The organism is Paenibacillus sp. P13VS (assembly GCF_015143645.1).
Lineage (GTDB): Bacteria > Bacillota > Bacilli > Paenibacillales > Paenibacillaceae > Paenibacillus > Paenibacillus xylanilyticus_A.
On the sequence record NZ_WYEV01000003.1, the window covers coordinates 230686 to 288356 of the forward strand.

Below are 57671 nucleotides of genomic sequence, written 5' to 3' on the forward strand. Positions count from 1 at the left end.
GGAACTCAAAGCTAAATATAATCTGGATACCGCACTCGTCTGCTTTGCACCATTGAAGAGTGATGAGGAGATACAGAGGCATATTAGCAAAAGAGCTGCGGACTATCTGCAGGACACCGTACAGGATGCAGATATTATTGGAGTCACCTGGGGAACAACGATGTACGCGGTGGCCAAACAGCTTCGGACCAAACAGGTGAAAGGTGTTGAAGTCGTTCAGTTAAAGGGAGGCGTAAGTCATTCCCACGTCAACACGTATGCAGCGGAGATCGTGCATTTGTTCGCGGAAGCGTTCCATACCGTTCCGCGGTATTTGCCCCTGCCTGTTATTTTTGACAATATTGAAGTCAAGAAAATGGTGGAAGCTGACCGGCACATCGGACGCATCGTAGAGCTCGGCAGGCAGGCCAACATTGCTATCTTCACTGTTGGAACGGTGAAGGAGGACGCACTCCTGTTCAAGCTGGGTTATTTCAATGAAGAGGAACAGCAATTGCTGATGAATTCGGGTGCAGGTGATATCTGTTCACGTTTCTTTGATGCTGAGGGTCAATTGATTAGTGAAGAGATCAACAGCAGAACCGTAGGGATTGACCTGGCCGAATTACGGAACAAAGAGAAATCGATCCTTGTTGCCGGTGGTCAACGCAAAATCGAAGCCATCCACGCAGCGCTCAAAGGACACTATGCGAACATTCTGGTTACAGACCAGTACACGGCGCAGGCTTTGCTTCGATTCTAAATCTGAGGATGACAACATCTGCCACGGAAGAATGGTGGATGTTTTGCTTTTTTAGGGCAGAAGCTATAAGCGTTGTTTCGCTCATAATAACGGGTGAATGGGATTGAACAAAGGTTCATATTGATTTTTACATATGTTCATGTTAGTGTAAGGCTATAAATAAACAGTTCAGATAAGGGAGAGATTCAATTGACTACAGCTCAATTAGCCAAAATGATCGATCATACCTTGCTTCGTGCGGATGCAACACAAAGCGAAATCAACCAATTGACGGAAGAAGCGAAACAGTACCAGTTTGCTTCCGTATGCGTAAATCCGGGTTGGGTTTCTTATGCTGCAGAGCAGCTTCAAGGTAGCGGCGTAGATATCTGTACGGTAATCGGATTCCCTCTGGGAGCTTCCACTTCCGAGACCAAAGCGTTCGAAACGACTGATGCAATCGCTAAAGGTGCTACAGAAGTAGACATGGTGATCAACATCAGTGCATTGAAAGATGGAAAAGATGACTATGTGGAGCAGGATATTCGCGCTGTTGTTGAAGCTGCAGCGGGTAAAGCATTGGTAAAAGTCATCATTGAAACGTGTCTGCTTACAGACGAAGAAAAAGTACGTGCATGCCAGGCAGCGGTTAGAGCAGGCGCCGATTTTGTCAAAACATCCACAGGTTTCTCTACAGGTGGGGCAACGCCAGAAGATATCGCTCTGATGCGTCGCACAGTTGGACCAGATATGGGTGTAAAAGCATCGGGCGGGGTACGCAGCCTTGAAGACATGCAAAAAATGATTGAAGCAGGAGCAACCCGGATTGGTGCAAGCTCTGGCGTGAAGATCATGCAAGGCGGACAATCTACATCCTCTTACTAAGTAACCAGGTCGTTGATCTGTTCTCCAGAAACCGGTATGTACACCGATGATGGGGAACAGTTCCTCAACCTTTATCAGATGAATGGTTTGTAAGCGCTTCACAAGTTTTCTGAAAGCTCCATTCCACGGTATGGCCTTTGAGCAGAATTCGACATCTGGCTAAACGACCTTCAAAGGAGAGATTATATGAAATTTCTGATTGCCATTCTTGGTTTACTTGTTGTTTTTGGACTGGCTTACATTGCAAGTAACGGCAAGAAGCAAATACGCTACCGGCCGCTGGCCGTCATGATTGTTTTACAGATTATACTCGCTTATGCTTTGCTGAACACTAGTGTAGGTACGTTTTTGATTGGCGGATTCTCCACGATATTTGAAAATTTGCTTGATTACGCAAACGAAGGCATCGCTTTTGTATTCGGAGGTCTTACGACCATAGAAGCAGAAGGCGGTGGGGTACCGTTTTTCCTAAACGTGTTAATGCCGATTGTCGTCATCTCTGCCCTGATTGGTATATTGCAGTATATCCGAATCTTACCTTTTGTTATAAAATATATTGGTCTGGTATTAAGCAAAATCAACGGAATGGGCAAACTGGAATCATATAACGCGGTTGCTTCCGCCATTCTGGGGCAATCTGAAGTGTTCATCTCCGTAAAAAAACAAATCGGTTTGCTGCCGAAGCATCGGCTGTACACACTATGTGCCTCAGCCATGTCCACGGTATCGATGTCCATTGTCGGTGCCTATATGTCCATGATTGATCCGAAGTATGTGGTTACAGCGCTTGTGCTGAACCTGTTTGGCGGTTTTATCATTGCTTCCATCGTGAATCCTTATAGGGTAAGCGAGGAAGAAGATATATTGGAAGTGCAGGAAGAGGAAAAACAATCGTTCTTCGAAATGCTGGGTGAGTACATTCTGGACGGTTTCAAAGTGGCGATCGTTGTTGCAGCAATGCTCATCGGTTTCGTTGCCCTGATTGCGCTCATTAACGGCATATTTAGTGCTGTTCTCGGCATTTCGTTCCAGGAACTGCTTGGTTATGTGTTTGCACCCTTTGCGTTTATTATGGGCGTTCCCTGGAAAGAAGCGATTCAGGCGGGAAGTATCATGGCAACCAAAATGGTATCGAACGAATTCGTCGCCATGCTGGATCTAACCAAACAAACCGCACTGTCTGCCCGTACGACAGGCATCGTGTCGGTCTTCCTCGTATCGTTCGCCAACTTCTCCTCCATCGGTATCATTGCCGGTGCGGTCAAGGGACTTCATGAGAAACAGGGCAATGTGGTGGCCCGCTTCGGTCTGAAGCTGCTTTACGGTGCATCGCTTGTCAGCGTGCTGTCTGCGATCATCGCCGGACTGTTCTTGTAAGCCGGATAATTGGAAGGAGAGCGTAAGTTATGTCAACATTCAAAAGAGTACATCTGATCGTTATGGATTCTGTAGGTATCGGTGAAGCACCGGATGCGGCAGAATTTGATGACTACGATGTGGATACGTTTGGTCACATTGCACGTGAACGTGGAGGTCTGAACATGCCGAATATGGCAAGTCTTGGACTTTCCAACATTAAAGAAATCGAGGGCATTCCTGTCGCGGATGCACCCAAAGCGTATTATACCAAAATGCAGGAAGCGTCCCGAGGCAAAGACACGATGACAGGCCATTGGGAGATCATGGGACTCTATATTGATACTCCGTTCCGTGTATTTGAGAATGGCTTCCCGGATGAGCTGATTCAGCGCATCGAAGAGAAGACAGGCCGTAAAGTCATCGGAAACAAACCAGCAAGCGGTACGGAAATCATTGATGAGCTTGGTGAAGAGCATGTGAAAACCGGAGCACTGATTATCTATACATCCGCCGATTCCGTTCTGCAGATTGCAGCACATGAAGATGTGGTGCCATTGAAAGAGCTCTATGAAATTTGTGAATTTTGCCGGGAGATCACGCTTGATGATCCATACATGCTGGGTCGTATCATTGCTCGTCCGTTCGTGGGGGAAGTGGGTAACTTCAAACGTACAGCGAACCGTCACGATTATGCGCTAAAACCATTCGGCCGTACGGTGATGAATGAGCTTAAAGACGGGGGATTCGATGTTATCGCCCTTGGTAAAATCGCAGACATCTATGATGGGGAAGGTGTGACCAAGTCTGTGCGTACAGTGTCGAACATGGATGGCATGGACAAATTGTCCGAGACGATGGATGAAGAATTCACCGGGCTTAGCTTCCTGAACCTGGTAGACTTCGACGCATTGTTCGGTCATCGCCGTGATCCACAAGGATATGCTCAAGCACTTGAGGATTACGATGCACGTCTGCCTGAGATTTTTGAGAAAATGACCAACGATGATCTGCTGATTATTACGGCTGACCATGGTAACGACCCTACGTATCGTGGTACGGACCATACACGTGAGTATGTGCCACTGCTTGTTTATTCTCCACGCTTTACTGAAGGTAAGCAGCTTGAACTGCGCAGTACATTTGCCGATCTTGGTGCAACGGTAGCCGATAACTTCGGTGTTCAATTGCCGGAGTATGGTACGAGCTTCCTGAAAGATTTAAAATAGATTTCGTCGTTCGTCGTTCAAGCTAAAACCAGATGAATAATGTAATTGTAAACAAAAGCTATGCAGAGCACCGGAGCAGCTTCGGCTGCCCGGGATCTGGCATGACTATATTAATGGATAAACTGGAGGAGATTTAACCATGAGTACACATATTGGAGCCAAACCCGGAGATATCGCAGAAACAATTCTTTTGCCAGGAGATCCATTGCGGGCTAAATATATCGCGGATACGTATTTGGAAGATGTCGTTTGTTATAACGAAGTTCGCGGAATGCTGGGCTTTACCGGTACATATCAAGGAAAACGCATTTCGGTGCAGGGTTCAGGCATGGGGATTCCCTCGTTCGCCATCTATGCCAATGAGTTGATTAGCGAATATGGTGTCAAAAACCTCATTCGCGTGGGAACATGTGGAGGTATGCAGGAGCACGTGCGTGTTCGTGACGTCGTTTTGGCTCAAGCGTCCTGTACAGACTCCAGCATGAACAAGCTTGTGTTTGGCGGGTATGATTTCTCCCCAATCGCAACGTTCTCCTTGCTGAAAGAAGCGTATGACCGCGCGACAGCAAAAGGAATGAAAATCCATGTGGGTAACGTATTCAGTTCCGATTCGTTCTACCGTGACGACCGCTCGGTTACCGAAAAATTGATGCAGCACGGCGTATTGGGCGTGGAAATGGAAACGACAGCACTCTATACAATTGCAGCGAAGTTTGGCGTAAATGCATTGACGATTCTGACAGTAAGCGATCACTTGCTAACTGGCGAAGAAACCTCTGCAGAAGAGCGTCAAAAAACATTCAACGACATGATGGTCGTTGCACTGGAAACAGCAATCACACTTTAAGTTTTACTATTAATCAAGCAATTGATTTGAATTGAAACTTTGTCATTAGCACGTAGTGAAGGAAACGGATCAATTCTGAAGAAGCGAAGCGTTCGCCTTTGTCTCCGAGTTTCTCCATTTAAAATTGAATCAAAGAAACTTGGAGACAACAGCGATCGGAAGAATGATCCGGGGCCGAAACGGACTTTGCACAAGTGTTCCATACAATCACTTACACGAGGAGAGATCATCATGAGAATGGTAGACATTATTGCCAAAAAACGTGACGGAAAAGAACTGACAACAGCTGAAATTGATTTTGTTGTTCAAGGTTATACCCAAGGAGAAATTCCGGACTATCAAGTCAGCGCTTGGGCGATGGCCGTTTTCTTCAAGGATATGACGGACAAGGAACGCGCGGATCTAACGATGTCGATGGTTAATTCGGGTGAAACGATTGATCTATCTGCCATCGAAGGCATCAAAGTAGACAAACACTCCACCGGAGGCGTTGGTGATACAACAACATTGGTGTTGGCACCGCTCGTTGCTGCTCTGGATGTTCCTGTAGCAAAAATGTCCGGACGCGGTCTGGGTCACACCGGCGGAACGACAGACAAACTGGAGTCCGTTGCCGGTTTCCACGTTGAGCTGGAGAAGGAAGAATTTATTAGACTCGTAAATGAACATAAGGTAGCGGTTATCGGTCAGAGTGGTAACCTTACCCCAGCTGACAAGAAGCTCTATGCACTCCGTGACGTAACCGCAACAGTTAACTCCATTCCGCTCATTGCCAGCTCCATCATGAGTAAGAAAATTGCTGCAGGTGCTGATGCCATCGTACTGGATGTAAAAACGGGTGCGGGTGCATTCATGAAAACGACGGAAGATGCAAAAGAACTGGCACATGCCATGGTCAGCATCGGTAACAATGTAGGGCGCAAAACGATGGCAGTTATCTCCGACATGTCTCAACCACTGGGCTTTGCGATCGGTAACGCGCTTGAAGTGAAAGAAGCAATTCTGACGCTGCAGGGCAAAGGACCAAAAGATCTGGAAGAACTGTGTCTGGCACTTGGACGTCAAATGGTGTTCCTTGCTGGCAAAGCAGACTCCTTGGAACAAGCGGAAGAGAAATTGAAAGAAGTAATCCAGAACGGGAAGGCACTGGAGAAATTCAAGCATTTCCTGTCCAACCAAGGTGGCGATGCGTCTGTCGTCGACCATCCGGATCGTTTGCCACAGGCGAAATATCTGATCGAAGTTGAAGCTGATCAGGACGGTTATGTCGCTGGAATCGTAGCGGACGAGATTGGTACTGCTGCGATGCTGCTTGGCGCAGGGCGTGCTACCAAAGAATCCGAGATTGATCTTGCTGTTGGCTTGATGCTGAACAAAAAAGTTGGCGACAAGGTCAAAGCTGGTGAATCGTTGGTAACCATCCATGCCAATCGTGAGGATGTGGCAGACGTGATCGCGAAGATCAAAGAGAACATTACCATCGCTGATCACGCGGATGCTCCAGTGCTCGTTCATGATATTGTAACTGAATAATCAATCAGATCCCCGAGTACAATACGTTTTTGGACTCGAATTGAAAAACCCGAAGCCGTGGATTCCTGGCTTCGGGTTTTTTCTCGTTCAATGAATCTGAGACTTGGTCTGGGCCTTTACTTAGGTTTAAACTAGATTTTTTATTTCCCTTGGAGTTTATCATAGGCCATTACGGAATCGGCATTGGTATAAATATAAGGCGTGGATGGCTCGGAAACAGCAGTAATCTTCGCTGCTCGAATCTCAATGGTATCTTTGCCATTCACCTGAGCTGATCCAATGCTGCCATCAATCTGTACCCAGCTGTCGGTAGGGAAGCTGTCGGCTTCAGGGATGTGGATCATTACGCCAAATGGCGCTGCATCTGCTGGACAGCACATGACGAGGAACCGCCCAAGCGCAAAGTGTGATTCATGATCCATACTTTCATCCCGATAGACAAAGCCAGTAAGGGAGATTGGCTTGCCAGCAAATTGTCGTTGAAACATGTCAATAGTGCCAAGCGTTTCCGAAAAAATCTCAGGATAAACCTTGATGACCGGTTCTGCATACAATTTTTCCGCTAGCTCAGCAAATTCACGGCTGTATTCATCAGGAGGAATGAATTGGACTTTACTCGCTGACCCAGCTGCAGTAGATGATTGGTTATGGGCAAAATCTTGAATATTCAAGCTCGTAGCTTCCTCTGGTGCCGGTTCTTTGCGCCGGATTTCGGGAGGCGCGTAAGACAGCGACATGCCTTTCTGACTAGCCATGGAACTGCCGAGTGCTTGATCCGGCAGCAAAAATCCGAGCAGTAGAGGAAACATGATTAAGCCGTAGGTCACCAAGCTTCGAATCACTCCAGACGGAGGTGGATGTTCACAATCGCAATGGATCTGTCCATGACCGAACAGTCCATGCCAAGCCATAATGACCGCGATGAACAGGAGTGGTATGGGACAGCATAACAGCAAACGCTGCATCGTAGGTGCCAGATAATAATGTAAAGAATCATTCTCCTTCAAATGGAAGATGTACACGGCAAGACCACCAATCCATACCGCACGGATTAATGAATGCCACTGGATGGAGTGCCGCCTTGAAGTGTGACTGTGGATGTGAAAGGATGCAGGCTGAATCATCTACTCACCTCTTTTCAATTCTCAATGGTAGGAGCATATACGCTATACCAGAAGGTTAATCAGCCATGATCCAGCGAAGACGAGAACAATAATGGCTATGCTTAACCCAATGACAAACCTTGTGCGGAACGTGGACAGAAGCATCAGTGTGCTTTTGAAATCGAGCATTGGGCCCAGAACCAGAAATGAAATGAGTGGACCGAGAGCGAAGGTATGCGAGAATGCAGAGGCTACAAATGCATCGGAAGTCGAACAAAGAGACAATACATAAGCAAATCCCATCATAAACACATAGGAGGCAACCGGTCCGTTCCCCAGTGCAATCAAGTCATTTCGACTAATAAACGTCTGAATGCAGGCAGTAATCAATGCACCAATGACCAAATACTTGCTCATATCCACAAATTCATCTCCGGCATGGATAAAGAAGCTGCGCCAGTTTTTCTCATGGTTATGGTCGTGGTCGTCGTGCTTATGTGGGTGTGCCATTTTGAATGCGGAGTGAGTCTTGACCTCTGTCACGGCAGCCTTGGCTCTGCGCAGAGGATTCTGCCGTACAAACAAATAGACCAGCAAGCCAATCGAAGCTGCGACGGCAAAAGCCAGTGCCATGCGGGCAATCGTGATTTCGGGATGAGATGGAAAAGCGAGCAGTGTTGCTGTAAACACGATCGGATTGACTACTGGGCCGCTAAGAATAAAAGTAACTGCAATGTAAGCAGGCATGCCTTTATGCATCAAACGGCGAACAACCGGTATCATGCCACATTCACAGATCGGAAATATGATGCCGAGTAAACCAGCCACTAAAACTCCACCAACGGGGTTCTTTGGTGTAAGCTTGCGAACCATTTCTTCCGACACGAACCACTGCATGAGTGAAGAGAGCAGTACACCGATGAGTAGAAAAGGAGCAGCCTCGAGGAAAATGCCGATGAATACGGTTTTCACATTTTGCAAAGCTTCGCTGTTCCACGCCTGTTTTTGATCAGAAGACATCGTGATGAGCACGGGAACAAGAAAGGCGCAGGGAACCAGGATGGACAGGAGCTTCATATTGGCTGCAAGCTTCATACAACAGACCTCCACAACCGGACTTTTAGTAATCTATATGCTTGTACCTTAAGCAACATACGCAGATTGGTCTTTTAATCATAAATTTTACGATTTATTCGCCAGTGTTAAATCGAGAAGTTGACAAGCGAAAGTCATCTCAAGTATAGTGTTGATTGTTAATCGTAATAATTACGATTAACAATCAAAAAACATATTGGTTCTTCCTTTTTATCAAAGAACCGTGGAGTGGAGGAATAGACATGTCTGAAAAACAAGAGAAGCCCCGGGTACCCGTAACCGTATTAAGCGGATATCTGGGCGCAGGCAAAACAACCTTATTGAATCATGTGTTGCATAATCGGGATGGAATGAGAGTCGCCGTAATCGTAAACGACCTGAGCGAAGTAAATATCGATGCTGGGTTAATTCGAGATGGAGGCGGATTATCACGTATTGACGAGAAGCTTGTGGAAATGTCCAATGGCTGTATCTGCTGCACGCTTCGGGAAGATCTCCTGAAAGAAGTGGAACGTCTCGCTCTGGACGGTTCTTTTGACTATATTCTGATTGAATCGACGGGTATTGGAGAACCTGTTCCCGTTGCACAGACATTTACCTATATCGATGAAGAACTTGGAATTGATTTAACGAAATTCACCAGGCTCGACACCATGGTAACCGTTGTGGATGCGGCGCAGTTCTGGCGGGACTTTTATTCAAAGGAAACATTAATGGATCGGGGTCAGGAGGCTGGAGAGGGCGATGTCCGGGGAATCGTACATCTATTGACCGATCAGGTTGAATTCTGCGATGTGCTGATACTCAACAAGTGTGATCTCGTCTCTGAGGAGGAATTGCTGAAGCTGGAAAAGGCGCTGCATGCGATGCAACCCGAAGCCAAGCTGATTCGAACGTCTCACGGGCAGATTGATCCGAAGGAGATATTGAACACGGGACGGTTTGATTTTGAAAAAGCCAGTCAGTCTGCAGGCTGGATCCGCGAATTAATGAAGGAAGAACACACCCCGGAAACGGAAGAGTATGGCATTCACTCGTTTGTATATCATCGTAAACGTCCGTTTCATCCGGAACGATTGCTGCGCTGGATTGCGAAGTGGCCGGAGAGTATTGTCAGATCCAAGGGATTGATGTGGCTGGCTACACGGAACCATATGGCTATTTCCTTCAGTCATGCAGGGACCTCCAAGCAGCTTGGACCAGCTGGCTTATGGGTGGGTTCGATGAGCGAAGAGGAACGGCAGATGCATTTTGGAGATACGTTACCAGCCATTCCGGATTGGGATGATACGTGGGGAGACCGGGTAACAAAATTGGTGTTTATCGGAATTGATATGGACCGGGCAGAGATTGAGCGAACATTGGACGATACTTTACTTACCGAAGAAGAGATGCAGCTTAACTGGCGTGAACTGAAAGATCCGTTTCCATCATGGGGTTGACAAAAGAAAAAGGATGGGATAGTATCATTAAACAGTAATGATTACGATTAAACGAAGGAGGTCACACCATGAGAGTCATTGTAACTTTAGCTTGTACAGAGTGCGGGGATCGCAACTATACCACGACGAAGAACAAACGTAACCATCCGGAGCGTCTTGAAATGAAAAAATATTCACCACGATTGAAGAAAATGACGATTCACCGGGAAACGAGATAAATTTTTTTGTCGTTTTTAAATCGTAATACTTACGAAAAGAGGACCTGGCATGATTCTATCTTCCATGCGCGACGTGGTTTTTGGATATGGGAAAGAACCCGTCATTGATCAATTATCGCTGGATATTCATGTGGGCGAGTTTGTAGGCATTACCGGACCCAATGGTTCGGCGAAGACAACCATGCTGAAATTGCTGCTGGGGCTGTTACAGCCCTGGAGCGGCACGGTACATATGAATATTCAGAATAACCGTGGCAACAAACTGGAGATCGGGTATGTGCCCCAGCAGGTGGCATCATTCAACAGCGGGTTCCCCAGTACAGTCATTGAACTGGTGCGATCCGGATGTTACCGCAAGCTTGGTTTATTCCGAAAATTCTCACCCGAACAGGAAGCCGTAGTCGAACGCAGTCTTCGGGAAGTCGGCATGTGGGAATATCGGAATACACGGGTAGGCGCCCTTTCAGGTGGACAGAAGCAGCGCATCTGTATCGCCAGAGCTCTGGCCGGACAGCCCCAAGTGCTTGTGCTGGATGAACCGACAACGGGTATGGACCGCTGCAGTCGGGAAGGCTTCTATGATCTGATGCGACACTATGCAGATGTCCATGGATTGACCATTATTATGGTGACACATGGCCTTGAAGAGATGGGCAACCGATTGGACCGGACGATCACCCTGGAGCGTCAAGAAAGTGAGGAATGGCAGTGTTTGAGTACGAATTCATGCAGCGAGCCTTTTGGGCAGGCGGACTGATTGGCATTATTGCTCCGATTCTTGGTGTCTACCTGATGCTTCGGAGGCAGGTGCTGATGGCCGATACGCTGTCCCATGTTTCTCTGGCGGGAGTGGCCCTTGGTTCGGTCATGAATCTCAACCCGGTAATCTGCGGGTTTGCGATCGCTGTCATTGGTGCGTTACTGGTCGAACAATTACGGAGAAGCTATCGTACGTATAGCGAGGTGCCTGTTGCGATTATTATGACCTCAGGCCTGGCACTGGCTGTGGTGCTTATGAGTTTGAAAACTAACTTGTCCAAAACCTTCAGTTCCTATCTGTTCGGTTCCATCGTTGCAGTCAGCAATGTTCAGTTAGGGATGATGGCAGCTGTGTGCGTCATTGGGTTGGTTTTTTTCATCGTACTACGAAGACCTTTATATAATTTGACATTTGACGAAGAGACAGCCTCTATTGGAGGCGTTCAGGTCAAAGGTTTATCGTTTGCCTTCGCCGTATTGACTGGTCTGACGGTTGCTTCGGCCATGCCGATCGTTGGCGTACTGCTTGTATCCGCATTGATTGTGCTGCCCGCTGCGCTGGCACTTCGAATCTCTCGCAGCTTCGCTGCTGCATTGGCCATTGCCGTCATTACCGGGTTAATCGGCATTTTTGGCGGATTGACGACATCTTACCATTGGAATACACCGCCAGGCGGGACGATCGCACTCATTTTGCTGGCCTTTCTATTGACCGGAATATCAGCACAAAAGCTGATTCAACTATACAATCGTAAACGGCACCGCAAGGAAGTAAAACAGCAGCGTGCAAGGATATTAATTCAATCAAGGGAGAATACACCACATGAAATTCAGTAAAAAATCAGCAATGGGACTGTTGTTCAGTCTCACACTTATTGCAGCAGGTTGCGGACAAACCAAAACCGCATCTGATTCGGATGCAGCTTCAACGAGTACTCCTGCAGCAACTGAGAAAAAATTGAACGTACAGGTTAGCTTTTATCCGATGTATGAGTTCACCAAAAATGTAGCAGGAGATCTGGCTGATGTACATACACTCGTTCCTGCTGGTACGGAGCCTCATGACTGGGAGCCAACACCTCAGGATATAGCAAGCATCGAGACAGCAGATGTCCTTGTCTATAATGGTGCTGGCATGGAATCATGGATTGATCAGGTTAAGGATAGTCTGAGTAATGACAAGCTTGTACAAGTTGAAGCAAGCCAAGGCATTGATCTGCTTGAAGGCATAGAAGATGGTCATCATCATGGGGATTCTAGTGCAGATGAACACAATCATGATCATACAGATGAAGCAACGATAGACGAGCATGACCATGATCACGAGCATGGGGAAGAAGCTGCTGCAGAAGAGCATGACCATGAACATGCAGATGATGCAACGACAGAAGAACATGACCATAAACATGATGCCGGCACAGAAGAAGGGCATTCACATGATCATGGCGGGCTTGATCCGCACGTTTGGTTATCACCTGTTCTGGCTGTTCAGGAAGTGCGGAACATCGAAGCCGGACTGGCACAAGCTGCACCGGAACATGCCGAACAATTCAAGCAAAATGCAGATGCGTACATCGCCAAGCTGGAGACACTTGACCAAGAATTTAAAGCGGCTGTAACCGACAGCAAACGAAAAGATTTTATTACACAGCATGCAGCTTTCGGCTATCTTGCACAGCAATATGGTCTGCAGCAAGTACCTATCGCCGGGTTGTCTCCCGAGCAAGAGCCATCTGCAGCACAGATGGCCTCTGTAATCGATTTTGCCAAGGAACATCAGGTCAAAACGATTTTCTTCGAAACACTGGTATCTTCCAAAGTATCCGAGACCATCGCCAGTGAAGTGGGTGCCAAAACAGCCGTATTGAATCCCATTGAAGGATTAACCGAAGAGGAAATTGCTGCAGGTCTGGACTACATTGGTGTAATGGAGCAGAATTTGGAGGCACTCAAACTGGCTCTGAATGAATAAATTAAAACCCATTTGATACCAGTCATCGAAAAAGGTACAATGGTACAACATGCTGAGGAATGGCCGTGCCATTCCTTTGCCTTTTGCCACGCAGAGAGCACAGCGATGTGCTCTTTTCGTTGTGTAAGATGCTATCGGAGGACTAATGGGGGTAGGAGGAGAAGCTTATGGGTCTAAGTGAAGAACATGAATTATTGCTAAGTCAGCAGCCGCCTCATCTGTGGAGAAGACGCAAGCAGGAGCTGCTGCACTGGACGGAACGTGATAAATATACCGTGTCTGCGAAGAGAACGGTGTTGTGGAACGGTGTAGAAATAGATGCGGAGCTGCTTGAAGCCTTATCCTCACTTCAGCAAGCCGGTGTTGGGACCGAGTTTTCATGTGCCGGAGTAAGTCCGCTAGATGAACCGATAGACCATTCGTTATATGCCTATGTTACACTAGTGCAAAGTGAAACCGCCGATCAATTCGTCCAATATGCACTGAAGCATATGCGGAATCGTCTGCTTGTTACGCTTGAGATCGAGAAGGGACGTTATGATTTGTCTTCTTTCTTCATTGGGCATAATCGCAGCTTCTGCTGGTGGATGGAATATTGTGCAGCCTACTTCTCCATGAGAAACGAGAAGAGGGTTGATACGTAGTATAACGATAGGCATGTTAGTCGGTGATGGGGAGGGAACACGGAATTGAATAAATGGCTCAAAACCATATTGTTTTTGGTGGCTTCAGTTTTTCTAACACGTTTTATTCCGTTTTCTTCGTTGTTTCGAAATCTGGACACGATGATTCATGAATTCGGTCATGCTTTAATGACCTTGCTGTTATCCGGGAAAGTATTACGAATCGAATTATACGCCGATCACAGCGGTGTCACATACTCATCCATGTTAACACCAGGCAGATCCATTTTGGTGTCATTGGCAGGGTATGTCACGGCCTCCCTTTTTGCATGGTTGTTATTCTATCTATACCGCAAAGGGCTGCAGTTGTGGGGGCTAGGTATCATGACTGCTGTAGCGCTGGTTTCCCTTTTGTTATATGTACGAGGAGAATTCGGCATGTTATGGCTTACAGGTTTCATTGCTCTGAATGTCGTAATTATGATCTTCGGCGTTAAAATCGTGAAGTACTACTATCTGTTGCTCGCTTTCTTGACCCTGGAAGAGTCTGTGGTTAGTGCCATGTACGTCGGTTTCATGTCCTGGACACAGCCTTCACGGGCAGGGGATGCAGCAAATCTGGCTCAACAGACATTCCTGCCAGCCCTGTTCTGGGGAACACTCTTTGCCTTGTTTGCCCTGTGGTGTGCAAAGGGGGCGCTGAGTCTGTTTTTCCGCAAAGAAGGTACATCTCGCAGTTCACGTTCACGTAGTGTACGTTCGCGCAACGCTTAGATGCATTTAGAAAAGGCACTTCCTTTTGGTATAAAGGAGGTGCCTTTCTTCATCATTTGTGATATGGTACCCCTAATCTCCGAGATTCTCCCATAGGACGTAGAAATAATAAATCTCCTCCATAATCGCCTGATCATCTTCAGCGGCAACGCCACCCCTAATTCGTGCAAGAGTACCCAGAATGTCGTAAATGGTCTCACGTTCCACACTAAACTGAATACGATTGACGACCCGGTCCCAGGCTTGCATTGCATATTCAATTTGAGACTTGGCTTCAGTCCACTGTTTTTTCTCCACTTGCTTTTCCAAGGTTTGTACGGATTCGAGCAAGCGATCCTGTGTACCAAATGGTTTTTTGAGAAATGAGCCTGTGGCCATGATGGCTACAAACAGGACAAGCAAAAATATGGGCAGTACATACAGCAACCAGAAACGTGTTTTCATTCAACCGCCTCCATGCAGATAGTAAAAGAAAATTAGAAGGGTCCCTTATAATCACCCATATCCGTTTTTTCTGAGAATTGGTCTTCGAAAAGATCGATATACAATTTGTCGTTAGGCAAGATTGCCGCAAAAGCAATGTCCTGGATCGTAATGTTTTTCTTTTTTAACTGTTCAGTTAGCCAATTCAAGTCCTTGTTTCTCTCTTTCAGGTTTTGCTTGATCAAGACACCATCAATAATGAGCTCGGTCATCAGTTTGCTTTTTGGAGGATGCATATGCATGTCTTTGGCTGTAACTGGCTGATTCTCGGGTTTCAAAACGACGGAGAGGCTGCCGTCCGGTTCAAGAATTGCGTAATCCAGTGTCGTGATGTCAAATACGTCTTTTTGACGCAGCATCATGGTCAATTCATCGAATTTTACTCGCATTTTATGCAGGTTCTGTTCAAGGATTTTACCGTTCTGTACGACAACGGTAGGATCAGAATCCATCAGCTTGGAGATCGTTCGATTTTTAAGTGTTATGTACTGGAAGATAATCGTAATGATTGTGAAAATGGTGAGCGCGACGAAATGAATCCATGCTTTCGAAGACAAATCAGTAGCGAAGGTTCCAGCAATGGAACCAATGGTAATACCATTGATATAATCGAAATACGTAAGGTTACCCATTTGCTGTTTGCCGAGCACTCTTGTATAGATGATCAGGGTCAAAAAAGCAATTATGGAGCGTACAGCCACAACCCATGTTTCTTCCATCATGTATGTATCACCTTCCTACACTTGGCGTACTTCAAGCCAATGGTTATTGTTGACTAGTACAAGCTTTTCCTCGGCTGGATGATCTTATTCGGAAAATGAAAAAACCCGAAACCAGGATACACACTCCTGATAGCGGGTCGTTATTACATGTTAATAATTATTTTTAGCTCTTTACTATTAAGATAGCCTATATATAAGTAGAGATCGGACTATTATACGCCTGCATAAGCCATAAATCCCCCGTCAACGGGGATCACCGTTCCGGTGACGAAGGCAGACTGCTTCTCATCCGCAAGCCACATTAGCGTGCCCAGCAGGTCTTCAGGCTTCCCAAACCGGCGCATGGGCGTATGGGCAATGATTTTGCTGGAACGTTCAGTAGGAGAGCCATCTGGATGAAGCAGCAAATTCCGATTTTGTTCCGTAAGGAAAAATCCTGGGGCAATGGCATTAACCCGGATTCCCGATTCGGCTAGATGGACGGCCAGCCATTGCGTAAAATTGTTAATTGCAGCCTTGGCTGCACTGTACGCTGGCACTTTGGTCATCGGCGAAGGTGCACTCATCGACGAGATATTAATGACGGTTGCAGGCACATCACGATCAATCATTTGTCTTGCAAAAATCTGGGTAGGAATAAGGGAACCCACAAAATTCAGATCCATGACCTGACGAAACCCATCCACACTAACGTCAAAGAACGTGGTGACATCAGGCTGCTCGAGATCTCCCAATTTGAAAATTTCATTTGTCGTATTGGCACTGGCGTGATTACCGCCCGCGCCATTAATCAGGATATCACATGGACCCAGCTTTTCCTGTACCGTTGCCGCCGCGGCCTTCACACTGTCCACTTGGGTTACGTCACAAGCAACGGCAATGGCGGTTCCGCCAGCAGCTTCAATTGCTGCAACAACTTCTTCACCTTTGGATACCGTACGATTGAGAATGGCCACACGGGCACCGTGACGAGCAAGTTCTTCGGCCATGGATCGGCAGAGGACGCCGGCACCACCTGTAATTACCGCGATTTTGCCTTCCAGACGGGAAGATGTTTCAAATACATAGTCGCTCATGCTTTTGCCCTCCTTTGTAGCGAATCCCAGACACCCCAGAGATACATGATGCCTAGAGCACGATCGTACAGACCATATCCAGGTCTGCATTGTTCACCCCACAGGTGACGCCCGTGGTCCGGTCTTGCATAACCTTCAAATCCAATGTCATGGTAAGCTTCAACTACACCTGCAATATCCACGTTCCCGTCCTGGCTGCGATGTGAAGTCTCTATGAAATCACCGTTCTCATAGACTTTGACATTACGAATATGGGCAAACGGAATTCGGTCGCGGAATTCATGAATCATACCAATAATATCGTTATCCGGATTAGCTCCAAGAGATCCGCTGCACAGGGTTACAGAGTTGTAAGGGCTATCATAAAGGTTCAGATATCTACGCAGATTATCCTGGCTGATAATGATCTTGGGTAAACCGAAAATAGGCCAAGGCGGGTCATCCGGGTGGATGGCCATTCGAATGCCAAGCCGCTCAGCCGTAGGAATGATCTCCTGTAGAAAATATCGGGCATGCTCCCACATATCTTCCTCGGTCACATCCTTATAAGCCTCGAACAGGCCAGTCAGGTACTGCAATCGTTCCGGTTCCCAGCCTGGCATTGTTAATGCGGAATTTTCGATTATGCGCCGAACAAGTTCCAGTGGTTCAATATCTGCGAGCTTGCTGCTTTCATAGAAGAGGGCAGTGGATCCGTCTTCCATCTCCTTGTGAAGATCCGTACGCAGCCAGTCGAAGATGGGCATAAAGTTGTAACAGATTACTTTTACGCCAACCTGGGCGAGTTTTTCCATCGTTTTTTTGTAATTTTCGATGTATTTGTCCCGAGTGGGTAGGCCCAGCTTGATATCTTCATGAATATTGACACTTTCCACCACATCCAAATGCAATCCTGCCCGATCGGCAGCGGCTTTGACAGCCAAAATTTTGTCCATGGGCCATTCTTCGCCTGCCGGAACATCATGCAGTGCCCACACAATGCCCTCCACTCCCGGAATCTGCCGAATATGATCCAGCGTCACCGTATCGTTGCCTTCGCCAAACCAGCGAAAAACCATCTTCATCACGTTCACCTCATCATGTGTAATTAGTAAAAGCCAGACTTGTCATTGTTGAAAATAGGAAGGATATGTATCCTGAAGGATGGCCAGATCTGTGACGGTCAGGTGAAGATGTTCCTGCATAATTCGTTCTGCCGTCTGGGCATCATGCTGCTGAATGGCCTCCACCATGGACCGGTGCTGCTGAATCAGATGATCCCACTGATGATCCGAAGACAAACGAAGCATCCGGCTTCGATTGAGGTGTACATTCATCTGTTGGATCACGGTCCATGTTTTGCTTTTGTTGCAGCCTGCAAAAAGGGTGCTATGGAATTCCTCGTCCAGTTGAAACATTCGTTCATCGTCCGGTTGCAGTAAACAAGCTTGCTGCTGAGCAAGGTTTTGCTCCAATAAATTCATCTCCTGATCCGGAAAATGCTCACATGCAAGCCGGATCACGGCCCGTTCCAGCTGCTCACGCATGAAGCGTGCTTCTTCAACGAGGTCTACCTGTATAAGAGAAACATACGTACCGCGCTGAGGATACACTTCAAGCAACCCTTCCTGTGCCAGTCTTACAAAACTCTCACGAACAGGAGTACGACTTACCTGAAACTCCAGCGATATTTCCTTCTCGGAGATAGCCGTGCCGGGAGGCAATTTTAAACTTAGAATCAATTGCTTCAATGTAGCATAGACGACATCCCGAGTAGAGGGGGCTTGCTTACTCTTGGATGACAGACCGTTTAGGGAAGACGACAAACCGGCTATGGACGAAAGCTTTGGGATATATTCCACAACTTCAACTCCTTCAATGACATACTACCATACTTGTATGGTAGTATGGAAGCGCTTTTATTGCAATTCAATTGAAATATGGAGTGAATAATTGAGTTTTCTCTGAAGTAGATATAAAATAGAAGTCGATAGGTTTAAACATTTAAACCAATGCATATGAATGTATACATGATTGAGCAGATTGAGGTGAACACATGGGTCAGCAAGCGATAAGTATTTTTCAGTCCTGCATTCCATTATTTCAGGTATTAAGCGATAACCACCGTCAAAATATTTTGTTAATCCTAACCGAGCGCGGTCAGATGACCGTGAACGAGATTACTGAACAATCCAGTCTGTCCAGGCCAGCCATCTCACACCATCTCAAGTTACTGCTTGAGAAAGGGCTTATTTCGGTGGAACAGAAGGGCACCCAGCGCTATTATTCTGCTTCCCTGAAACCATCCGTTGAACTGTTGAAAGAACTGGTTGCTGCGCTTGAGAAAGAGTGTCTATAGACAAGCGATGAATCTCAACGATGAAGGGCGTAGTTTTCCGTTCATACGTTCGTTTGTTTAAACGTTTCATCAATACAAGTAGAGGAGACATAGATATGAACACCTTGCAGGAATTAGATCATCATGCGGTTAAGCTGATTTTGGAGCAGCAGCACCAGTTTTTTCGTTCCGGGGCTACGCGTTCAGCGGAGACTAGAATTGAGCGTTTAACCCAGCTGAAGCAGGCTATTCAGAAATATGAATCCAAACTCACCGAAGCGCTGCATCAAGACTTGGGTAAAAGTGAGTTTGAATCCTATACGACTGAAATTGGTTTTATGATGGACAGCATCAAACACACCATACGAAAAGTGAAAAAATGGGTCAAACCCGTTAAAGTAAAAACGCAGATGGCCCTGGTCGGCTCCAAAAGTTACATTATCCCTGAGCCATATGGATCCGTGCTGATTATCGGGCCTTTCAACTATCCGTTTCAGCTCCTCATAGAACCTCTGGTTGGTGCGATTGCCGCTGGAAATACCGCGGTGCTCAAAGCCTCTGAAAACACACCTGCGGTTTCGGCCGTTGTTCGTGAAATAATCGCCTCGGTATTCGAGCCGGGTTATGTACAAGTCGTGGAAGGCGCCAAGGACACAACTACAGCACTGATTAATGCTCCGTTTGACTACATCTTTTTTACGGGCAGTGTACCGGTAGGTAAAATCGTCATGGAGGCCGCTGCCAAAAACCTCGTTCCTGTTACCCTGGAGCTTGGAGGGAAAAGTCCTGTCATTGTGGACGAGAAAGCAGATATTAAAGTTGCTGCTGAACGCATTATATGGGGTAAACTGCTCAATACGGGACAGACCTGTATCGCTCCGGATTATTTGCTTGTGCATGAACGAGTGAAGGAGCAGCTGATCTCGGAGATGAAAGCAGCTGTGGAGTCCTTCTTCGGTACAGACATTCAGCATAATCCCGATTATGGGCGCATCGTTAATCAGGCTCATTTCAGAAGATTAACGAAACTTATCGAACGGGACCAGAACAAAGTGATCTATGGCGGTCATTCGGATGAAACGGATCGCTACATTGCACCAACACTGATTGACGCCGAGTCCTGGGACGCAGCCACCATGGAAGATGAGATCTTCGGACCGATATTGCCCATAATCAGTTATCACAGCATTGATGAAGCCATGGATGGGATCTTGAAACGTCCGAAGCCGCTGGCTCTCTATCTGTTTACATCAGACACACAGCTTCAGGATAAGGTGCTCAGCGAGGTTTCTTTCGGAGGCGGCTGTATTAATGATACGATCACTCACGTAGCCAATCCACGGCTGCCATTTGGTGGTGTCGGACATTCAGGTATTGGCTCTTATCATGGGCGGTACAGCCTCGAAACCTTCTCACATATGAAAAGCGTGCTCAAAAAGAGCACCAAACTGAATTTGTCCATTTTGTACCCGCCTTACAATGGCAAGCTGAAGACAATTAAGCGTTTGTTGAAATAAGCAATGCTGAATCAGCACAGGGATTTCATACTCATCTATTTTGCTCTACATTCCGACAAACTCACTGTACAGCAGCCTGTTCCTGTCGGAATCGAGACGGTGACATGCCTGACCAACGCTTGAATTGACGGCTAAAGTGAGCGATATCCTTGTAACCGAGCATTGCTGCGATACTTTGAACGGACAGTTTCGGATTACCAAGCAGAACCTTCGCTTCGTGCAAAACCATCTCGGAGAGCGCCACGCGCGGAGACTGACCAAATACCTGCTTGAACACACGGTTACAATGAGAGGAGCTTATCCCCAGTTCAGCAGCAATGTCATCAATTCCATAGTGGCTGTCGGTTTCATTGCCTTGCTTGAACTGCTGGTTTACCAGCCCTTGCAGTCGATTCCGGATCTGATGAGCAAGCTCAATCCGTTCATAGCCTTCGGAGAACAGATGCGCTGCCTCCTGAGAGACGGCTTCCCACAAGTGCCCGAATAATTCAAATACAGCGGATTGCAGCTGCATGCGCTGAACCATTGTATTCGGGCTCGATTCTTCATTTGCAGAATTCATTAATTTGCTCAAAACCGGCTCAATTTTCAATGTAACCGGATTGTCTGCATGGAAGAGGGTCTGCTTGATTCGGGCAAGCAAGGAGAGGAACAACTGATCATCGATATCAAAGTGCATGCAGAAATAGGTAAATCCCTGACCGTCCTGGCTCTGGCTGGAATGAACGCTTCCTGGAGGAATGAGGAGCAGCTCGCCAGCCTTTTGTGTGTACATTTGTCCGTTCACCGACATGAGCTGTACACCTTCTGTCACATAGTTCAGCTCGTACTGGGGGTGTTCATGTGCCGGATAATTCCAGTCCCCACCAACACTCCGCAGATGAATGGCAAAGAGATTGACGGTGGTCTGGACATCCGGGTAGAAAACCTCATGTACACTTTCACCCAGAGCGGGAGGCAAATAAGTAGAAGACATCGGAGACCTCCTTTATAATAGAAACGAATTAAATGGGCAGTCAGCTTACAAGGCTGGCATGTTCGCAAATAAATGTAATCGCTTTATTCTATTATATACGACCAGCTTGATTTGGGTAAATATCCGATTGATTTGTCCATGGTCTAGGGTGGAATGAGCATGTTAGGATGAGGCTATGAAAACGCATGCAAACCATATTGAGAGGGGTCATCGTTCATGAGCACATCCAAATCGATCTTTTATAACGCCCACCACTCACCGATCGGGGCTTTTGCAAGTTTTACACTTGGATACAAAGGTGCCAAGGGCGGACTCGGCCTGGAGCTGGGAAAACCTGCAGACCAAAATATATATATAGGATTACAATCTCGTGAAGGTGAACATTATGAGGCACTACCTTTTTTTGAAGCGACCGAGGATGAGAGTGTTCGCTACGATGTTGAGAAGCTGGACAATATAGAAAACGGAATAGAAGAGGGAGGCGAATCACAGGTACAATCCCAGCCACATACCTCAACCCGATCGAAGCGTCCGCTCATTGCAGCATTTCGTGATGAAGAAATTACACGTGATTTCAAGTCCGGTACAGACACCTGGACAGCAGGAGATCTGACTTTCCGGATCTATTCACCCGTTCGTCCTGTACCTGAACCGAAGCATGGGGATCTTGAACAATTAAAGGATGCTCTGGTTCCAGCGGTTCTCGTGGAGATGACGATTGATAACACGCAAGGACAGCAGTCACGTAAAGCCTATTTCGGATATCAGGGTAATGATCCGTATTCGGCAATGCGCATGATCGGTGGACCCGAGGGCGGAAAGCTCACAGGTGTCGGACAAGGAAGGCTTACAGCGATTATGTCCTCAGATGATGGACTGTACCCTGCACTTGGGTTCACATTAGATAAAATCCTGCAGGAAAAACATGTGGAAAATTTGGCTTTTGGATTAGGTCGCACTGCGGCATTGCTAATGGAAGTCCCTGCTGGAGAGAAACGTACATATCAGTTCGCCGTTTGTTTTTACCGCGGTGGCATCGTCACTTCCGGTTTGGATACGACGTATTGGTATACCCGATATTTCGCGGATATCCAGGAAGCTGGGCAGTATGCCCTGGATCGTTTCGACACATTGACAGCATCTTGCGAGGAAGCTGAACAGCGTCTGGATACCAGCTCTCTGTCGGATGATCAGGCATTTATGCTCGCCCATTCCATTCATAGTTATTATGCAAGCACGCAGCTGCTGGATGCAGATGGAGAACCGTTCTGGATTGTCAATGAAGGTGAGTATCGGATGATGAACACCCTTGATCTCACAGCAGATCAGTTGTATTTTGAACTTGCCCTGAACCCTTGGACCGTGCGCAACGAGCTCGAGTGGTTTGTGAAACGTTACAGCTATACTGATCAGGTTCGCTTCCCCGGGGAAGATCAATTGTATCCAGGCGGCTTGACCTTCACCCATGATATTGGTGTGGCGAATGTGTTCTCCCGTCCAGGACATTCTGCCTATGAGTTAGTAGGAATAGATGATTGCTTTTCCCAGATGAGTCATGAAGAGCTTGTGAACTGGCTGTGCTGTGCAACCGTCTACATTGAACAAACCAAGGATCAGGAATTTGTGAAGCAGATGCTTCCTGTAATTCAGGATTGCTTCGAAAGCATGCTTAACCGGGATCACCCGGATGAAGATCAGCGTAACGGACTCATGGGACTGGATAGCAGCCGCACGAAGGGCGGAGCAGAAATTACGACTTATGACAGCCTTGATGTGTCACTCGGTCAATCCCGTAACAATATTTATCTGGCAGGGAAATGCTGGGCTGTATATGTGGCTCTTGAAAAGCTGTTTGCCGCGGAGAAACTCTCGGATTTATCCCTTCAGGCCGGACGTCAGGCTGATCGCTGTGCCGCGAGTGTTGCAGCCCAGTTGACGGAAGGAGGCTACATCCCGGCTGTTATTGCCGAGAATAATGATTCCCGTATCATCCCGGCTATAGAGGGGCTGGTATTCCCTTACTTTACAGGCTGTGAAGGTGCACTGGATGTTCACGGCCGGTTTGGTTCTTACCTACAGGCACTTCGAACCCATTTGAAGACCGTTCTAGTACCAGGTACTTGTCTATTCGAGGATGGGGGATGGAAGCTGTCCTCGACAAGCAATAACTCGTGGTTAAGCAAAATCTATCTGTCCCAGTTTATCACTAGAGAAATACTGGGCATGGAATGGGATGAATCAGGGCAGGCATCCGATGCCGCGCATGTGAATTGGCTGCTGCATCCCGAAGAGTCTTACTGGTGCTGGAGTGACCAGATCCTGTCGGGGGTTGCCGTAGGCAGCAAATATTACCCACGCGGAGTAACATCCATCCTTTGGCTGCTGGAAGGCAAAGGTACTCGTTTGGAACAGATCTATGCTAGCAAGGAGGCGGTACGATGAATCGTTCAATCGTTCAACAAAACTTGGCTGGCCCGCAGTATGATGCGTGGCTAGGATATCTCTCTGGTGAATACAGTCGTAAGGGCACTGCAAGTCAGACTGTTCCTGCTTGGGTGAAACGTATAAATACAATCGAGAAGCATGAAGTCATTGCTACAGCTCTGGAGGAGCTTACACAAGGACTGGAGAGATTGTTCGGTGAGAAACCAACAACAGTCTTATCCGGTACCGACCTTGCGGATAAACAGGCTTCCCATGATCCAGGGATCTGGATTGGTACGTGGGCAGGCAATTCACTTCTTGCAGAGGCGTTCAGCGAGAGTGAACGTGCCGCTGTTCAAGGTGAAGGCTTCGTCATCCGTGAAGACGAGGAGCTAGGTAGACTCTTCATTGGTGCTGAGACACCTCAAGGTGTACTGTATGGTACATTCCATTTGCTCAGAGAGCTGGTACTGGCACAGGGGAGTTCAAGTGAGGCGGATACATCTCCGAATAAATGGAGTCATGTGATTGAGCAGCCACGGAATGCGCTGCGGATGATTAATCAATGGGATAACGTGGACGGAAGCATTGAACGCGGATATGCCGGTAAATCCATCTTTTATGAAAATGGAGAATTCACGCAAGATAACGTACGCATTCGGGATTATGCACGATTGCTCGCTTCGACTGGTATTAATGCCATTTCCATTAACAATGTCAACGTGCACCAGCGCGAAACATTGTTTCTGACAGAACGCTTTCTGAGTGATGTAGCTCGTGTGGCCTCTGCATTCAGAGCGTATGGTATTCGACTATACTTAAGCGCCAACTATGCAAGTCCAATGGAGATCGGCGGATTGCTTACCGCAGATCCACTGGATGAGCAAGTACGAGAATGGTGGAACATTCAGACTGCCAAAGTGTATGCGGCCATCCCTGACTTTGGCGGATACCTGATCAAAGCGGATTCCGAAAATCGCCCAGGTCCATTCACTTACAATCGGGATCACGCAGACGGGGCGAACATGCTTGCCGAAGCACTTCGTCCATTTGGTGGATTGGTTATTTGGCGCTGTTTCGTCTACAACTGCAAGCAGGACTGGCGTGATCGATCCACAGACCGTGCACGTGCTGCTTATGATCACTTTAAGCCTTTGGATGGCCGGTTTGCAGATAATGTCATTTTGCAGATCAAAAATGGTCCGATGGATTTTCAGGTCAGGGAAGCCGTATCTCCTTTGTTCGGAGCAATGGACAAGACCAATCAGGTACTCGAATTTCAGATCACACAGGAATATACAGGTCAGCAGCGGCATTTGTGTTACCTGATTCCACAGTGGAAAGAAGTATTGGATTTCGACACTTATGCGAAGGGACAAGGATCGGAAGTTAAACGTATTGCGGATGGTTCCCTGTACAACAGACCTCACAGCGGTTTTGCTGCTGTTTCGAATATTGGTGCAGATGCATGCTGGACAGGACATCCACTTGCTCAGGCCAATTTGTACGGTTATGGCAGACTCGCCTGGAATCCTGAACTGTCTTCGGAAGAGATTGCGGACGAATGGGTTAGACTCACGTTTGGGCACGACGAAGAGGTTGTTCGTCTGATCTCTGGCATGCTTCTGGATTCTCTCGACATCTATGAAAATTATACGGCGCCGCTCGGAGTAGGCTGGATGGTTAATCCGGATCATCATTATGGCCCCAATGTGGACGGTTATGAATATTCCAAATGGGGAACGTATCACTTCGCAGATTGCAAGGGCATTGGAGTAGACCGGACCGTACAGAGCGGTACAGGTTATACATCGCAATATCATCCGGAAAATGCGGAACGATACGAGAATGTCACAACTTGTCCGGATGAGCTGCTGTTATTCTTCCACCATGTTCCTTATACGCATGTGCTGCATTCTGGCAAGACTGTCATTCAGCATATTTATGATACACACTTCAAGGGTGCGGAACAGGCACAAGCCTTAGCCGAAACCTGGAGAAAGCTCGAAGGTAAAGTGGACCCGGAAATTTTCGAAACCGTAGCTCAGCGTCAGGACAATCAGGCCGAGCATGCCAAGGAATGGCGGGACATGATTAATACGTACTTCTATCGCAAGAGTGGCATTGAGGATGAGCGGGGACGAACCATTTATTAATAGAGAATTCAGCTACACATCCCTTTATTATTGAATGAAAGAGCAGTATGGGCAACCAAGAGGAGGCGAAAATCCAATGGGACAGCATCAATTACCCCAGACCATGAAAGCAGCTGTAATGACGGAACCAGGACGAATCATCATCGAAGAACAGGCTGTACCGAAGCCTGCCGAGGACGAAGTTCTGATTCAGGTCATGGCAGTAGGCGTGTGCGGGTCGGATGTGCATTATTTTGAACACGGAAGAATCGGCAGATTTGTAGTGGAAAAGCCCATTATTCTGGGGCATGAATGTGCAGGTATTGTAGCTGCTGTAGGCTCGAACGTGTCACGCTTGAAGGCGGGTGACCGGGTTGCCATTGAGCCAGGCGTTACTTGTGGACGCTGCACGGCATGTAAGGAAGGACGATATAACCTGTGTCCAGATGTACAATTCCTTGCAACCCCGCCTGTTGACGGTGCATTTGTACAATACATGACCATTCGTGAGGATATGGTTTTTCCAATCCCGGATCATCTGTCCTTTGAGGAAGCTGCCATGAATGAGCCTTTTTCGGTAGGCATTCACGCTGCGCGTCGAAGTAAACTTGCTCCAGGAACCACGCTGGCGATCATGGGCATGGGTCCTGTAGGGCTGATGGCTGTCGCTGCTGCAAAATCATTTGGAGTCGACAAAATTATCGTTACGGACCTGGAGGAGGTTCGACTTGAAGCAGCTCGGCGTATGGGAGCCACGCATACGATTAATGTGAGAAACGAGGATGCACAGACAGTCATTCGAGAGTTAACGAATGGAATCGGTGTGGATACGGCCTGGGAAACTGCAGGGAATCCCAAAGCACTCCAATCTGCATTGTATTCACTGCGGCGCGGAGGCAAACTTGCCATTGTGGGCCTGCCGGCACAGGATGAGATTGCACTGAATGTTCCTTTTATCGCTGATAACGAGGTTGATATATACGGGATATTCCGCTATGCCAACACCTATCCAGCTGGAATTGAGTTTCTGAGCTCCGGTGAGCACGATGTATTGTCCTTGATCACGGATCGTTATTCACTGGATGAAACTCAACAAGCGATGGAACGTGCGCTTCACAATAAGAGCGGCAGTCTGAAAGTGATGGTCTATCCCAACGGCATGTAATTCTCAACTCAGGAAGTCCCGATTCAGGGACTTCTTTTTTCATTTTCACCAAATAAATGATTATACAAGCTCCCATAACATGGTATAATTCATGGAGATTTTAATATATAAATGGATACAAACCACTCTGGTTGGTAAGCTACTTAGCGAAAGGAACTGAAGGTTGTGAGAACACATGAATTTACGATTCACTCTGATTTTCACCGGGATGATCTGATGTCTATATCTTCTCAAGCGTCACGTTTTGCCTCGGATATTTCATTGTCGTTTGTTGAGTCTGAGCATGAGCATCGTGTAGATGTCAAAAGCCTGCTTGGTATGGCGCTTCTTCCGATTCGTCATGGCAGTATAGTCAGATTGCAGACGCGAGGAAGAGATGAATTGGAGGCCCTGGAGTACATGCTGGATGTACTGGAGAAGGGGATAACTTAGAACGAGATCAGGTGCAGATTGTGGCGAATAGGTAAATATTTATCGTTTCTTCAAATCCTGCTGGTACTTTGTCCAAAAAAAGAGTATAATAAAATTTAGTTCTATTCAAGGAAGTACCCATTTAAAGGAGTGTAAATAGATTATGCCAAAAGCTGATATCCATCCAAAGACACAAACGGTTATTTTTTACGATGCAAGTGCTGATTACAAATTCCTGAGCTCTTCGACTAAATTCTCGAACGAGACAATGGAATGGGAAGATGGCAACTCTTACCCTGTAATCCGTGTGGACACTAGTTCCGCATCCCACCCTTTCTTCACTGGTAAACAAAGAAACGTGGACATCGGTGGTCGTGTTGACAAGTTCAACCGTAAATACAACCTCAAAAACTAGTTTGTCCATAGATGACAAGATCAACCCCGGGAATTCGTTTCCGGGGTTTTTCTATGTCTTGAACATCATTTGCAGGTCTACCAAGCTCCCAAACGCTTACAAATTTTATTAAGGATTGCGCTTACATATCATTCAGAGGTAAACTAGGACTTGAGTGAAATCATATTGGAGGAGGAAATAGAGATGAGTAGCATTACACATATGGTTACGTTTACACTTTACGCTGGCAAGGATACGGCAGAGGCAGAAGCTTTTCTGAAGGAAAGTGCGGAAGCACTTGCAGTCATTCCGGGCGTGGAGAACTTTCAGGTACTGCGTCAGGTAAGCGCCAAAAATGAGTTTGACTACAGTTTCTCAATGGTTTTCGCCGATCAAGCAGCTTATGATGCTTACAATGAGCACCCGGTTCACCGCAAATACGTGGAGGAACGTTGGGAGAAGGAAGTTAGTCGTTTTCAGGAAATTGATCTGATTACTCACGGAATATGATATAAGACTTTCGATTGTAGGTCAGGAATGACACGTTTCGAAATCGTTTTAGTTCATCATGCTGCATTTGCAGTGGTTTCATTCATTGATATAGAACCAGAGAGGTGCTGTCGCCATGCAATTGGATCTTACAGGCAAGACCGCGCTGGTCACTGGCTCCACTGGACAACTCGGGAGAGTCATCGCCCGTACGCTGGCTCGTTGTGGTGCCGATCTCGCGCTGCATTACATAAACAATGAAACGAAAGCCCTCGAACTTAAACAGGAGATTGAGGCGAGTGGTAGACAGGCAGTTATCGTGCAAGGAGATATTACGAAACAGGAAACGGCTATGCAAATGCGGGATCAGATTCAGGCTAATCTTGGCGTCGCTGGGGTTGACATTGTGGTAGCTAATGCAGTCATTCAATATGAATGGACCACTGTGCTCGAACAATCTCCTGAAGACTACATCAGCCAGTTCGAATCTTGTGTGCTGCAGAGTGTGTATCTAGCCAAGGCATTCATTCCGTACATGAAGGAAGCTAAAGGCGGTCGATTTATCGGCATTAACACGGAATGTGCCATGCAGAACTTTGCAACACAATCGGCATATACCGCTGGGAAACGTGGGATGGACGGACTATATCGGGTTCTTGCCAAGGAAGTGGGAGAGTATCAGATTACCGTCAACCAAGTCGCTCCAGGCTGGACAATAAGCGATCGTGATCGTAACAGTGAGCCTGGGCATGATGAGGGTTACACGCGTACCGTTCCTTTGAAACGCAGGGGTGAAGATCAGGAGATCGCCAATGCGGTAGCCTTCTTGGCCTCGGATCTTTCCTCATTTATTACAGGGGCCTATATTCCTGTCAGTGGCGGCAATGTGATGCCAGCTATTTAATTTGAAAATATGTTAGAAATGTGTTAATAGAAACACTTATATACTAATTTCCTGTTTGAAAAGAATCATTGAAACACCCCTACCCAGCTCCGTGTAGACGGAATGGCCTAGGGGTGTTTTGATTTAATATATCCAAAACTACATATGATTTTGATTCGGGTTTCGAAAGATTGGGGTATTAGAATAGGTATATTAACCGGGTGGAAACATAACTCAAAATAAGCGATTAAAGGAGATCAGCTATGAAAAAAACAATCGCAGATGTACTGGTTGAAGCATTATTAAATGCAGGAATTAAACGAATATATGGCATCGTGGGTGATTCTCTGAATGCCGTACTGGATTCCATCCGGCGGTCGGGTAAAATCGAGTGGATTCATGTTCGTCATGAAGAGGTCGCTGCATTTGCCGCTGGGGCTGATTCGCAGGTCAGTGGAAGTATCGCTGTCTGTGCTGGCAGCAGCGGGCCAGGCAACATGCATTTGATTAACGGCTTGTACGATTGTCACCGAAACCGTGTGCCGGTACTTGCTCTTGCTGCTCATATTCCTAGTGATGAGATCGGAAGCGACTATTTTCAATCGACTCATCCGGAATATCTCTTCCAGGAATGCAGTCATTACTGCGAGGTCATTACGACAGCTAAACAAATGCCTCGATCGGTCACGATGGCGTTGCAAACTGCGGTCTCGCGTTCAGGCGTATCCGTCATTGTTCTTCCAGGAGACGTGGCAGGTCTTGAGGCAGCGAGTCTGCCCGTTCCCGAGCACGTTTACCATGTGACACAGCCTGTGGTTCACCCTTCTGAGCAGGAATTGCGGAAATTGGCTGATTACCTGAATCAGGACAAAAAAATCACATTGCTCTGTGGTGCGGGATGTGCTGGTGCGCGGGAATCTCTCATGCAGCTGTGTGATCGTCTGAAATCCCCAATGGTTATTGCACTGCGTGGTAAGGAGTATCTGGAGTATGACAATCCCTATTCCGTCGGCTTGACTGGCTTGATCGGGTACTCATCCGGTTATCATGCCATGATGGACTGTGATGTCTTGTTAATGCTTGGAACAGATTTTCCTTATCGTCAATTCTATCCGGAGGATGCAATTGTGCTTCAGGTTGATATACAGTCAGCCCATCTTGGTCGGCGTACGAAGCTGGACTATGGGTTGTGTGGAGACGTCAAATCGACCATTGAGGCTTTGATGCCGTTACTGACGCACGAGCATCATGACAAACATCTGCGCAAAAGTGTGGACCATTATCTGAAGGTACGTAAGGAGCTGGATGAACTTGCTGTCGGTAAACCTGGAAAGAAACCGATTCATCCGCAGTATCTAACCAAAGTAATCAGCGATGCTGCAGGGGAGAATGCCATTTTCACCTGTGATGTAGGTACTCCTACGGTATGGGCCGCACGCTACCTGGAGATGAGCACTAACCGAAGATTACTGGGTTCATTCAATCACGGTACCATGGCAAATGCACTTCCACAGGCGATAGGTGCACAGGTAGCGAATCCGGGAAGACAAGTGATCTCGCTGTCCGGAGATGGCGGGCTTGCGATGTTAATGGGAGACCTGCTAACACTCAAACAGCATAATCTTCCGGTCAAAGTGGTCGTGTTCAACAACGGTGCGCTGAGCTTTGTGGAGCTGGAGATGAAGGCGGCAGGATTCCTTGAATCTGGCACGGAACTGGTAAATCCCAACTTCGCCATGGTGGCACAAGCGATGGGCATTGAAGGTATTCGTGTGGAGGACCCCGCAGAACTGGAGGGAGCGGTGGAGCGTGCCCTCCAACATGATGGACCTGTTCTGATTGATGCGGTCGTGAATCGTCAGGAGCTGTCCTTACCTCCTAAGATTAATATCAAACAGGCAGAAGGGTTCACGTTGTGGATGATGAAGGCGGTGCTCAACGGGCGTGGCGATGAATTGATCGAGCTTGCCAAAACCAACTTGCTCAGATAATGTGCGTGTAATGCGCAATCTACTTGCTCTGTCGTACATCTCACATGAATGGAGAGGGTGAATTTACCAAATGGTGAATTCTCTCCTTCCCGAGATGGCAAGGTTGTGATCCAAATCATGGTATGTACTCATATGATATGGTTTGTTTTTACTTCCTAAGTCCATTAAAATAGATAAAGTCAGGCAGGAATTTATGTCAGATTTAACCTACATATGTCGCAAATTGTTGAATTACATTTTATCGCAATGAGCCGATCCGATGACAAGATGACTAACACAACTGGAGGAGATCAGAATGAGTCACACAGGTAAAGTAGCCATTATTACCGGAGCAGGAAGTGGATTGGGTCAAGCAGCTGCACTGAAGCTGGCAGAGAAGGGCGCATCCATTGTGGTTGTTGATCTCGTCGAGGAGACTGGTTTAGCAACAGTGAAACAAATTGAGAAGCTCGGTGCCAAAGCCATTTTTGTACAGGCAGATGTTAGCAAGGCGAGTGAAGTTGAGAATTATGTCAAAAAAACAGTTGAAGAGTTCGGACGAATCGATATGTTCTTCAACAATGCAGGGATCGCAGGGCCTGGTATTAAGCTCATCGAACACACCATTGAGCAGTTCGACCAAATTATTGATATTAACCTGAGAAGCGTATTTTATGGGCTGAAATATGTCATCACCGAAATGCTGAAAACGGGTGGCGGTGCCATTCTGAACACAGCGTCAACAGCAGGTATTGTCGGTGTTCCCGCAGTTGCTCCTTACGCGGCTACCAAGCACGGCGTAGTTGGTTTGACTCGTACAGCCGCTATCGAGTACGGCAAAGACAATATTCGTGTCAATGCGATTGCACCAGGAACAATCGAGACGCCAATGGTGATTCAGTTCGGCAAGGACAACCCGGAAGTATTCAAAGCCACCGTGGACAGCATTCCGTCTGGACGCCTTGGTAAGCCGGAAGAGATCGCAAATCTCGTGGCCTTCCTACTGGGCGATGAAGCTCCTTATATCAATGGTGCTGTGTATCCGATTGACGGCGCAGTGACTGCTCAATAATAGTAATTAAAGAAAAAGAGGCCCTGTATGTGTACAGGGCCTCTTTCTTTTTTCTGTGCTCTCCAATTTTATATTTGTCATCACGTTGCTCATGTTGCGTTAGCAGCATCGGTTTGGAGAGTTAACAAGCAGATCAGGAAGAAGTACGTTCTAACGAATCTACATAATCTTTGGCATCTTTAAGAGAAAGGTTTCTGGCTTCGCGAAGCTTTTTGATGGCCTTAATCTTATTGCCTTGTTGAATCATTAGAATCAACTCCTGATCCAGCTCTGACAACTCCGTGGGACGTTCGGACGAAGATGACAGGGTAGATGATGAAACAGGATAATTCAATGAGGAAGGTGGCGTTCGTTGCGTTATGCCAGCACCATTCTCAATACGTTCCACATCCCGTTTAAGTTCATTCAGTTGGCTTTGCAGACTGATTACTCTGGTGAGTAGTAACACAATTAAAAGTAATAAGACGATTAAAAAAATGGTGTTGATTTCCATGATGTAGAATGCCTCTCTTTCATTACGTGTGAATCATTTCATCATTTGAGTTGAACCGGGAGTTCCTTCAGTCCTCGCACAATCATGCCGGGTCTCCACTCCAGTTCGGTAACATCCGTCTGAAGCTGTATTTCAGGATAACGGGCTAGCAATGTACTGATGGCGATTTCGCCTTCCAGACGTGCCAGAGGCGCTCCAAGACAGAGATGAATGCCTTTACCAAAAGCGAGATGCTGGCTCTTCTCCCTTGTTATATCGAAAATATCAGCATCCTTGAATTTCTCAGTATCCCGATTGGCAGAATCAAGCGCCACAATCACAAGCTCACCTTTGGCAATGTTCTGTCCACGGAATTCAACATCCTCCAGCGCCCAGCGTGACGTACTGAATTCAACAGGACCATTGTACCGCAGCATCTCTTCAACTGCATTATGGATAATCTCCGGCTTCTGAATCAGCAGATCTCGCTGCTCAGGGTGTTCAAGAAGGGCCAATACACCATTGCCAATCAAATTAACCGTGGTCTCGTGGCCAGCAATAATAAGCAGGGAGACAACACCGAGTAATTCATTTTCAGTGAGTTGTTGTCCGGATTCCTCCGCAATCACAAGCTGGCTTATCAGGTCTTTACCTGGATTCTTGCGTACTTTGGCAAACCAGTCGGTCAGGTACTCGGTAAACTCCTTCGCATGCTGCTCAAACATCTCCGCGTGATCCGAACTTGATGCATCAATGATCGAATTGGACCATACGCGGAACTTGTCCTGATCCTCAACTGGTACACCCAGAATCTCGCTTATGACAATAATCGGAAGTGGAAAGGCATACTCATCAATCAAATTCATTTTATCTCTGGAGCCTATTTTGTTCAGCAGATCATCGGCGATGTCCTGGATGTGGCTTCTCATATCCGCAACCAGTTTGGGCGTGAACGCTTTCTGTACAAGTCCTCTCAGGCGGCGATGATCCGGCGGATCGGAGAATAGCATATTATTCACAAAAACCGTTTGATTTTCAGGTCCATATCGTTTGGCTACATCCTTACTGAAGCGTTGATCCTTGAGTACTTCGACCGCATCCTCATACCGGGTTATAATCCATCCGAACTCACCATGAGGAAACATGACCTTGAAAACAGGGTCTGTCTCTCTCAACTTTTCGTACACGGGGTAGGGGTTTTGAGTGAATTCCTTGGTAAAGAATGTCGTTTGTGACGTTTCATTCGTATTCAATTCAATTCTCTCCTCTCATCCAAGAGCTCAAATATGAAGTCCTTTGCTAAAAGGATCATATGTATGCTTCTTCGGCTTGATACCTAAAGCCTGCACCTCTACATATTCAATATGAAGAGCGTAGAAACCTTGTTTTCATAGAAATCGGTTTTCCTGTGGATGAGCATAGAAGAAGACAAATCCCATGGAGAGTAAGATTTTATTGGAAGGAGAAGGAAAGTACAGACTGAAGAGAGAAGCAGTAGTGAATCAATACGAGTGAAAATTACAAAATAAGGAGCAATCTATCATGAATCAAACACGGCTTCCTCTGAATCGTCACCAGATTCCCGCGAGTCCGCTTGTATTAGGCTGTATGCGATTTGGAGGCGAGTGGGACGGACTTCCGATCACCGATGATCTTGTACTTGAAGGTCACCAGGCCGTCGAGGCAGCTCTTGAGATCGGCATTAATCATTATGACCTGGCTGATATCTATACCCGTGGAAAAGCAGAGCATGTATTTGGACGAATCCTGTCCGAGAGAAAAGGATTGCGAGATCAAATCATCATTCAATCCAAATGCGGCATACGTCTTGCCCTGGAAGACGAGGGTCCGCAGCGCTACGATACATCTGGTGCGCATATTCAAGCCAGTGTTGACGGTATTTTATCTCGGCTTGGCGTGGAGTACCTGGACATTCTGTTACTTCATCGTCCTGACCCTCTCGCGCATCCTCAGGAGATTGGTGAAGCACTGGCGAAACTCCATCAATCCGGAAAAGTCAGACATTTTGGTGTATCCAACATGGGTTCGGAACAGATACGTCTGCTGCAGCTTAATAGTTCGGTGCCTCTTATCGTGAACCAGCTCGAGATGAGTTTGGACAAAATCGGATTTGTGGAAGCGGGTGTTACCGTGAACCGTCCACAAGCCAAGGAGCAAGTCTTCCCTTATGGTACGATGGAGTATTGTCAGGCCGAGAATATCCAGCTGCAGGCTTGGGGCCCACTTGCGCAAGGGAGATTTACCGGCAGGGTAGTCGAAGGTCAGAGACCCGAGATTGAACATACCGTCCAGGTCGTGAATAAAATTGCCAAGGAACGGGGCGTAACGGCTGAATCCATTGTACTCGCCTGGTTAATGAAACATCCAGCAGGCATTCAACCTGTGATTGGTTCAATTCGGCCGGAACGTATTCGAGCCTGCCGTGATGCTACCCGGATTGAACTAACGCGACACGAATGGTATGAGCTATATTCAGCGTCCTGTGGAAGAAGAATGTAAGCAGGAGACATATGGATTGCACATTAGCGGAAACATTTTTTTCTTAAGCGAGAGTGAAACACAGGCCGGCGGTCTGTGTTTTTTATGTGTCTCTTTATTGATAGATTCAATACGGGTATTAGTCGTCTAATGAATACATAAATGTGCTATATTCCATGTCCATAGACTTAGTTCAGAGTTCTGATAAGAGGGACGTTTCAACCATTTTTCCCGGTTTCTAGGGTGGTTGAGAAACCACTGTGATAAAATAAGAGGAATAAGAACATACGATCTGTTTTGTGGAAGGAGATTAAGGATAACGATGGAAATACTTAAGCCGCCGGCTGAGACATTATATGAGACTGAATTACGCGCACTTCGGGAGGAAGACAAGGGAAAACGGCCCCCCAACTGGCTATTATCTCCCGCATATGTGCGAGATTTCATTATTGGCAGGGACAAACCCGCCATGTTGGATGGGGAAGCCATACCGATTACTCGTAAATTTTATGGGAATGACGTCTTAATTGAACGTGCGGTGGTAACGCTCGCGGGCAATCGTGGCTTAATGCTGGTCGGAGAACCGGGAACTGCGAAGACGATGCTCAGTGAGCTGCTGACAGCTGCGATCTCGGGAACCAGTCTGAACACCATTCAAGGTACGGCAGGCACAACGGAGGACATGATCAAGTATTCTTGGAATTATGCGATGCTGCTTGATAAAGGTCCTTCGGAAGCAGCTCTTGTTCCAGCCCCGTTATACAGCGGCATGATGAAAGGCATTATCACCCGTTTCGAAGAGATTACACGTTGTCCGGCTGAAGCACAGGATAGTCTGATCAGTATTCTAAGCGACAAAGTCATGAGCATTCCTGAGCTGGATGGTGGCGTGCTGTTTGCCAAGCCGGGGTTTAACGTGATTGCTACAGCGAATATTCGTGATAAGGGTGTTAACGAGATGAGTGGTGCGCTGAAACGTCGTTTCAACTTCGAAACGATCAAGCCGATCAGCAGTGTGAAGATGGAAGCGAAAATTATTGAATCCCAGGCACGAAGCCTTTTATTACATAGCGATATTGATATCGAAATTAATCCGGATGTAGTGGAGCTTCTTGCGACCACATTCATGGAGCTGCGTACAGGCATGAGCCGCGAAGGTTACAAGCTGGACACACCACAAGCTTCCATGAGTACTGCAGAAGCCGTTTCCGTATACGTTCAGAGTGCAATGACTTCGTATTATTACGAGGATAAGGGAATTGCATTGGATCGCCTGGTTCAGAACATGCTTGGAACCATTGCCAAGGAAAATGACAAGGATCTGTCCGTTCTGAAAGCCTACTTCTCCAAGGTTGTGAAGGAGCGGTCCAAAGAAGAGGGAATTTGGAAGGACTATTATGAGGAGAAAAAATGGATCGGGTAGCGCCACTAGTGGAGCCGGATGTTACCGAGTTACAATCCCTCTTTGAGTCTCAGGTGTATAACCTGAACAATGGTACGGTTTATTTTCCGATAAGGCATCATAGTCCGGTTTGTTCTTATCATTTGTTACAACTGATCGAGGCATATCAGCCGGACATTATTCTGATCGAAGGACCCGAGAGCGGGAATCCATATCTCTCCGTGTTGGCTGATGAAGCAACGATCCCTCCGGTCAGCTTGTATTATACCTATGAGAGCGAGGATGACCGTGCAGCGTGTTACTATCCGATGCTGCGTTATTCCCCAGAATATGTAGCGTTACGTGAAGCTTCAAGGCTTAACATTCCTGCACAGTTCATTGATCTCGATTACTATCATTTCGCTAATAAAGAGAAAACGGAACAGCATGAAATATCTGTTCAGGATGAGACGCTGTTGGCCAGTTCGGACTTCATCAACCGTCTGTGTCAAAAAATGAACTGCCGCAGCTTCGACGAGCTATGGGAGAAATTGTTTGAGATCGGCGGCCTAGAGAAATCCACACAGGAATTTGTGCAGGATGTGTTCACCTATTGTACGTTATCTCGTATGTGTTACACAGCAGATCGGCTACACCGTTCCGGTGATCTTGTCAGGGAAGAACACATGCGAAACTGCATCCGTGAGGCTTCCTCGAAGTACGATCGTCTGCTCGTTATAACAGGTGGATTCCATACGTACGGGCTACTGGGCTTGGAAACAGACTCTGCTTCGCAGAAGTTCTCAGACAAGCCTGTGAAGAAGAATATAAGCTCTGCAACCAGGAATTCGGTACATCAGCAGATGTATCCCATGGCGTACACCTTTGCAGAAGCGGACCGTCTGAATGGTTACGCGAGTGGAATGCCATATGTGAATTACTACGACATGATCTGGAGCGAACTGCTCCGCAAGAAAAGTACCGCATACAACGTAACGGCAGTAAATCTGCTGTCCAAGCTTACACGTGCACTCCGTAAGGGGCATGAGCACGTATCGACCAGTGACGCGATTGAGGCATACAGCATGGTTCAGGGGCTTGCAGCACTTCGGGATAAAAGAGAAGGTGGAGTCTATGAGCTGATGGACGCTGCGACATCTTCCTTTGTCAAAGGCGAGCTTACACTGGCTACAGAAAAACCGCTGCAAGAGCTCCAGCTTCTTCTGACCGGAGATACCATAGGAAGTGTGGCCCACAATTCATTCAACATTCCGATTGTTGAAGATTTCAAAGGCCGCTGTGCGATAGCGAAGCTGCAGATTCGTACGACCGGTCAGCATAAGAAGGTCCTTGATCTATATGCCAAACCAGGGCATCGGCAGCTTAGTCAACTGTTCCAATGCATTACCTATCTGGTTCCCGAATTCGCGAAACGCCAATCCGGACCAGACTGGATTGCCCAGCGAGATATGAATCTGGTCAGGGAAACCTGGATCTATACCTACTCATCAAGGATTGAAGCCAGATTAATCGAAAATTCACTTTATGGGGGTACCATTCAGGAAGCAGCAACCCGAAAAATGGCGGAACAGATGCAGGATATTCCGGATCATCATAGCGGTGAGCTTGCTAGATCCATGCTCCAGGCTCTGCTTATGGGTTTACAGGATACGGCTGCTCAATTGTATGATCAAGTCCGTTCAGCACTGAGGAAAGATGGAAATTTCCTATCTCTATGCGGCAGTCTTCACATTCTGGACCGAATTCATCAGCACCGAAGATTACTTGGATTATCGGATGACAGCCATCTTCCCGAGCTGGTTGCCGAAGCCTACAATAACGCAGTGGACAAACTACTGCAGCTCGCGAGAACCAATCCTGATGAGCATCAGCCTGTTATTCAGGGGCTGAAGCTGCTTGCGATGCTGGCGGAATCTTCCGAAGAACGCTACCGCGATGAAACCTTCAGAGCTCATCTGAATGAACTGCTGGCAGATCACAACCTTCCGGCACAACTCGAAGGTGTATGCCTGGCCATTTCCTCGGGACTCGGTGATCGGGCAAGGGAAGAGATCGTTGATCGTGCTCGGGGATACATTCGCGGTACACCGGATCAAATGCGGCAGACAGCATTGTATTTACAGGGCGTGTTTTCCGTGGCACGAGATGCATTTTTATATGAAGATCAGCTGCTATCCGAGCTGAATTACATGATAGAGCAGCTGGATCATGATGATTTTATGTTAATGATCCCGGAACTACGGCTAGCATTCACTTACTTTACACCTATGGAGACAACACTGATTGCGGATCGGGTTGCGAAGCTGCATCATGTTCAATCCGAAGAGATGGCGATACCGGGGATCGACGAACACACACTGATTCAGGTGAAATCCTGGGATGAAGCCATCCGGAAGGAGTTTGAGACATGGAAGCTGATCTGAACAGAGGGGCGAGAACTCCTGATCCATTGAAGTCCCTTCCTGATTCCAATCAGGCTGAAACGCTGAACCGATGGCGATTGATCCTGGGTGATTCAGCTGAAGAAGGCTTATCGAATACGGATGCATACGACGCTGAGCATTTCAAGTATACCGAAATCGATGAAATTCTGGGTTACCTTTACAATCGGGAATACGGCGAAGAACAAGGATACCGGAAAGAAGGAGGACGCGGCTCCTCTAATCTTACGGTTCCCAACTGGTTGCATAAGGTTCGGGAATTATTCCCCAAGCCAACCGTGGAGCTGCTGGAGAAACAGGCACTGGATCGTTATGGCCTTACAGAGCTGTTAACCGACAAAAAACTGCTGGAGTCTCTCGAACCCAACATGAACCTGCTGAAAAACATCATGCAATTCAAAGGACGAATGAAAGGGGACGTCCTGCGGAGTGCGAAGGAGATCGTGCGGACTGTAGTTGAGGACCTTCAGCGTAAACTGGAGTCCCAGACCAGAGCCAGCATCATGGGAAAACGCAGCCGTTACACACCAAGTTCCATAAAGTCCCTGCGTAATCTTAATTTCAAACGAACCATTACCAAGAACCTGAAAAATGTGGATCGAGTAAACCGCAGATTGGTGATTGATCGTCTTTATTTCGACGGTAATATCCAGCCGCATAACAAATGGAACGTCATTATTGCTGTTGACGAGAGCGGCAGCATGATGGACTCGGTCATTTACAGCTCAGTCATGGCTAGTATCTTCTATCGTTTGAATGCGCTGCGCACCCACTTGTTTATTTTTGATACCCAGGTTGTCGATCTGAGTGACAGGTTGGATGATCCGGTTGATATTCTTATGAGTGTACAGCTGGGTGGAGGAACTCATATTACCAAGGCCCTGCGTTATGGCGAGACGTTGATAGATAATCCTGGCAAAACGATCTACATCCTAGTAAGTGATCTGGAAGAGGGATATCCGATCCAACAAATGTATAAAGCGTGTAAGGATATTATGGATGCCGGTTGCAAACTGCTTGTGCTCACGGCACTCGATTTTAATGGGGATACCGTCTATAACAAACATGCCGCACAAACCTTAACCAATATGGGAGCACATGTCGCCGCAATTACCCCTAACGAGCTTGCAGAATGGATCGGTGAGATTATCACGTAATCAGTTAATAACCAGGTTTTTCACCCAAAAATTAAGGAGGAATGTGTAATGCTTACTACAGATCGCGCTGTTGAGGCGTTAGTTGAGAAGTTTGCTGAGATGTGCTCGAAGGATTACTCCCTAAAAACAGATCGGAGTCAGGAAATCATTGATTATGTGCTGGGAAACACGGACAAGTTTCCTGAAATGATCGGGAATTCCAGCCATTATGTCTACTATACAATTGATGCGCTCATGAAACTTGCCAAGAAAGATGATGGAGATATATTTTTCCGGGCAGGGGCTATCGTCATTCACCTGGAATCTCACTACTCCAGACGCAATTCGTGGGCTACGGATGGCTTCACCATTTGTCTCGGCAATGACTCTGAAGCCTACGGCTTGAGTGGAAAGAGCAAAAGCCCGGATCGGATCGGTGGTCTTCTGTCCCGATTGGAGAAAATACGTCAGTTTGCCGGAGAAAAGGAAATTGTAGATGAGCTCAAAAGCAGGCTAAGCCGTGTGCAGGTATTTGTTGAGTCCAAAAAAGGCAACGGATATGGCAACCATGAGCGAGAAATAATCGACGCCTTGCTTCTCCTGAAACTGTATTCCAAACTAAACGGTGTTCCCTCACAGGCAGCACAGTTGCAATTACTAAGCAACCACCTGCCTGAGTTACTTCAACTGGTCGTTGCTGATGATGCAGCGCAGCTGCGCCCGACGTTACATAAGCTTATGGAGCCACTGGTTGTGTGCTCCATGCAGAGCCGATCTAATCGGTCTGTGCATGATCTGAAACCGGAATTTCTTCAGCAAAAACGAAATCGCCTAATGGAAGAGCTGTACCCGGACACTGTATTGAATAAAAAAGATCAATTGTCTCAGAATGTGTTCCATCAGACCATGATCTTGATAAGCAGCTCGTTATTATATCTGATCAATGTCCATGGGGGAAAGGACCGTTTCCTCGAAAACAAAGGCGAAACGGGTCAAGCTCTATTGGAGGCAATTACTCAGCTGCATGAAATCTATCCGTTTGAGACGCGCATGTATCTGATGAGCATGGATTCCAGAGCCAAAAATGCCGACGTGCTGCTTGCTGGTCTGCTTCCTCTGGATGAACCATACCAATTGATCGAGCTGATGAATAACGAATTGAATATGTTTACGATATCATGGCAGTCGATCCAGTCGGCCATCATGAGTGATCCGGAACAATCCGTACGTGCTTATCATATTCTCAAAACCCCATACCTCAAGCTGGTTATCCAAAAGATAATGGAAGATCACAGTAGAGAAATTCCTGATGCGGACGGTACCATTGAACAAGCCGTCTCTGCAGTACTCCGGGAGCCATTGGAAGGTGGTCGCAGTGGTCTTGCCATCGCACGGTATCTCGAAGGTCAGACATCATTTGAAGAATACTGGAAAGACTCAAACAGCCGTAGTCTGTTTAACAATCTCAATCGTGACAAAAAACGTATTCAGAGTCTGATGGCCATCAGCTTCCTGCCAGTGGACTCAGAGGCAATGCGCCGGTTTGTCATTTTGGCTACCTATCCGGAGTGGACGCTGGATATCGTCTCAGATATGTATCGTTCCTACGCTTTCAGCGGAGAGAAGCTGCTGCAGTGTTATGGGCAAGATCCAGAGGTACAGCAGGGTAAGCTGTTGACCAGTTTGATCTCGCTGAACGGCATGACCGATTACAGATACAAAGCAATGCCTCAGGATGAGTACCGCCGGATTATTCAGCAAAATCTGGACTATGCTCTGGGACAGTATAAAAAGCTCCCAACGGACACACGTATTTTAATTTTGGAGATTACCTTCGAGCAGCGAAGTGAACTCAAGACGGAGAAACTTGCCGAGGCGATTCGCGCGGGACTGCAGGATTCATCCAAAAAAGCCAACAGTCTCGCATTATCCGAATTCAATCGTGTACCTGATCCGGAACTCTTTACAACCATCTATCGTTCAGAAAAAAAAGCAAGCGTGAAAGAAATGGCGCTTAGCGCAATTCGCAGCCTGGACCATAATAAAGAGCTTTATCGTGAGCTTCTGGAGGGTGAGAAGTCGGCGGAATGGAAGAACTTGATTCAAATTCTGCTGGATACCGCAGATCAAAGCCCGGAATATGCCCATGCTGCACTTGCTGATCAGGCGGATGCCAAAAAGCTGGCTAGATTGGGTTGGTTATCCCTGAAGGACTTGCCTTCTCTTATTCGTTCGGAAGACAATCAACCTTTGGATGATCGAATCAAGCAATATATTTTGGTCCAATCGGTAGATCATACATCTGCACCTAACGAAAGGCTGAATGAACTGCGGGAGTATGTAGATGAAGAATCGTTATCTCGATTCGCAACTGAGCTGCTCCAGTTATGGATTCAGGACGGTGCTCCTGCGAAGGAAAAATGGGTGATGTATATCTCTGCGCTCTTTGGCAGTGTGCAAATCGTTCACATCCTAACGCCTCAGATTAAGGAATGGACCGAAAACAGTCGTGGAGCTATTGCGGCAGATGCGGTGAAGGTACTAGCTTACCTGAAAGATCCATCTGCTCTCATGGCCATTGATAAAATTAAACGCAGCGTCAAGAATCGTCAGGTGAAAGGCGCGGCAGAAGAAGCACTGCAGCTTGCGGCCGACAACTTGGGACTTACACCGGAACAATTGGAAGATCGGCTTGTAACTACGCTTGGTTTTGACGAGTCAGGAACGTTGAGGCTGAGTTACGGTGAGCGTTCATTCCTCATTAAAGTGAATGGAGATTTGCAGGTCGTCGTTCTGAACGAAGAAACAGGTAAAACAGTGAAAAGCTTGCCTGCACCAGCGCAGAAGGATGACGCAGAGCTCGCTGCACAATCCAAAGCACGTTTTACCCAGCTGAAGAAAGATCTCAAAACAATGGTGGGCATTCAAGCACAGCGCCTGGAGGAATCATTGTCCAAGCAGCGTTTGTGGTCTTCTGAAGAGTGGAAGGCACTCTTTGTTGAAAATGTAATCATGCAAAAATTCGCTGTAGGTCTGATCTGGGGCACCTATGAAGATGGTCAGCTGAATAGCACCTTCCGCTATATGGAAGATGGCACCTTTAATACGGTGGATGAAGATGAATATGAACTCCCTCTGAATACACTGGTAGGACTTGTACATCCGCTTGAACTTGAAGCATCCACCCTGGACGGCTGGAAAACACAGCTCGAAGACTACGAAGTGAAGCAGCCTTTCGAGCAGCTTAACCGAGAAATTCACCTGCCTGAGGAAGAAGACAGCAAGCTTGAGGAGTACTCCCGACTTCCGGAATCGGAATTTTCACCGACGGCTTTCCCGAAAGCACTGGAGAAATTCGGTTGGATCAAAGGGCCGGCAATGGACGGCGGCTGGTATCATGAATTTTACAAGGAGTACGATGAATACGTAGCGGAACTGCGTTTTAGCGGTACCAGTATCACGTATTATGAGGGGATGGACGATATTACGCTTGAATCTCTCCAATTCTTCAGACCGGAGAACAAAAAAAATTATTACTACAGCAATAACAAAAGCATTGCTCTGGGTCAGATTCCGGGACGCGTCTTCAGTGAAACGCTCTACGATATCCTAAGAGCAACGGGGCGTTGATTACGTGGGTGAATTCGAACATAAATTCAGGACATTTTCCAAATTGTGCACGGAAGACTACCTCATCAGGCATGCAAATAAGGGATTGTACAAGCGGTCTTTGAAAGATATCGATAACGGTGTGAGTGTGCAATACACGTGGAATGAATCTTCAGTCAGCTGTCAGTTGAGTGATGGAACTCTCTGTACGCTGGAAAGTACGCTCGATCGCTGGGACTGCTCCTGTCCGTCAGATCACATCTGCAAACATGTTTTGATCTCGATTCTGTATTATCAGCGTGAACATCAGACGGATGAAGAGGTCACGGGGCAAGACGTGCTGGCGGAGGCAGTTCCTTCATCTGAAGCGACTGACCATAATTCAAAATCCAGTTCGATTGCTATGGATACCGTGGAGTTAACACCAGGTCATGAATCCCGTTTCCGCTGGATGATAGAGTCTGATCTGTCTACGTTAATCCAATCGTATAGCTCCTCGATGATCGAAGAGGTTTGGTTCCGGTTGAAGTATCCCGAGCAGATCGAAGTTCTGGAGGATTCTCTTCTTACCGTGCGGCTTGTAAGACAAGACATTGAGGTTTCATTCACCCAGGAACCCAGTCTCGCGAAGGCACTGTGTAAGGTTAAACAAACGGCTGGAAATATGGCGAAGCTGGAAGCCTTGCTTCGATATCGCAGACAACAACATGTGGACGATGAGAATGTCTTAAGTGGAAGAGTATATGATACCAAGTTCTCCATTCAAACCGTCCGTGAATGCCGCAGCATGCTTGCCGATCTGTTAAAAACGGGGCTTGCTAGGCTTCCACAGTCCTATATGGCCCAGCTGGAGACGCTCGCTGTAGCTGCGCATAGTGGCAACCTCCCTGATGTTGAACGAAGTTTACGGGGAATTCAGGGTGAATTACAGCTATTCTTCAATCGACATATTCGGTTCTCCATGCAAACCATGCTTGATCGGGTGTCCAAGCTGTATCTCGCATTGCAGGTCTTGGAGCAAGAGCGTACTTCTGCTTATATGCAGAGCCAGCTTATTGGCAGTTTTCGCAGTAAGTATTACACCGTTCCGCAGTTACATCTGTATGGTTTAGGAGCAGATGCATGGGAAACCAGGTCTGGTTACAGGGGGATAACGTACTACTTCTACTGTTTTGAAGACGAAGAAATATACACGTACAGCGATGTGCGCGCTGTTTACTATGACGATAATTCATTTTCCTACGCAGAGCATTATGGGGCATTTACGCCATGGCTTACCAATGTGACCTTCCGTCAATTTGCCGGGGAAGAGCTGCAGTTCCAAACGGTAAAAGTGAACAACGACCGCAGGCTCTCTTCAGGGGAGGGTGCGAAGCTGGAACTTATGACGCGAACGAAAGTGGAAGATGTGAATCTGGGCAAATACATGCAGGATGTTCCTTCTCTACTTCTTGAGGATTCAAGGACATTTGAGCTATTTACCAACCCGAAGGAGCGTTTTGCCATCCTTCGGGTTGCCCGGATCGTAGATCACAGCTTTGACAAACGAACTCAACAACTTATCCTTACCATTGAAACGGAAGAAGGGGAACTGCTTCCTCTGACGCTTCCTTATTCCATGGACTGGCAAATGATGATCCAGCGTCTCGAGTCAGGATATGGAGCCGCCTCGCTTGAACACTTTTATGCTTTTGTTCGAATGGAACAGAGCACATTGTACCCGATTAGCTTTCTGAAGGGACAACGGGTAGTCAGCCTGAAATTGGATATAGGCTATGGGAGGTCGGGTAGACTTGGAAGACTATAATCAGTTCATGCAGCAGATCGGCGGCTGGACAGAAGAATTGCTGCTGCGCGGGATATCCCAATTTACTTTGAAGGATGTAGGCGTGTTAGCACAGTTTCTTGTGGAGATCAAACGGTATCAACTGACATTCCTTGAGGAAATTGTAGGGCTATTGATAACCGAAGGACGCCGCCTGGCTCTCGGTAATGGTAACGAGGAACTTCTGCTGAGCCATTATTGCCGCTTAACCAAGTATGTACAACTAAGCATTCAGGAATCATCCTGAAGCCATGCGAAAGATTTGCAGAAGCGAGTGCCTCTGCAAATTTTTTTTGTGGAGAGAGCGTTATTTGGTTAACTTTTTACTTACGGGACCTATTCAAATACGTATACCATGCACCATGCTTCTCACAATTCAGTAGTAATATTCGCTTAGATGTCATATCCCGGTTTATGATGCATACCATTAGGCGAATGCGGTCATAAGGGAGGAAACAGACATGTCGATGAGCGAGCCACTATTAACTCAAATCGTAAAACAACTACTTCCGGCCGGCGCTAATGTCGTCACTATACTTAAACCTGTCGAACATCCAGCCATATATGCGGCAGATCTCACCGGAGACGGGATGCCGGAGATCGCTGCGGTTTATAAACTGGATGGAGAATTAACCTTGTTGATTTTGAAATTTGTGCAAGGACAATGGACGAAGATGTCGGTCACCAAAGGATTGGGGTACAACGCAACCTTGCTGACAGCTGCACCTGTAACATCTACGGCAAGAAACAATCTTATTGTCGGCTGGCAGCTCGGTTCCATCTGGTCCAAACTTGCTGTATATGAGTGGACAGATGCAGGCTTAACGGACGTAGCCCCAGCGGATCTATATTTCAGTCATGCCGAGATTATTGATATGCCCGGTCAGCATGGAAGAGACGGAAAAGTGGAGATTGCGCTTTGGACGCATGATACCGGGGAGGCTTATCAGGTTGATATTATCCGGTGGCAAAATGGGAAATGGGTACCTGCCACAGACGTATACATGTATTACTTTCCCAAGGTTGTACAGTACTACGAACAATTAACTCAGCATTATCCGGACTACACTTTTTACTGGTACTATCTTGCCGACGCCCAGTATCGCGCCGGGTTATTACCGGCTGCCCTGATTTCAGTTCAAAAAGCGCTAAGTTTCAACGAACCTTACCCATCGCGGGAAGCGCTGCTTGAATTGGAGAAGCAGATTAAACAGGGTATGGGAGGTAGTCATGTACGTGAAACCACCTGGTTATTCCCCATTTCGGTAAGAACGATTCAGGGAACCCGGTGGGGCTATATGGATGCACAGGGTCGGATCCGGCTGGAGCCTGTACTTGATGACGCTCGTGATTTTCAGCCGAATGGCCTGGCTGTCGTTGTGAAGGATGGCAAGGCTGGTGTGATTAATCTGAATGGCCAGTATGTTGTTCAGCCTGTATACGATTCCATTAATTCATTCGAAGAAGAACGGGCAATTGTGATTGATGCTCAAGGATTTAAAATGATCGATGAACAAGGTCATGTGCTTACGAAACGGGCTTATCCTTTTATCGCAAATATGAGTGATGGGCGGGCGCTTTTCTATGATACTTCCGGAGGTCAGGCAGGTGGAGATGTCAGTCGTTATGGCTACCTGGACGCTGCTGGCAATGAGGTGATCCGAGCACAATTCGTATCAGCCTACGATTTTAACAACGGAAAAGCGGTTGTTCAGATCAAAGACAATGAGTTCGCACTCATAGAGCGTAATGGAAATCGACTGGCGACATACCCTTACGCGTATGTGGGACCGCTGGGAGACGGTTTACTTGCTTTCCAGAAGGAGACACCCGGAAAGTACGGCTATATCGATGAACGAGGTCAGGTCCGAATTGAACCTAAATTTACTACAGCACTTCCTTTCAATGGTGGGCACGCGATTGTGAATACAGCAGAGGACTACAAATCCATGTATGGTGTTATTAACACGCAAGGGGCTTTTGTCATTCAATCGGCTTACAATGATATCCGAGATTTAGGGGAGCAGCGTTTTGCACTGGGGCAGGCCATTGATCCGGAGCAACCTTTCATTGGCTCAATGTATGCGATTGCAGATGTTAATGGCAGGAGACTAACAGAGTTCATTTACAGGGACGTGGGCGACTACAAAGGGGGGCTCGCTTCTGCATCGGATGGAAGACAGACTGTTCTGCTTGATCTGAGCGGGCGCCCAGCACCGGGATATCCCCGTGTAGAGGGTTCCGGAACACTGGAAGTCGTAGCACCGGATTTGATCAAAGCAAACGTTGATCAGCGTCTTTTGTATGTCAATCGAGCCGGACAGATCATCTGGCGGCAAAATACAATCGTTCCCCTTCAGCCACCTTACCGTGTTCGTGAAGAGAAGTATAAACCCAATATCGATTATCTGATTTATTATCCCCAGGTGGAAGGATTAACCGACCAGGCCGCACAACTGGCACTTAATTTGAAATTGAGGAACTTGTCTCAGGTCAAACCGATTCCTCCAGACCAGAAGCTGGATTACAGCTACACAGGGGATTTTGATATTACCTTTTATCAGCAACAGCTGCTTCAGCTGCAGCTTACGGGATATAACTATCCTTTTGGGGCTGCACACGGTATGCCTACGATGATCTATGCCATTATTAATCTCACCAGCGGGCAGCTGTATGAGTTAAAGGACTTGTTTAAGCCGAATAGCGACTACGTAAAAGTATTAAGTCAGATTGTAGGAGATCAGATCAAAAATGATCCTCAGTATGCTTATGTATTTCCGGATACCTATGAAGGAATTAGCCCGAACCAGCCATTTTTCGTGACGGCAGACGCACTGCATCTGTATTTCAATCCCTATGAGATCGCTCCGTACGCAGCGGGATTCCCGACATTTACGATTCCTTTTGTCCAGATCAGGGACATTATTAATACTGAGGGTTCGTTTTGGAAAGCGTTCCATATGTAATTTAAATTCATATTGTATATATGTGAGGCCATAGGCTAATTATGGCTTCTTTTTTATTCGATGATTTAATGGAGAGTTTATTTATACTATCTGAAGATTTACGCAAATAAATTAAATTAATGTCTTGGTAAAGGAGTTTTTTCAATTTAACCAGTTTGGAGGAAACATCTTGTATAATGCCGGTTTTTGGATTAGGCTCGGTGCAAGTATTGTTGATGGTATTATTATTGCGCTGCCTTTGATGGTTATCGCAGGGCTCATTACAGGAAACTTTGACAGCGATGAACCTATAGCGCAAATATTAAGTTCACTATATTCCATTTTATTGCCTGCATTCTGGAACGGGAGAACGATTGGAAAACGCATCTGTGGAATTCGAATTCGAAAATACGATACACAGGAGCCCCCTGGAATTGGAACCATGCTGATGCGCGTAATTGTCGCAGGACTTGTATATGGAATAACTTTTGGCATTGGTTTTATTGTAAGTGTCATCATGGTTGCTGTACGTGAAGACAACCGTGCATTACATGATTTTATCGCAGGTACCGAAGTCGTTTGGGACTAAACATGAGAAGGCGTACCCTGGCCAACATATTTGATGTATTCAAATCTCTTCATATTCAACTCACGTTACAGATTATGAACCTTGTTCATGGTCTGTTTTTTTGTGTTGTCAGAAGAACGGTCACAAACCCGTGCCAACACAGCAAATTCAAAACATTCCAGATGATTCTTTAGAGAATTCGTCTATCATTTTGGCTAAATGATCAGTTGCTTTCGAACGAAATCAATATGTCATTTTATCTTTTGCGAATATCTCTTGTAATGCGCTCTCCCTTACGCTGAGATAGAGCACAGACATTCCCAAAAGGTGGAGGATAAGGCCCATGAGAAGAAAAGTATTATCTGCGAGTTTGATGATCCTGTTATTAGGTACGACGATCCTGGGGTGTTCGTCCGGAGACAGTAAAACGGGCGAAGCTGATAAAGGAACACCAAGCGGATCAACGGAAGCAACCACCTATCCGATTCAAACGGATAAGACGCTTACGTACTGGGGTGAAATTAACGGAAACCTGATCGGAGTCAAAAATTCGCACAGCGAAATTCCATTCTTTCAAAAATGGCAGGAAAAAACCGGCGTGCCACTCAAATTCACGGCACCACCGACAGGTCAGGTCAGAGAATCCTTTAACGTGATGCTGGCATCCGGGGATTTGCCAGACATGCTGGAGTACAATTTCATCGGAGATTTCCCCGGTGGACCGGAGAAAGCCATCAATGATGGTTACATTCTCAAGCTGAACGATTTGATTGACGAGTATGCTCCGAATCTGAAGAAGTACCTGCAGGACAATCCGGACATCGACAAGATGGTCAAAACGGACAGTGGCAGCTACTATGTATTCCCGTTCATTCGTGGAGATGAGTACCTGCGTGTCTTCCAGGGACCCATCATTCGTAAGGATTGGCTGGATGAGCTAGGACTGCCGGTTCCGGAAACGATTGATGAGTGGACAACAACTCTTAGAGCTTTTAAAGAGAAAAAAGGCGCATCCGCTCCGTTCTCTGTAGTAAGTAAGCCACGATTCTTTAACGATTCCGGTAATGGTGCGTTCCTGGGGGCCTTTGGCGTAAACCGGGGATTCTATCAGGAAGACGGACAGGTCAAATTTGGTCCTGCGGAAGAAGGTTTCAAAGAATACTTGACGTTATTCCAGGAATGGTACAAAGAAGGTTTGATTGATAAAAACATCTCGACGGCTGATACCAAATCCGTTGACGGCAACCTTGCTTCGGGCGCTACTGGCGCTAGTGTCGGTAACGCAGGCGGAGGAATCGGCAAATGGCAGCCGCTCGTCGAAGCAAATGATCCGGATGCCGTTCTGGTCGCTGCACCCTACCCGGTGCTTAACAAAGGTGATATTCCTAAATTCGGCCAGCTTAATCAGGGTTATGCCTCGGAAGGCACGGTTGCCATCACGACGGCAGCCAAGGATCCGGAACTTGCCGTTCGCATGCTGGATTACGGCTACAGTGAGGAAGGGCACATGTTCTTCAACTTTGGTGAAGAAGGTGTCAGCTATAACATGGAAGGTGATTATCCGAAATTCACAGATTTGCTGCTGAAGAATCCGGATAAACTCGCGCCTGCACAAGCGATTTCACTATATGCCCGCAGCAGCTATAACGGTCCATTCGTTCAAGACAAACGTTATGCCGAGCAGTTCTTTGCATTACAGACTCAGCGTGATGCCATTGATGTATGGAAGAACACACAGGCCGCCAAATATAATCTGCCTTCCATCACACCGACACCTGAAGAGAGCTCCGAATACGCGACCATCATGAATGATATCAATACACTCGTCGACGAGATGACCATCAAGATCATTCTGGGCAACGAACCGGTGGATCAATTCGAGAGCTATGTCGCGAAAATGAAATCGTTACATCTGGATCGAGCGATTGAAATCCAAACCGCAGCACTCGAACGCTACAACAACCGGTAATTGTAAAAGGGGAGGGCTACAGCCCTCCCGATTGAAAAGAGGTGAAAAGTTACATCATGAGCAATCGTCAATCCTTTAGAAGCCGGTTCGTGCGCGACTTCATGATGAACAAGTATTTATACATCATGATGATTCCGGTTATTGGATATTATTTAATATTTCACTACGGTCCAATGTACGGCGCAATTATTGCCTTCAAAGATTATTCTCCGATGAAGGGTATCTTGGGGAGTGATTGGGTTGGGCTGAAACATTTTGATGAGTTTTTCAACAGTTATTATTTCTTGCGTGTTCTGAAGAACACCCTTCTGATCAGTTTATACACGCTGCTCTTTGAATTCCCCGCACCGATTATTCTGGCGCTGCTCATCAATGAAGTACGCAAGCGTACGTTCAAGCGGGTCGTTCAGACGATAACGTATATGCCTTATTTCATCTCTCTCGTTGTCATATGCGGTATTATTACGGACTTCACGAACGCGGATGGTTTAATCAACCGTCTGATCATGATGCTTGGATATGACGGTCAGGCGATGCTGCAAAAGCCGGAGCTGTTCCGTCCGATCTATGTTCTGTCTGAAATATGGCAGCGAATCGGTTGGGAATCCATTATCTATATCGCTGCGTTGATGAGCATCGACCTGGAGCAATATGAAGCAGCGAAGATTGACGGAGCGAGCCGTCTCAAGCAAATGTTTCACATTACACTACCCGGATTGCTGCCTATTATTACGATCATGTTCATTCTCCGGATGGGTAATATGCTGAATGTCGGGTTCGAGAAAATCATCCTCCTTTATAATCCGGTGACCTATGAAACAGCTGACGTTATCTCCTCCTTCGTATATCGAAAAGGATTGCTGGAATTCGGATGGAGTTACAGCTCGGCAGTCGGTCTATTTAACTCGGTGATCAATCTCGTTCTTCTGATTTCGGCGAACTATATCAGCCGCAGAGTGAGTCAAAACAGCTTATGGTGAGGTGGTAATTTTGATTAAGGAAAGCGGTTGGTTTGACCGAATCTTTATGATATTGAATTATACGTTTCTAATCCTGCTTGTTATCGTCACATTGTATCCGCTGCTCTACGTGTTATTTGCATCCTTAAGTGATTCGGCGCAGCTGTTAGCAAACAAGGGGCTCTTGTGGAAGCCGGTCGGCTTCAGTCTGGAAGCATACAAGAGTGTACTTGCCAACCCAGGTATAGCCACAGGTTTCCGTAATACATTGTTTATTCTTGTGTTCGGCGTTATCGTCAACCTGTTCATGACTGCGCTTGGTGCGTATGTGCTATCCCGCAAAAACGTGATGTGGAACAAGGTGTTCATGTTCTTTATCGTGTTCACGATGTTCTTTGGCGGTGGATTAATTCCACTGTACCTGGTTGTAAAAGGCGTTGGCTTATTAGATACATTGTGGTCGACCATTCTGCCTTTTGCCATCAGCACATTTAACCTGATCATCATGCGAACGTCATTTATGGGCATACCGGACAGCCTGGAAGAGTCAGCTAAGATTGATGGAGCGAATCACTTCACCATTTTGTTCCGCATTATTATCCCGTTGTCCTTGCCAGTAATTGCCGTGATGATTCTCTATTATGCAGTTGATAAGTGGAATGGATGGTTCTATGCATCGGTGTTTATAAAAAGCCGAGAGCTGTTCCCATTGCAATTGGTGCTTCGAGAGATTCTGATTGCCAATTCCACAGAAAGCATGTCGGCAGGTGCATCGGCTGGGGATCGCTTCCAGATCGGGGAAACCATCAAGTATGCAACGATTATGGTAGCGACGATACCAATCCTGTGCATCTATCCGTTTTTGCAGCGCTTTTTCGTGAAAGGTGTCATGGTTGGTTCATTGAAAGGTTAAATCAGGGAATGAAAGAATGGTAAGGAGGTATGACGTTACATGAGCGTATTAAATGAAGTGAACAAGGACGTGTGGGATCAGATTAAAAATAAAACCGATCAGATGCTTGCAGCCATAGGTGAAAAGTCTCCGCATGCTGCTGGGGCAAATGGCATCTATGACGATATGAGAATCGATTGGTGGACCTCAGGTTTCTGGCCGGGTATGTTATGGATTGTTTACGATATGACGGGTGATGAGAAGTATAAAGAAGCTGCATGGAATTGGGATGAGCGGCTATCCGAACGGTTTCTCGAAAACAATTACTTTGATCACGACGTGGGATTTCATTTCCTTCCTACTGCCGTAGCCAAATACAAGCTCACCGGAGATGCCGATGCCGCAAGGCGTGCCTTATTTGCCGCGAACTTCCTGACTGGACGCTTTAATATCAAAGGCAGCTTCATCCGGGCCTGGAATGGCGACATGCTGGGCTGGTCAATCATCGACACCATGATGAACCTGTCCTTGCTCTTCTGGGCGTCTGAGGAGAGCGGAGATCCACGTTTCCGTCATATCGCCAAAGCTCATGCGGATATGGTCATGAAGCAATTTGTCCGGGAAGATGGTTCCGTGCATCATATCATTCGATTTGATCCCGAGACTGGTGAACGGGCAGAATCAATAGGGGGACAGGGAGCGGGGCCAGATTCGGCATGGAGTCGTGGAGCGGCGTGGGCTTTATATGGATTAACGAACACATATCGGTATACAGAGGAACCAGCATATTTGGATGCGGCACGGCGTGTGGCGAACTTCTTCATTTCCAGCCTGCCTGAGGATCACGTTCCGCATTGGGATTTCCGTGCTGAGCCGGAAGAAGGGGAGGAGATTCCACGAGACAGCTCTGCTGGTGCAATAGCTGCTTCCGGACTGCTTGAACTTGCTGATGTACTTCCTGAAACGGAGGGCAGATTCTATGCTACGGTTGCCAAACGTATTCTGAGTTCCTTGCGGGATCATTATGGAACGTGGGATCTTCCTGAGCACGAAGGTATGCTTCTCAAGGGAACCGGTCATAAACCGGCAGGTCAGAACGTGAACGTTTCTCTCATTTACGGTGACTATTTCTACGTTGAGGCGAGTGCCAAATTAAACGGATGGACGCATCGCATTTTCTAGAAAATACGTTAAGAAAATTCCGAAAACCTTCTCATCTATTCAAAAATGAATTCAAATAAATACGCGTTTTGGCCCAGAATGCCCGATAGACGAAAGTGGTCTACTCGGGCTATTTGTGCTTGATTTGACGGGAAAAATCGGTGGTTGATACCCTTTTTGTCAATCGAATTGAACTTTTTATCTATATCCCTATTACGCTCTTGCCGTTATAATAAATTCCTGATCCAAACATAGACAATCTACGAAGAGTTGGGTGATGAGTTGTTGCTAAACATTCGATATTTGTGGCAAAAACGAGAAAGCATAATTGTGACCTGGCTTGTCTCTTACAGTGCTGTTTTGATTGTGCCGATTCTGATCAGTTTGGTTATTTACATGCAAGCGAATGAGACATTGAAGAGTGAAATACATCGGGCCAACGATTCCTTATTGAAGCAAATGCGATATACGATCGATACACAAGTTGATCTGATGAAGCGATTAAATATGGAGATGACGTGGAGCCCAAATTTGCAAACGCTAATGTATTCCAATCAGCCAGCCAAAGAGGCGCCGTACACGGCTTACCAACTGGTGAAGGAACTTCGTCTCTATAAAACATCCTACGCATCCATCGATGAATTCTACGTCGTGTGGAAAAAGGACCAATCCATTCTCCGTGCAGGTAACATTCGGGATATGCGAACGGCATTTCATACCCTGCATAACACAGGTTCAATGTCTTTCGAAGCATGGCGGGATCAAATTCTGGGTGCAGAGACAAATCAATTCGTCATACTGCCCCATCAGAATGCCGCTCCGGCGGAGTCTTCCATTGCGTACATTACACGTCTGCCTGACGATTTGAATGGTCAGGAGACCGGTACGGTTGTTGTCATGGCGGATACGCGAAGATTCCAGGAAGCAATTGAAAGCATCTCGGGTTTTAGCGATGCCACGCTGCTCATTCTGAACCAGAATAACGAGATTCTGATGAGCAATCATCCCGGGTCAGAAGAATTGAAGCCATTCATGAATGGCAAACAGGTACAATTGGATAGCGCCAAGGTAGGCAAGTCGGAGATGTTCTACATGGACTCCGCGGTATCCGATCTGAAGTACGCATTGATTATTCCCAGCAGCCTTTATTGGGAAAAGGCAGTATATGTCCGCAATTTTACGTATATCAGTATCGTGGTGAGTCTCATTAGTGCGGGTGTACTGACCTGGTTCTTCATGCGCCGGAATTACTCCCCGATCCAACAGCTCGTGGAATTACTAAAAGACAAAAATTCACAGAACGAACCTGCTGATCGGAATGAACTTCGGTTTATTCAGAAGGTCATCATGAACACACGATCGGAAAAGAATGAAATTGCCCAGCAGCTGCAGAAACATGAGCAGGTGCTGCGATCCAATATGATTAATCGGCTTCTCAAAGGCAAACAGGATACGTTGGTACCTTATGAAGATGCATTCCGTTCCTTTCATATGCCGCTCTATTCAAGTGAGTTTGCTGTGATTCTATTTGTCATCGAAAATGAAGAAAATCTCTATGGAAAGCTGCCGGGTATTGATATTAACGAACGAAACAAATTAATCCATCTCATTATTTCCAATGTGGTTGAAGAACTGGCTTCAGAGCGTCAGCATGTCGGATATGTGGCTGAAGTTGATGATATGATCGTCTGTCTTGTAAATATGAAAGCGGATTCTTCGGATTGGAACCAGGATCTTCATCATATTGCGGCAGAAGCGCAGCGCTTCCTGGAACGCTATGATATGGAGCTTACGATCTCCATCAGTGGACGCCATACGTCGTGGATTGGCATCGCCGAAGCATACCAGGAAGCAGTAGACGCGATGGAATATAAAATGGTGCTTGGCAAGAAAGGCATCATTACCTATGACGATGTCCGCAGCGAGGCTATGGCGGATGACTCCTTTGGCTACTACTATCCACTTCAGGTGGAACAGCAGCTTCTTAATTTCATCAAAGCGGGAGATACCGACCAAGCCAGCGCTTATATGAATGAGATTACAGAGCGAAATTTTGTTAAACCGATTATGTCGCTCACACTCGCACGTTGCCTGATTTTTAACCTGGTAGGTACAATGATCAAGGCCATTAATGATCTGGGGGAAAGGGATCATCAGACGCTAACCCAATACCCGCATCGGATTGAGGACATTATTGCCAGTGATACCATCCAGGAGATGCAGGAAGCTTTGCAGAACTTGCTTGAAGAGGTATGTTCCTATGCCGCTACCAAGCGCGCAACAAATGTATCACAAGAACGTGAGGATTCCCTGCGTCATCTCATTACCCAAATCACACAATATATTGAGAATAACTATACGGATGTGAATTTGAACGTTAACGCCATTGGTGAACATTTTGAGCTGAAAGGCAGTTACTTGTCCAAACTGTTCAAGAATCAGACGGGTGAGGGTCTGCTGGACTGCATTCATAAATGCCGTATTCGACAGGCTAAAGAAATGATGGAGCATAAACAGGAATCCATTACCGAAATATCCCGATTGGTCGGGTATAACGATGCAGCAACTTTCATCCGGGTATTCAAGAAATATGAAGGCATTACGCCCGGTAAATATAAAGAAATCAGTTGATTGATTTGAAAGGAGACCGGAACATGAACGTAAAGAGGAAGTTGGCATTCATAGCAAAGTTGACAGGATTCATCCTATTGCTAGGCATGCTGACTGCTTGCGATCAGAACGGGACAGATTCGGATGCCAAGCTGGATGAACGTAGCGGCTCATCAGATTACCAGACCGTCTCAATTGCTTCACCCAATAACGATTGGAAATTAACCTACTGGGCAGAATTGAATGGCAATGCCGCGAGCATTAAGTCCAGCTTCAATGAAGTTCCTTTTTTTCAGGAGTGGCAGCGAAGAACCGGAGTCAACCTTCAATTCATCCGGCCTCCCGCCAATCAGGCCAAAGAAGCGATTAATGTACTGCTTACGTCCGGAAAACTGCCGGATATGATTGAATACGAGTGGAGCAATTATCCCGGTGGGCCGGAGAAAGCGATCAAAGATGGATATATTCTGCGATTAAACGATGTTATTGATCAATACGCACCTCATCTGAAACAGTACCTGACCGAGCATCCAGACATTGATATGCAGATTCGTACAGCCAGCGGAAGTTACTACGCGTTTCCTTTTATTCA

General features: G+C 46.8%; 49 protein-coding genes (2 of these 49 only partly in view). 39 read left to right on the forward strand and 10 right to left on the reverse strand.

Translation table 11 applies throughout. From position 1 onward, the window contains the following. From GUA98_RS06085 to GUA98_RS06110, 6 genes are all read left to right on the forward strand, one after another. Positions 1-742: the 3' portion of a sugar-binding transcriptional regulator gene (locus tag GUA98_RS06085; protein ID WP_193722849.1), read on the forward strand. Its footprint begins 197 nt before the window's first position; 742 of the gene's 939 nt are visible here — the last part of the coding sequence; its start codon lies off the left edge, out of view; it ends in the stop codon at positions 740-742. A 213-nt stretch (positions 743-955) separates the two neighbouring features. Then, complete coding sequence (gene deoC, locus GUA98_RS06090; protein ID WP_127540228.1) at positions 956-1606, forward strand: deoxyribose-phosphate aldolase; 651 nt, start codon at positions 956-958, stop codon at positions 1604-1606. A 186-nt stretch (positions 1607-1792) separates the two neighbouring features. Further along, positions 1793-2983, forward strand: a complete 1191-nt coding sequence (locus GUA98_RS06095; RefSeq protein ID WP_193722390.1) for a NupC/NupG family nucleoside CNT transporter — start codon at positions 1793-1795, stop codon at positions 2981-2983. A gap of 29 nt (positions 2984-3012) precedes the next feature. Next, a complete protein-coding gene (gene deoB, locus GUA98_RS06100) occupies positions 3013-4191 on the forward strand; it encodes a phosphopentomutase (protein ID WP_095287075.1) in 1179 nt (392 codons plus the stop codon). 139 nt (positions 4192-4330) lie between these two features. After that, positions 4331-5038 (forward strand): purine-nucleoside phosphorylase, encoded by a 708-nt coding sequence (gene deoD / locus GUA98_RS06105; protein WP_153978548.1) that lies wholly within the window; start codon positions 4331-4333, stop codon positions 5036-5038. Positions 5039-5269: 231 nt separating this feature from the next. Continuing rightward, entirely contained in the window at positions 5270-6571 is a 1302-nt protein-coding gene (locus GUA98_RS06110) for a pyrimidine-nucleoside phosphorylase (RefSeq protein WP_153978549.1), read from the forward strand. Positions 6572-6711: 140 nt separating this feature from the next. On the opposite strand, the gene GUA98_RS06115 is transcribed toward GUA98_RS06110, so the two are convergent. Together GUA98_RS06115 and GUA98_RS06120 are read right to left on the reverse strand one after the other, a co-directional pair. Then, a complete protein-coding gene (locus GUA98_RS06115; RefSeq protein WP_153978550.1) occupies positions 6712-7695 on the reverse strand; it encodes a TIGR03943 family putative permease subunit in 984 nt (327 codons plus the stop codon). Between the two features lie 42 nt (positions 7696-7737). After that, positions 7738-8769: a permease gene (locus tag GUA98_RS06120; RefSeq protein WP_193722391.1), complete on the reverse strand. Its 1032-nt coding sequence runs from the start codon at positions 8767-8769 to the stop codon at positions 7738-7740. Positions 8770-9011: 242 nt separating this feature from the next. Here GUA98_RS06120 and GUA98_RS06125 point away from each other — a divergent pair, with 242 nt between their 5' ends. From GUA98_RS06125 to GUA98_RS06155, 7 genes are all read left to right on the forward strand, one after another. After that, positions 9012-10211, forward strand: coding sequence for a GTP-binding protein (locus GUA98_RS06125; protein ID WP_193722392.1), 1200 nt, complete (start codon positions 9012-9014; stop codon positions 10209-10211). Between the two features lie 68 nt (positions 10212-10279). Further along, positions 10280-10429, forward strand: a complete 150-nt coding sequence (gene rpmG, locus GUA98_RS06130; RefSeq protein WP_036613813.1) for a 50S ribosomal protein L33 — start codon at positions 10280-10282, stop codon at positions 10427-10429. Positions 10430-10478: 49 nt separating this feature from the next. After that, a complete protein-coding gene (locus tag GUA98_RS06135) occupies positions 10479-11186 on the forward strand; it encodes a metal ABC transporter ATP-binding protein (protein ID WP_193722393.1) in 708 nt (235 codons plus the stop codon). Further along, complete coding sequence (locus GUA98_RS06140; RefSeq protein WP_193722394.1) at positions 11132-12025, forward strand: metal ABC transporter permease; 894 nt, start codon at positions 11132-11134, stop codon at positions 12023-12025. The genes GUA98_RS06135 and GUA98_RS06140 overlap by 55 nt, the downstream gene beginning before the upstream one ends. Continuing rightward, positions 12012-13160, forward strand: a complete 1149-nt coding sequence (locus GUA98_RS06145; protein WP_193722395.1) for a metal ABC transporter substrate-binding protein — start codon at positions 12012-12014, stop codon at positions 13158-13160. The genes GUA98_RS06140 and GUA98_RS06145 overlap by 14 nt, the downstream gene beginning before the upstream one ends. Positions 13161-13327: 167 nt before the next feature. Continuing rightward, entirely contained in the window at positions 13328-13804 is a 477-nt protein-coding gene (locus GUA98_RS06150) for a hypothetical protein (RefSeq protein WP_193722396.1), read from the forward strand. 45 nt (positions 13805-13849) lie between these two features. Further along, complete coding sequence (locus GUA98_RS06155; RefSeq protein ID WP_193722397.1) at positions 13850-14557, forward strand: M50 family metallopeptidase; 708 nt, start codon at positions 13850-13852, stop codon at positions 14555-14557. Between the two features lie 72 nt (positions 14558-14629). Here the strand turns inward: GUA98_RS06155 and GUA98_RS06160 are convergent, their stop codons facing one another. From GUA98_RS06160 to GUA98_RS06180, 5 genes are all read right to left on the reverse strand, one after another. Continuing rightward, positions 14630-15001: a DUF4363 family protein gene (locus tag GUA98_RS06160; protein WP_153978559.1), complete on the reverse strand. Its 372-nt coding sequence runs from the start codon at positions 14999-15001 to the stop codon at positions 14630-14632. Positions 15002-15033: 32 nt separating this feature from the next. Further along, positions 15034-15762, reverse strand: coding sequence for a DUF421 domain-containing protein (locus tag GUA98_RS06165; RefSeq protein WP_153978560.1), 729 nt, complete (start codon positions 15760-15762; stop codon positions 15034-15036). A 212-nt stretch (positions 15763-15974) separates the two neighbouring features. Next, positions 15975-16838 (reverse strand): SDR family oxidoreductase, encoded by an 864-nt coding sequence (locus tag GUA98_RS06170; protein WP_193722398.1) that lies wholly within the window; start codon positions 16836-16838, stop codon positions 15975-15977. After that, complete coding sequence (uxuA, locus tag GUA98_RS06175; RefSeq protein WP_193722399.1) at positions 16835-17902, reverse strand: mannonate dehydratase; 1068 nt, start codon at positions 17900-17902, stop codon at positions 16835-16837. The genes GUA98_RS06170 and uxuA overlap by 4 nt, the downstream gene beginning before the upstream one ends. A gap of 42 nt (positions 17903-17944) precedes the next feature. Continuing rightward, positions 17945-18622 (reverse strand): GntR family transcriptional regulator, encoded by a 678-nt coding sequence (locus tag GUA98_RS06180; RefSeq protein WP_227779519.1) that lies wholly within the window; start codon positions 18620-18622, stop codon positions 17945-17947. Positions 18623-18873: 251 nt separating this feature from the next. On the opposite strand from GUA98_RS06180, the gene GUA98_RS06185 reads away from it, so the two are divergent. Continuing rightward, on the forward strand, positions 18874-19176 hold the full coding sequence (locus tag GUA98_RS06185; protein ID WP_095287060.1) for an ArsR/SmtB family transcription factor: 303 nt from the start codon (positions 18874-18876) through the stop codon (positions 19174-19176). A 95-nt stretch (positions 19177-19271) separates the two neighbouring features. Next, positions 19272-20672: an aldehyde dehydrogenase gene (locus GUA98_RS06190; protein WP_193722401.1), complete on the forward strand. Its 1401-nt coding sequence runs from the start codon at positions 19272-19274 to the stop codon at positions 20670-20672. Between the two features lie 61 nt (positions 20673-20733). Here the strand turns inward: GUA98_RS06190 and GUA98_RS06195 are convergent, their stop codons facing one another. After that, a complete protein-coding gene (locus GUA98_RS06195) occupies positions 20734-21648 on the reverse strand; it encodes an AraC family transcriptional regulator (RefSeq protein WP_193722402.1) in 915 nt (304 codons plus the stop codon). Positions 21649-21864: 216 nt separating this feature from the next. On the opposite strand from GUA98_RS06195, the gene GUA98_RS06200 reads away from it, so the two are divergent. The 9 genes from GUA98_RS06200 to GUA98_RS06240 all read left to right on the forward strand — a co-directional run bounded on the left by GUA98_RS06200 (position 21865) and on the right by GUA98_RS06240 (position 32591). Next, a complete protein-coding gene (locus tag GUA98_RS06200; RefSeq protein WP_193722403.1) occupies positions 21865-24090 on the forward strand; it encodes a glycoside hydrolase family 52 protein in 2226 nt (741 codons plus the stop codon). Further along, on the forward strand, positions 24087-26228 hold the full coding sequence (locus tag GUA98_RS06205) for an alpha-glucuronidase family glycosyl hydrolase (protein ID WP_193722404.1): 2142 nt from the start codon (positions 24087-24089) through the stop codon (positions 26226-26228). Before GUA98_RS06200 ends, GUA98_RS06205 begins: the two co-directional genes overlap by 4 nt. A gap of 76 nt (positions 26229-26304) precedes the next feature. Then, the gene (locus GUA98_RS06210; RefSeq protein WP_193722405.1) at positions 26305-27372 is read left to right on the forward strand and encodes an NAD(P)-dependent alcohol dehydrogenase; all 1068 of its coding nucleotides are present in this window, start codon (positions 26305-26307) and stop codon (positions 27370-27372) included. A 165-nt stretch (positions 27373-27537) separates the two neighbouring features. Continuing rightward, positions 27538-27804: an HPr family phosphocarrier protein gene (locus GUA98_RS06215; protein ID WP_236146554.1), complete on the forward strand. Its 267-nt coding sequence runs from the start codon at positions 27538-27540 to the stop codon at positions 27802-27804. 142 nt (positions 27805-27946) lie between these two features. Next, on the forward strand, positions 27947-28198 hold the full coding sequence (locus tag GUA98_RS06220; protein ID WP_095287054.1) for a type B 50S ribosomal protein L31: 252 nt from the start codon (positions 27947-27949) through the stop codon (positions 28196-28198). Between the two features lie 183 nt (positions 28199-28381). Further along, positions 28382-28687 carry a Dabb family protein gene (locus GUA98_RS06225; protein WP_193722406.1) on the forward strand — a complete coding sequence of 102 codons (306 nt, stop codon included), beginning with the start codon at positions 28382-28384 and terminating at the stop codon, positions 28685-28687. A gap of 115 nt (positions 28688-28802) precedes the next feature. Further along, on the forward strand, positions 28803-29570 hold the full coding sequence (locus GUA98_RS06230; protein ID WP_193722407.1) for an SDR family NAD(P)-dependent oxidoreductase: 768 nt from the start codon (positions 28803-28805) through the stop codon (positions 29568-29570). Positions 29571-29812: 242 nt separating this feature from the next. Continuing rightward, positions 29813-31540: a ubiquinone-dependent pyruvate dehydrogenase gene (poxB, locus tag GUA98_RS06235; RefSeq protein ID WP_193722408.1), complete on the forward strand. Its 1728-nt coding sequence runs from the start codon at positions 29813-29815 to the stop codon at positions 31538-31540. A gap of 295 nt (positions 31541-31835) precedes the next feature. Next, entirely contained in the window at positions 31836-32591 is a 756-nt protein-coding gene (locus tag GUA98_RS06240; RefSeq protein WP_095287051.1) for an SDR family NAD(P)-dependent oxidoreductase, read from the forward strand. 133 nt (positions 32592-32724) lie between these two features. Here GUA98_RS06240 and GUA98_RS06245 read toward each other — a convergent pair whose 3' ends face one another. After that, on the reverse strand, positions 32725-33084 hold the full coding sequence (locus tag GUA98_RS06245; protein ID WP_193722409.1) for a ribosomal protein L7/L12: 360 nt from the start codon (positions 33082-33084) through the stop codon (positions 32725-32727). A 41-nt stretch (positions 33085-33125) separates the two neighbouring features. Next, positions 33126-34316, reverse strand: coding sequence for a cytochrome P450 family protein (locus GUA98_RS06250; RefSeq protein WP_193722410.1), 1191 nt, complete (start codon positions 34314-34316; stop codon positions 33126-33128). 289 nt (positions 34317-34605) lie between these two features. Between GUA98_RS06250 and GUA98_RS06255 the strand changes: the two genes are divergently transcribed. From GUA98_RS06255 to GUA98_RS06325, 15 genes are all read left to right on the forward strand, one after another. Continuing rightward, a complete protein-coding gene (locus GUA98_RS06255) occupies positions 34606-35583 on the forward strand; it encodes an aldo/keto reductase (protein WP_193722411.1) in 978 nt (325 codons plus the stop codon). Positions 35584-35884: 301 nt separating this feature from the next. Continuing rightward, positions 35885-36985: an ATP-binding protein gene (locus GUA98_RS06260; RefSeq protein WP_193722412.1), complete on the forward strand. Its 1101-nt coding sequence runs from the start codon at positions 35885-35887 to the stop codon at positions 36983-36985. Further along, entirely contained in the window at positions 36973-39387 is a 2415-nt protein-coding gene (locus GUA98_RS06265) for a DUF5682 family protein (protein WP_193722413.1), read from the forward strand. Before GUA98_RS06260 ends, GUA98_RS06265 begins: the two co-directional genes overlap by 13 nt. Continuing rightward, complete coding sequence (locus GUA98_RS06270; RefSeq protein WP_193722414.1) at positions 39372-40562, forward strand: VWA domain-containing protein; 1191 nt, start codon at positions 39372-39374, stop codon at positions 40560-40562. Before GUA98_RS06265 ends, GUA98_RS06270 begins: the two co-directional genes overlap by 16 nt. Positions 40563-40610: 48 nt before the next feature. Then, positions 40611-44171, forward strand: a complete 3561-nt coding sequence (locus GUA98_RS06275; RefSeq protein WP_193722415.1) for a DUF4132 domain-containing protein — start codon at positions 40611-40613, stop codon at positions 44169-44171. A gap of 100 nt (positions 44172-44271) precedes the next feature. Then, on the forward strand, positions 44272-45957 hold the full coding sequence (locus GUA98_RS06280; protein WP_193722416.1) for a hypothetical protein: 1686 nt from the start codon (positions 44272-44274) through the stop codon (positions 45955-45957). Then, the gene (locus tag GUA98_RS06285) at positions 45944-46222 is read left to right on the forward strand and encodes a hypothetical protein (protein ID WP_193722417.1); all 279 of its coding nucleotides are present in this window, start codon (positions 45944-45946) and stop codon (positions 46220-46222) included. The genes GUA98_RS06280 and GUA98_RS06285 overlap by 14 nt, the downstream gene beginning before the upstream one ends. 214 nt (positions 46223-46436) lie before the next feature. Then, positions 46437-48941 carry a WG repeat-containing protein gene (locus GUA98_RS06290; RefSeq protein ID WP_193722418.1) on the forward strand — a complete coding sequence of 835 codons (2505 nt, stop codon included), beginning with the start codon at positions 46437-46439 and terminating at the stop codon, positions 48939-48941. A 169-nt stretch (positions 48942-49110) separates the two neighbouring features. Continuing rightward, complete coding sequence (locus GUA98_RS06295; protein ID WP_193722419.1) at positions 49111-49509, forward strand: RDD family protein; 399 nt, start codon at positions 49111-49113, stop codon at positions 49507-49509. Between the two features lie 322 nt (positions 49510-49831). Further along, a complete protein-coding gene (locus tag GUA98_RS06300) occupies positions 49832-51457 on the forward strand; it encodes an extracellular solute-binding protein (protein WP_193722420.1) in 1626 nt (541 codons plus the stop codon). A 56-nt stretch (positions 51458-51513) separates the two neighbouring features. Then, positions 51514-52437, forward strand: a complete 924-nt coding sequence (locus tag GUA98_RS06305) for an ABC transporter permease (protein WP_193722421.1) — start codon at positions 51514-51516, stop codon at positions 52435-52437. A gap of 10 nt (positions 52438-52447) precedes the next feature. After that, complete coding sequence (locus GUA98_RS06310) at positions 52448-53329, forward strand: carbohydrate ABC transporter permease (protein WP_415752997.1); 882 nt, start codon at positions 52448-52450, stop codon at positions 53327-53329. A gap of 39 nt (positions 53330-53368) precedes the next feature. Continuing rightward, complete coding sequence (locus GUA98_RS06315; RefSeq protein WP_193722422.1) at positions 53369-54490, forward strand: glycoside hydrolase family 88 protein; 1122 nt, start codon at positions 53369-53371, stop codon at positions 54488-54490. A gap of 282 nt (positions 54491-54772) precedes the next feature. Beyond that, a complete protein-coding gene (locus tag GUA98_RS06320; RefSeq protein WP_227779445.1) occupies positions 54773-57100 on the forward strand; it encodes a helix-turn-helix domain-containing protein in 2328 nt (775 codons plus the stop codon). Between the two features lie 23 nt (positions 57101-57123). After that, on the forward strand, positions 57124-57671 hold the 5' end (the start) of the coding sequence (locus GUA98_RS06325; RefSeq protein ID WP_193722424.1) for an extracellular solute-binding protein. It continues 1102 nt past the right edge of the window; 548 of the gene's 1650 nt are visible here — the first part of the coding sequence; its start codon is at positions 57124-57126; its stop codon lies off the right edge, out of view.

Bases quoted from the DNA above. Each gene is read 5' to 3' on its own strand.
- deoC (WP_127540228.1), top strand. From the start codon at position 956: ATGATCGATCATACCTTGCTTCGTGCGGATGCAACACAAAGCGAAATC.
- GUA98_RS06095 (WP_193722390.1), top strand. From the start codon at position 1,793: ATGAAATTTCTGATTGCCATTCTTGGTTTACTTGTTGTTTTTGGACTG.
- deoB (WP_095287075.1), top strand. From the start codon at position 3,013: ATGTCAACATTCAAAAGAGTACATCTGATCGTTATGGATTCTGTAGGT.
- deoD (WP_153978548.1), top strand. From the start codon at position 4,331: ATGAGTACACATATTGGAGCCAAACCCGGAGATATCGCAGAAACAATT.
- GUA98_RS06110 (WP_153978549.1), top strand. From the start codon at position 5,270: ATGAGAATGGTAGACATTATTGCCAAAAAACGTGACGGAAAAGAACTG.
- GUA98_RS06115 (WP_153978550.1), bottom strand. From the start codon at position 7,695: ATGATTCAGCCTGCATCCTTTCACATCCACAGTCACACTTCAAGGCGG.
- GUA98_RS06120 (WP_193722391.1), bottom strand. From the start codon at position 8,769: ATGAAGCTTGCAGCCAATATGAAGCTCCTGTCCATCCTGGTTCCCTGC.
- GUA98_RS06125 (WP_193722392.1), top strand. From the start codon at position 9,012: ATGTCTGAAAAACAAGAGAAGCCCCGGGTACCCGTAACCGTATTAAGC.
- rpmG (WP_036613813.1), top strand. From the start codon at position 10,280: ATGAGAGTCATTGTAACTTTAGCTTGTACAGAGTGCGGGGATCGCAAC.
- GUA98_RS06135 (WP_193722393.1), top strand. From the start codon at position 10,479: ATGATTCTATCTTCCATGCGCGACGTGGTTTTTGGATATGGGAAAGAA.
- GUA98_RS06140 (WP_193722394.1), top strand. From the start codon at position 11,132: ATGGCAGTGTTTGAGTACGAATTCATGCAGCGAGCCTTTTGGGCAGGC.
- GUA98_RS06145 (WP_193722395.1), top strand. From the start codon at position 12,012: ATGAAATTCAGTAAAAAATCAGCAATGGGACTGTTGTTCAGTCTCACA.
- GUA98_RS06150 (WP_193722396.1), top strand. From the start codon at position 13,328: ATGGGTCTAAGTGAAGAACATGAATTATTGCTAAGTCAGCAGCCGCCT.
- GUA98_RS06160 (WP_153978559.1), bottom strand. From the start codon at position 15,001: ATGAAAACACGTTTCTGGTTGCTGTATGTACTGCCCATATTTTTGCTT.
- GUA98_RS06165 (WP_153978560.1), bottom strand. From the start codon at position 15,762: ATGATGGAAGAAACATGGGTTGTGGCTGTACGCTCCATAATTGCTTTT.
- GUA98_RS06170 (WP_193722398.1), bottom strand. From the start codon at position 16,838: ATGAGCGACTATGTATTTGAAACATCTTCCCGTCTGGAAGGCAAAATC.
- uxuA (WP_193722399.1), bottom strand. From the start codon at position 17,902: ATGAAGATGGTTTTTCGCTGGTTTGGCGAAGGCAACGATACGGTGACG.
- GUA98_RS06185 (WP_095287060.1), top strand. From the start codon at position 18,874: ATGGGTCAGCAAGCGATAAGTATTTTTCAGTCCTGCATTCCATTATTT.
- GUA98_RS06190 (WP_193722401.1), top strand. From the start codon at position 19,272: ATGAACACCTTGCAGGAATTAGATCATCATGCGGTTAAGCTGATTTTG.
- GUA98_RS06195 (WP_193722402.1), bottom strand. From the start codon at position 21,648: ATGTCTTCTACTTATTTGCCTCCCGCTCTGGGTGAAAGTGTACATGAG.
- GUA98_RS06200 (WP_193722403.1), top strand. From the start codon at position 21,865: ATGAGCACATCCAAATCGATCTTTTATAACGCCCACCACTCACCGATC.
- GUA98_RS06205 (WP_193722404.1), top strand. From the start codon at position 24,087: ATGAATCGTTCAATCGTTCAACAAAACTTGGCTGGCCCGCAGTATGAT.
- GUA98_RS06210 (WP_193722405.1), top strand. From the start codon at position 26,305: ATGGGACAGCATCAATTACCCCAGACCATGAAAGCAGCTGTAATGACG.
- GUA98_RS06220 (WP_095287054.1), top strand. From the start codon at position 27,947: ATGCCAAAAGCTGATATCCATCCAAAGACACAAACGGTTATTTTTTAC.
- GUA98_RS06225 (WP_193722406.1), top strand. From the start codon at position 28,382: ATGAGTAGCATTACACATATGGTTACGTTTACACTTTACGCTGGCAAG.
- GUA98_RS06230 (WP_193722407.1), top strand. From the start codon at position 28,803: ATGCAATTGGATCTTACAGGCAAGACCGCGCTGGTCACTGGCTCCACT.
- poxB (WP_193722408.1), top strand. From the start codon at position 29,813: ATGAAAAAAACAATCGCAGATGTACTGGTTGAAGCATTATTAAATGCA.
- GUA98_RS06240 (WP_095287051.1), top strand. From the start codon at position 31,836: ATGAGTCACACAGGTAAAGTAGCCATTATTACCGGAGCAGGAAGTGGA.
- GUA98_RS06245 (WP_193722409.1), bottom strand. From the start codon at position 33,084: ATGGAAATCAACACCATTTTTTTAATCGTCTTATTACTTTTAATTGTG.
- GUA98_RS06255 (WP_193722411.1), top strand. From the start codon at position 34,606: ATGAATCAAACACGGCTTCCTCTGAATCGTCACCAGATTCCCGCGAGT.
- GUA98_RS06260 (WP_193722412.1), top strand. From the start codon at position 35,885: ATGGAAATACTTAAGCCGCCGGCTGAGACATTATATGAGACTGAATTA.
- GUA98_RS06265 (WP_193722413.1), top strand. From the start codon at position 36,973: ATGGATCGGGTAGCGCCACTAGTGGAGCCGGATGTTACCGAGTTACAA.
- GUA98_RS06270 (WP_193722414.1), top strand. From the start codon at position 39,372: ATGGAAGCTGATCTGAACAGAGGGGCGAGAACTCCTGATCCATTGAAG.
- GUA98_RS06275 (WP_193722415.1), top strand. From the start codon at position 40,611: ATGCTTACTACAGATCGCGCTGTTGAGGCGTTAGTTGAGAAGTTTGCT.
- GUA98_RS06290 (WP_193722418.1), top strand. From the start codon at position 46,437: ATGTCGATGAGCGAGCCACTATTAACTCAAATCGTAAAACAACTACTT.
- GUA98_RS06300 (WP_193722420.1), top strand. From the start codon at position 49,832: ATGAGAAGAAAAGTATTATCTGCGAGTTTGATGATCCTGTTATTAGGT.
- GUA98_RS06305 (WP_193722421.1), top strand. From the start codon at position 51,514: ATGAGCAATCGTCAATCCTTTAGAAGCCGGTTCGTGCGCGACTTCATG.
- GUA98_RS06315 (WP_193722422.1), top strand. From the start codon at position 53,369: ATGAGCGTATTAAATGAAGTGAACAAGGACGTGTGGGATCAGATTAAA.